Origin of the sequence: Paenibacillus sp. UMB4589-SE434, assembly GCF_030226685.1 — a bacterium.
In the GTDB taxonomy this organism is placed as follows: domain Bacteria; phylum Bacillota; class Bacilli; order Paenibacillales; family Paenibacillaceae; genus Paenibacillus_B.
The window spans coordinates 403,700-461,370 of record NZ_JASOYK010000002.1 but is presented as its reverse complement, the minus strand read 5'-3'; the positions used below and the strand labels follow the sequence as shown (position 1 = coordinate 461,370).

Sequence of the window (57,671 nt, the reverse complement as noted above, 5' to 3'; positions counted from 1 at the left end):
CTTTGTAAGCATTGTCGTACACATGCTGACCATCATAACCTTCGTCATACTTGAACTTCTGAGCCTTAACCTTATTGATTGTTACTTGGTCGGCACCAGGCGAATGAATAATAACTTCCACGAAGTTCTGGTTCAGAATACGCTTCTGAATGTTAGGTTTAAGTATAGTAAACGGTACATTAATAGGCACTACTTCCAAACGATACGTGGCACGCGGACCACCCTCGCCGCTATTAAAGACAGTCATGTTGTAAACGATCGGACTGCCATCAATCGGAAGCTGTACGTCTTTTAAATGGAAACTAAAAGTTTGGCTGTCCTGGTTGTACATCACCATAATGCCCGTAACTGCGCCAGATGGACCGCTGATCTCAACTGGTGCCTGGTTGTTGCCAATTACGGTTACGTTATTTTGCAGAGACCATACGATATCATCTTTTAATACTGGTGATTGGATGCGAAGCTTGTATCCTTTAGCTGTATCATCAGCATTCATTCCCGACAACTTGGTTGTTGCCTCCCCAACAGAATGACCCAAGTCCACAAAGTCAAATGTACCATAGACATGCATGTATGCTTCTTTGGTATAGTAGATGCCGCCCTTTTTATCAAAAGCAGGATCATTCACTTTAGGCTCAGGATAAATCACGCTATATGGGAAAATTCCATCTGTGTTCTTTGCCGGTATTTCTGGCAAGTTCGTAGGAATTAACGTTACCGTGATCGTTTTCTCGTAATATTCTTTTTTGGAACGATATACAAATTTAATTTTGTTATCGCCGCTGAACAATGCTTCAAATGCTTTCTTCTGTTCAGCAGGATCGCTAATCACAAAGTTAAATTTACCTTTACCTGCAACTTCTTCAATTTGAACTTGTGTATTGTTCACGTAGAAGAAGACTGTCTTGCCTGTACCTCCATAAACGATCTCATTCTCATTGGCGATATTAAACATTTGCCCTTCCAAGTTACCCAAAGTCGTATTCATAACTTGAGTAAGACGTACATCTGGGGACAATGTAGTATCAGTATATATTTTGATGCCATCATAAGCCTTCTCGTATTTCACAAATGGTCCATAAAGAAGGGTTAATGTCGCAGCGTATCTTTCGCCGTTCATGCTAAATTCAATATTTAACTTACCTGTTGTCGGCAGCTTCTCCAACTTATATACAAGCCTTGTCAGGTTAGTAGGAACACCGTTTACATTTTGAACAACCGTATCCGAAGCAATACGAGCGCCCAAACCAAAACCGCTTGTGACATCTTTGCCAAAAGCGTCCGTAATCTTGCTAATTGTAACTTCATTACCGCCAGGATCATTAACAACGTAGAACTCCAAGGCTGTCGGCAAGGAGAAGATCTCCGCACCATCCAGCTTCACACCAGTCAGTGAGAGTACTTCAGAGCTTGACATGGAACTGGAGTAGCTTGGCAAATATTTACCTTCAAGAATGTATGGCTTAGTACCATCCTTCAGCAGCACACCAAAGTTTGTTGATGTTTCCAACATTGGTGGTGTTGTAGCCATGTTTGTAGACTGTAATTCAATATTCACACGTTTATCCAACGGAATTGCTGGATTCGGAATTTCGAAAGACATAATCATAAACTTGGTATCAATTTTCTCGATTTTCGGAGCACTTATCGTTCCAGCCACCCCATCGATCTTATAACCTACGCTTGGCGGCATAGTTGGAGTCGTGTTAGGTGGAATTGGAACAATGACCTTACCGTAAACCGTCGTATTGGTACCTGCGCTTACAGTCGGATATCCACTCAAGTCAACCTTGTTCCCGGTATTATCCAACATATGAACGTCATAGAATGTGACTGAGTCATTATAGAATGCGACTTCGCGGGTCGTTTCTACGGACTGTGTTCCATTAAACGCTTTAATGGTAACTAAGTTCTTACCTTTATTCACTGTAATAGGAGAAGCAAAGAAGTTCCAATCATTGCTCGACGAAACTGTAAACGACCAACTTCGTCCATTGACTGTGACTTGTACTTTATCCGCATTTGGAGCTTTACCCGTAATACTGATGTTCGCCGTAGGTTTGCCCTTCGAAGCATCTGAGAACACCACGGTTGTTTCATTTTCTTTCAGTTCATATTTGTATCCGTCCAATGCTACGGACATATCATACATCGTTGGTCCGTTACGGTACTCAATATAAATGGAATCGTAAACTTCACTATTTCCCTGGAACCCTTTAAATGTTACGCGGTTGAGGCCTGGATATAGCTGCAGGTTAAATATTTTGAGGCTGGAACCGTTAATTACGATGTTAGCCGTTTGTTGTTCTCTTGAATTGACAACAACCTCCTGGCCTCCACTCATCGTGATTTGGTATACACTGTACGATATATCTTTTCCGTTAACGCCATTCAACGTCCCCTCTAGGGTGACACGCTCGTTATTTGTGACACGGGCGCTATTTGGAGCATACTGCTCGTTCGGGAAAATAAAATACTGGGCGCCTCCCGCTGCCTCTGCAACCGAGCTAAAAGGCAACGGCACCATCGTTACGATAAGCGCCAGCGTCAACATCATCGACAACAATCTCTTCAATGTTAATGTCCTCCTTTGTGCATCCATTGTTATTCCTTCGCTCCTCATTTTGAAAAGTTTCTTGTATTTTACTTATCGGTTAAACGGATGCATAATTTTAGACATTTTTCCTATTGATTCGATTTCCCACGACAAAAAACATATATAAATCTATCCTTTATCCGAGTACACAACAAAAAAAGCCTTTGTACGTTCCGGGCTTATCCCGAAGCATACAAAGGCTTATTCATAATAACGTAACAGATATTCTACTCTGATCGAGAATGTGCCTTAACACGCAGCCGATGCAGCATATCCAGCATAGGACGCCTTGTCTTACTCACTATACCAATCACCTCTGCTCCAAGCTGCAGTGACACCAGCATGACACAGATTACAACAAAGGTTACCCAGTTCGCATCATGCGATGCTGCAATGGACTGGATAATAGCCAGAATACCGAAAAATGAAGCTATACCATAAATGATTAATACCGTCTTCCGGTGACTAAAGCCAAGCTCACGTAGACAATGATGCAAATGCCCTTTGTCTGGCGCGAATATCGGTTTCTTTTGCAGCCAACGGCGTATGATCGCAAAGAATGTATCGGATAAAGGTACGCCAATAATAAGAAGCGGCGTAATAAAGGACACGATAGCAACTTGTTTAAAACCGAGCATGGACAATACAGCTAAGCTGAAGCCCAAGAACAAGGAACCCGAATCCCCCATAAAGATTCGTGCAGGATGGAAATTAAAGAACAAAAATCCGATGATGCTGCCAAGCAGTAATGCACATAACAGGATGACTACGGGATTGCCCATAATAACAGCCATCACAAGCAATGTAGCAATGGATATGCCGGACACGCCTGCAGCGAGTCCATCCAAACCATCGATCAAGTTAATGGCATTGGTTACACCAACAATCCAGAAGATCGTAAGCGGAATTGCAATCCAGTTATCAATATTTAAATATTGGTCACCAAACGGTACATTAACAAAGTTCACCGTTAAATCAAAGCCAAATACCACAACACATGCGGCAATAATCTGACCAACTAATTTTACTTTTGCCGACAGCTCGAAGCGGTCATCCAACGCGCCAATAATGACGATGATGGTTCCCCCAGCAAGCAAAGACTTAATCAGGTTAGCGTCTCGCACTGAACCAAATAACGTATCCGGAATCACAAACATAAGTGCGACCAATGACAACACAAATGCTCCGTAAATCCCGAGACCGCCCATACGCGGCATAATTCTCGTATGCACTTTACGCGCATTCGGTACATCGACAGCTCCGACCTTAAAGGCCAGTTTCTTTACTAGCGGCGTTAATCCGGTGGCTAGCAGCAATGCTAATAGTCCACCAAGTACATATACGATTATCATTGGATTATTTCAACCTCCATTTGTGTTACCGGATTGAATTATACTCCGTTCAAAATGGAAACACCAACTGTAGAATACCGTGAAAACTCGCGTAATCGAAAGATAAACCGCGATTTTAATTTATTTTGGTCACCTTTTCTTTGTCACGCATCACTTTCAAGGCAAATTTCGGCAAAGCAAGCATTCGTGTAAATCTCCATGGTTCTTTCACTAGTCGATAAAGCCACTCTATACGCATCGACTGCACCCATCCAGGCGCTCTCTTCGAACGGCCAGAGATCACATCAAAGCTTCCCCCAACTCCCATCATCACCGTACAATTCAAACGATCTCGGTACTTCGCGATCCAGGGCTCCTGTGTGTCCGCGCCCCGAGCGACAAAGAGGATATCCGGACGCAATGAACTAATCTGCTCAACAACTTGATCATCTTCCGCAGCCCCAAAGAAACCATCCCTGTACCCAACGATTTCAATCGCCGGATACTGTTGTTGTAACCTCGCTGCTGCTTCTTGAATCACTTCTGGTGATGCCCCGAGCATATATACTCGCCATCTATATTCCTGTCCAGCAGTCATCAGCTGATGCAGCAAGTCAAATCCCGTTACACGTTCTGGCAGCGGATCACCAACATAATTAGCCGCCCATACGACACCCGTACCATCGGGCACGACAAGATCAGACTGCTTCATAACTTTCATGAAATTAGCATTCTCCAAAGCAGCCATAACCATGATGGGATTTGCTGTGATGACATGTGTGCTTCGTCGTTCTTGAATCGCTCGAGTCAACCATTCCACCGTGTCCTGCATCGACAACTTAGAGAATGGGATACCGTATATAGGCACAAAAGGATACTGCTTAGTCTCTTCCATCCGATAATCACCTTATTTGTATTGACGCAACATTCTTACGACTTGTTGCGCCGGTCTTTCAGCTTCCTGTATTAATCGCTCGATCGCTCGATGATGGTTGTGACGCCATGCATCCAGATTGTGCAGTACAGATAACACTTCATCTGCAGCATCTACGGGATCAAGCTTCAGTGTTGAACCAATTGCTTGTTCGTCCAAACGATGTAAGAACTGATCTATCTTCGGATCGTAGGATATGCCAAGCACCGGAACTTTCTGAGATGCCGCATAGATAAGTGAATGCAATCTCATGCCAATAAGTAGCTGGCAACGGCTTACTTCAGCCAACATGTCCACTGGATACGCGTATGCGGGACTTATGCTTGCGGCACTTCCGAATTGGCTTATGTCGCCCAACTGTTCCATTACAAATCGAGAAGCATCTTCATCCGCTTGACCATGAAATGGAACAAAACGAAGATGTACAGCATGGCGCTTCATCACAAGCTTAAGCATCTCAGCAACTCGCATGAGATCGGTATGATCCGCATTCCAATAACGTACAGACACTCCTACGTAAGGCAAACCTGATTCATCTACTGATGAGCCCTGTTCCGCTTGCTCAGGCAATCTTAATCCCATGACCGGATCAGGTACGACATCAATCTTCTCACGGGATAGCCCCATCTTAACTAAAAGTTCTGCCGATTCCGTATCTCTTACGGATACGTATGCCGCACGTTTGAACGTATGGCGAATCAGCGGATAAAATGACTTGCGTTGAACCGGACCGATACCTTGAGCATACATGAAGGTAGGCTTGCGAAGCAACTGTGCCAGCTTAATAACGCCGATATAATAGGGAATCGTCTTAGAACTTGTCGCATCCTGCAGCAAGCTCCCTCCTCCGCTAATAAGTCCGTCAGACTGGCGGATTGCGTTCCATACCTCACCGATTCGCATCCGATGTACGGCACGAACCCCATACAACTTGGTCGTTGTTGCCGGGTCACCGGACAGCACAACAGGCTCTATACGAACCCCCTGTGCCTCCCCTGCTCGTTCAAGTGCCGTCAGAATCGACTTCAGAACGGCTTCGTCACCACTATTATTAAACCCGTAATAACCGGATAATACTATTGTTTTAACTTCGGACGCCATGCATCCCAACACCTTTCAATGACGTACCAGACTAAGATGCCGATCACACCAATAATAAGTCCCAGACCCAATCCAAGGCCCGTACGGATTGCCGATATGATCACCGGCGTATGAATATGCGCAAATGTGTCTACCATTGACAGTTGTCCCATCGCAGCTGCGATAAGCAAGAATTGACCGATACGATAGCGGAAAGCAATAAAGGCACCTACAAGCAGTAGCGGATGCGCAAACAAGAACTCTTTGTTACGCGGCCGTACGCCAAATGTATTCTCCAGCAAATATCGGAACATTTGCTCCAACGAGCTGACATTGCCAGCATTACCTGTCCGAGACAGATAATAGTACCCTCCTATTGCTGCAACACCAAAACCTACCACCCACAGCAATGTAAATGGCATCATCAACCAACGTTTTGCTTCCTTAAATACCGATTCACCACGGTATAGGAATACATACAACGCGGTTAGCGCAAGCGGTGCAAGATGAAGCAAGCTTACTCCACGGAACTGCGTTAATACCAAACTATACGTAATATTATTCAAAAATGCAATGACATACGGTACCGCAATCAAAGACAACAACACGGTACGAACAAACAGCATAACCGAGCGGCTCAAGCGTGATCCTAAGCTTGAATCGATCGCACTCATTTCAATTCTTCGAATGGCGAGTACCATAGCAATAGATGGTGCACTTACAGCTACCCCAAGCGCCAGCACTTGCTCAAGCAATGAGGAGTGCATTGCAAACAAACCAGCTGCACCTACTAGACCAACAATAAAGACCAATAACATCACATAAGGAACAAAGTAGGATATGAGTAATGCAATTAACGCTACACCCCCAACTACTGCTACTGCCTTCGCATAACGCTGCCAGCCAGCATCCTCAATCTGGAATGGCTTTGCCTGCCCAAACTCAAAACCATCATGCTTGATTTTGGCCAATCCTTGACCTGGCTCTTGCATCGAATGAATAAGATTCTCGACGGAATCTACAATCTCAGACTTCGTCACGTCCCTCTTCACAGTCGCATTTAAATAGAACATACGTATGTTACGATCCTTGGAGGCAAGTGCCAGACGGTCACCCAACACTTTCGGATCATTAAACGATTCCGCTTCTGCTATAGAATGAATACGAGCCACATTATACTTAGTTAGATAAGCCAGCTTATTAAAGCCCTTCTGCGGAGCCTTCAAGCCTTCAATCGCTGCGATTCCGATACCATGTTTATTTAACAAGTCCGCAAACGCGGTAAGACTATTCATCTCAACGTCATCATTGAATCCTTTTACTGATTCTCCGTCAAATAAAATGCGTGTAACACCAATTGCATCGTACATCTTTAGCAGCTCTTCAGTCTGCTTTTGATTGTATAAGGATGAATCAGATAAACGAGGCACAATATTAAAGCCTTTGTCTCTCAGCTGCTTCATAGCTATTGGATCTTGCGGCATGGACTTCATCAATGCACTCTCGATTGGTGTCTCGATAACAAGACCATTCTTACCATCAAACTTCCAAAGACGAACATTTATACCCAGTTGGATAAAGGTCTTTTCAATAAGCGGAGACAATTCCCGCTCGTCTTCCTGGCTCTGGAATAACAAGTACGTATAATTTTCATTTGGATTAGCCACTTTATTGTGAAGCAGCGCAGCATCATTTGAATTGTATAATACAATACGACGAGCTGACTTCATCTCTTGCAGCGAGCTTTCAAACATAGCCATCGATTGAACGCCCGCTTCTTTTAACCGATCCAATTGTTCATTAATATAAGCAGCCGGATTAGGCTTATACACCGAAATGTCTACAAGATCACGATAATCAAATACAAATTCCACATTTTTTGAAGTCTGTTCTGTCTGTACACGTTGCACGACGACTGGCAAAGATGCCACCAAACCGACGATAACTAGAAGCCATAACCATTTTTTGAAACGTCGATTCATCTGTTCTAAAGATTGAAGCACGAATGTCCCTCCTCAAACCGTCACAATGAAGGCCTATAGCGGTAATATCGCTATAAGCCCGACTCATTATGATCGTGAACCTTCCTATCCTGGAAGGTGATTACCATGTATAGTGTCCAAAAAGCTATATATCCATCACGTTATTCAGGCTTAGATAATGCAAACATAATCTCAGCTTCAGCGACCACGTTATCGCCAACTTTAGCGACTGCTTGTCCTTTTCCTATAGAGCCTTTCATGCGTGTAATGTTCACTTCAAGTGTTAGGGTGTCCCCAGGCACAACCTGACCACGAAAACGAGCGTTATCAATTCCCGCCAAGAAACCAATCTTTCCTTTGTTTTCTTCTTTCATTAACATACAAGCAGCCCCAACTTGAGCCAATGCTTCAATAATAAGCACACCAGGCATTACAGGATACGTCGGAAAATGTCCTTGGAAGAACGGTTCATTAACGGTGACATTTTTAATTCCCACTGCACGTTGACCTTCAACTACCTCATCAATACGATCTACCAACAGAAATGGATAACGGTGCGGAATTATTTCTTTAATTTGTTCGATATTTAATTGCATGTTCATTCTCCCTTCTGAATAAAAACCTCCAAATTTCGTTAACAATAACTACATCCTTCAACGACTGCAGGCGAGAAGGTTAAGATAAGGAGCTTTCCCGAGCCACAAAGCGGTGACGGAGAGCTCTTTTTTCCTATTTATGTATGTATTGGATCTAGACAGATCCCCCTCTGCCACATTACATTTCAACCTGACGATTAATACGTACGAATTGAAATACATACTGCAGTGAAGTGATAAAGGAAAAAATAATGACTGCCCACAAACAAGGCACTGCATACTCCCATTGGAAGTATACACTTACGATTGCCGCATAATATAGCACGGTTGTCAGCTTACCCATCATATTGGCGGGTACGGTCTTCTTGCCTCTAAAATGAAATACAAGTGAGCCCACAATCATGCCAGCATCACGTATAAACATCGCAATTGCAGCAACCAGTGGCAAATCGCCTGACCAGAGCAGCGATAATATAACTGCTATCATCATTAGCTTGTCTGCCAATGGGTCCAGCAACATACCTACGTAGGTAACTTGGTTGCGCTTGCGCGCGATATAACCGTCAAGAATATCCGTAAGTCCTGCCAATAGCCATACCGCAAAAGCTGCATAGCGTTGACCTGTAAAAAAAAGAGCTAAGTATACAGGGATAAGCACGAGACGAAACGCCGTTAACACATTCGGGACATTCACCCCAAAACCCCCAGTAACCCCCATTTTTCATCTTTCCTCCAACCTATTATACATGCCCCTATTCAAAATTAAAACTGCTGCCGGTTAGTAGAACGCGTGATGGATACATCTGAGCAGCAGGGAAGTTGAAGGTTAGTAGAATGCTTAAAGGAGCTGGATGGTTCTAGTTGATTATCCTTTGCAAGGGAACGGCTTTGGATTATCACTGCTTGGACCAATTCATACATATTAGAATGTATTAATGCGTGCCGCTAGAATGATAATCAGCATGTTTAGATTGATCAGCATGATAGAATACAACATCTCCATCACGAAGTTCGAACACAGTTCCATCTGGTGCCTGATGTTTACTTGAAAACCCTTCGCGTCTCCACTGATTAGTAAGCGGGGCGTGTATATATTGTAAATGAGGCTGAACTGTGTTACCGTCTCTAATCGTCTCAATGTTAAATTGAACGATGAGATAGCCATCCCTTAAAAAGAAGGATGATTGCTCATCGAAACGAAATTGCTGTTTAAGCGCAAACCCCTTTGGCACGATATACAATTTGGCAGGTACATTATATTCTCCGTACCATTGCTGAACAGCACCCGCGGCACGCGCGGCATCTACTATATAAGGAACTTCATGTGCACCGGGACCTATAAATGTCCGCAATTGATAAGGGAGCTGAATGTGACTGTATCCCCCAACAGGAGTCTCCTGAAGGGCGCTCTTCAGCCATTTCTGCACATATGCCTGCTTGGATATTGACAATGTTGAAGCGAATAATTCAAAATAAGCTTCTGCTGTTCTGCGTATTAGTGGTTCAGACACGTTGCGAAGCCTAGTATTTAGAGCGACTGTACGCTGTAATGTATCCTCCGAAGATCCAATTCGAACAAATAATTTCTTGTCCGTATGATAATACACATCAACTGGCTGGCGCTTTCGCCCATGACGATCCGTGAAATAGAAGGTCGGCTTAATGCGCACACTGTCCTGGGAACCAAACATATTGCCCATCGTTTTCAGGTCAAATTTGAAGGCGTACCCTGTCTTTATCGCCACACGCTGAAAGCCAGCAGCAGGATGACTCCCAGGAGCTATTGGCAGCCGATAGGGCAGGTTATTTCCCCGCACAGCACCATTCAAGTCATTTAGCCCCGTCCAGTAATAGGAACCAGAATGTTCCTTACTCCCTTTCCCGACACGAAAAACTTGTTCCCAGTTCAAATCCATAACGTCGCTTATCCGAAAGTCATACACACGCCCGATCACTTCAACTTCGATCGTATCCACAGCCACATGGTTGCTCAGTTCTGTATTGGCATAGGGTTGATTTGTCGATTGTTGAGGTGCATTTTCAGCAACTGCACGGTAGGAGACCGCGTAATTCCCCTCATCTACCCATACAGGCAAGTGAAACGTCGCGGTTGTATCAAGAACAGGTATACTGAGCCAAGTGTGTTTAGGTACGTAGGTTCCATCACTTGTATATACGTCAAATGGGAAATAAACTTGCTTGTCACGGATGTATTTTGCATAATCGCGATGTCCATAGCCAGGATAATTGACATGCTTGCCTGTAGTAGGAAGTGCTATAACAAATGAACGGTTCAAAACGAGCGCTGCCCGCGCAGCATTTGGGGTTGTTTTCTGATTGTGTGACTTATCGTCAGAAATTGAGGCATACATGACAGTAGGGGTATGCACAGTAACCGGATTAATATGTGCAATAGCAAATTCCTTATCAGATCCTGCACGTATACCTGTGTTTAGTGTATAGAAGATGGTTCCCTCACTAGGTGCGTGCTGCACATTAGGCTTATGGCTTTCGATGCGCAGCTCATTCTGATTTAGCACATTCGGGCCAATCGTCGCGGCTTGCGGAATAACCTGCGGCGTAGGTGTTCTCTCCTCATATAACGCTCCATTCATTAACGAATGTCCATTTAACAAAAGCTGATCATTATGAACCTTCATCTGAGGTATGCGTTGCTCAGCCTCCCGAACAAACAATGTATTTACTTCATTTGGAGCCAGAGGAGGCGTCTTGCCACCATAATTGATATGCTGACTAGGAAGTTCAATCACTTTATTAAAATCAGGCAAATATGCATGCTCCTCAAAAGTCTCATAAACCTTCGCTTCAATATTAACTGGAACATAGGAACGTGGAATTAAAGTGACCTTCTCACCCGGCAAAGCATAGTTACCAACCTCAGCGCGATCCATATCATATACTTCTAGATTATCTATGACCCAATAGCTATATCTGCGCTGGACTTCAATCAACTCAAGGGCACGGTAATCCATGCGCTGAGGACTAGGCAAGCTTGGACCTGGCTGACCGTCAGGACTTAAAGGGCCTGGTTTCCCTGGGTCCCAATGCAATACATACGTCTTTCGTACTTCTACCTGTGCCTGACATGTTCCTGTCATTTCAACAAATTTGTGCTTAAACAAATAGTGTGATGCAAGCACGTTAGTACGCAGCGTTTCTGAAGTAGGAATCCCACGCGACACATCAAAGACCTGATCCGCTTGAATCGAACCCGTTGCAGCGGGGTTCATCTGTTCAGCCCGTATCTCTTTACCAGAAGGTATAGGTGCTGAGCATTTAGTATCTGCAGGATTACAATTATGACCAGGCGGGCATCCAGTATTGTCCTCATCTATATAAAAAACCTTCATAAGATCAGGATAGCGGTAAGTGTAAGAGTGAATATCATATGTATAAGCTGCAAAGAAAAACATCATCGCTGCCCCAGTGGCAGGCAGATCATACTTGTAGCCTACATGGTCATACTTTTGTGTAAATGTAACGGTTGCTCCGTTGAGGTCCTTGACTTCGAAGCCAATGATTTGAGTGGACTTGTCAGTATATCCAGAGATGGTTGGGGAGATAACCTTTTGTCTCCAATCAATTAGTGGGTTTTCGTCTTTTTTCCATGTATTTAGACTCGAAAGCATTGATATGTTATCTTCTATTACAGTTGTTGGAAAATTCATTTTGTAATTCTTATTTACAAATGGTTTCTGGCGGGCATACGTTTTACTAAGTTGAATATAACAGCCAGGGTATTTATCCATCCTGTTACCTCTTACATCCTCCCACTCTGGTACAGGCTTGCATCTTTTGCTTGATACCTGGCTTTCTGGATCTCCATTAAGTGATTTGTATTCTCCAACTCCTGGGTACCAGTGATTGTTGTATCCCCCTAAAGCATACCGTTGCCATGCAAACCATGTACCATTACCATCATTTCTGGACGATACAACAGGTACTTGTTCTCCATTAAATGAGATAACTCCATTAAACTTCTGTGCGTTTACATTCAGAGTCTTTATATTTATATTGTCTTTATAAAACTCAATCCTAGTTATTTTCTTACCCGTACCAACAACTTCATTTAACATTTTAGTTTTTAATGTTTTGAATTTAGAAAATACATCTTGATGGCCAGCTATAATATTTTGTGAATCCACATCATATACTATTTTTTTAGCAGGAAGCGAGTACTCGGAAGCTGAAAAAGAGGTTTCAGAAATTGTAAGAAGGCATATGAAAATAATGCTACTTAACAATACAGTTGTTAATTTAATATCAATATTCCTCACTTTGTCCCACTAACCTCCTTTAAAATAGGTTTACTTAAAGGTCCTTCTACCGTAAGGAGTTCGTTTGACTTGTAACCAGATCGAGAATATGCTGGCGTATGAATAGCAATAGAAAGATGGCCATTTTGTAAACCTACTTTCTTAGGGATAATGAAAGCAGGAATATCTCCGAGTCGCTCCCTGTATACCCCAGATGGCATATTTAATACCCCATTAAAATAGCCTTCCATATCCGGAGAGCTAAATCCTCGTAGCAAAAAAGGCACATACTTCTCTTTAGCGTACATTTTCGTATCCTTGTTATATACCTCATGTCCTTTGTAGTACAAAATGTAGCTCTTCCTCCACTTATGCACCATCAGATCGTTACGTGATGTGTCATTGTTAAACCACTTCAATTTGCGTACATCTGGAAGCAGTGCCAGGTTAGGATCATGTGGATCTTCGAGATCTATCGCCACTAACGCATCCAATTGGCCACGATATTTCCCATCAACAGAGTCGATGACCATCTTATCCTTTCTCCATAACTCTTCAATCGTCTTACCTGCATATTGACTGGCGGGTGTCGTGAATATCTCTGGCATAATCGTAAAAATGTTCGTACCGTGCCATGCTAATTCAGCACTGGATACAGCATACTTATCGGCAGACAACTTGCCACCGCTCTTAACGGTTAGCATACGCTCGATAATAGTGACAGCCTGAGCTCGATTAGTTGTGTCCTTTACGCCAAGCGTCCCTTTCTGGTCCTTACCGGTGATAAGCCCTCTCTTTGCCGCTAGATACATCCACTTTCCATCGTCTGAAGTACGTTCACCAATCGCCCTTGCAGCTGTGCTCGCCATCTCGAAACGAGTCATTGGCTGGTTCCATTCTCTTGCTGACCATTTTGTTTCCCCTGTCAGCTTGGCGCCACCTGCCGCTTCCACATAGGGTACATACCATTCTTCCCCCGTAGGCGCTTTCACCTCCAGTTGGAGCGCAACTGCTGCCATTTTAATAAATTCCGCCCTTGTGATCTTTTCATTCGGTCTAAAACCTCCATCCGGATATCCGCTCACGTATCCTTTAGCAGCGGCAATTGTAATTGCCCCACTTGCCCAATGATGATCTGGCACATCCTTAAAGTGACCTTTTCCAGGCATCTTAGACACTTCGGTCACATCAGACGCTGCAAAGGCTGCCGCACCACTAATGCCACCGCAGACTGTCACAAGACACACTAACAACCACCCATACTTCCTCATTTCATCAGGCCTCTTTTCGTATAAAAGTAAACTTCATATAAACGCAACCCCATAACGTGACGTATTGTCACATGGAATTCCAAACAATATGACCAAAGATCGATTACCACTCAAACGTCAGACAGCCAACTACCCAATATTCTACTAATCATAGGTAATACAACATGTATTTCACGCTAAGCTCCTACATGATGCGTTATCGTCACACAACAACATACAAGAATAATAGACATCACAAAAAAGCAATGAATACAGCTATTGGACTATATTATTGATAGAACAAGAACTAGATCTGCAATAAATCTTCTACGGAGTGTATAAAAGAAAGCAAGGTAGTCTACCTAATAACAAAAGTGGAAATAAAAGCAGCGGATAAACATCAGAAGCAAAAAACAGCACATCTTGCTATAGCAGAGTGCCTTTTATTTGGAGAAAGTTGATCAATATCCCCCTAAATATATCATATCCAACAGATCACTCCTGTGATGAACGCAAAAAAAGCACCCGAAACAGAATAGATTCTGTATCGCGGGTGCTTCCCGACAATCGTATTATAATTATCCAAATACTAAACGGAACAAATGTGTCCACGTACTAAAGTTCAACGCTTCGGCAACTGTACCGTGGCCAAGTACGACCAATCCGATGACCATACCTGCATATGCGGTAAGAATACAGAGCATCGGTGTGATCAGCAACCGAAATACCCACTTCATGGCAGAAGACTTCTTACCAGCCTTCTCCCAATCAGAATTATTAGAAGACAAATGATTGTCATCTTCTTGCTGACCCGTACTCGTAGAACGAGTGCGATCAGATCGACTCAACCGTTGATTCGGAAATGCTTCCTGTTCATCATAACTCATACCACGATCACCTGCTTCGCTTAACCCCTCATGCTGTTCGCGAGTCCCCACATTGCGTCTCCCGAAGACAATGCACGAGCGGACATCTGATAGGCGCGCTGAGCTTGAATCAATTCGGACATCTCATCACCTAGCGAGACGTTCGAACTTTCCAGCACACCTTGACGAACCGTCAATGGCACCTTACCATCTGGCGGAATATTCGTCAAGTCCAATGTTTGTAAGACAGTATTACGGTCCACTGTTGGTGGGATTACATACATATTATTGTCAATCTTCTGCAACAGTTCAGGCTTAATGGCTTGTACAAGCTTCAAAGTCCCAACAAGAATCTGCTCATTGGTGCTTGGCTTTACTTCATATACTCGACCAGCAGCATCAATCTTCATCTGGTAGCCTTCCTGTACACGAATACGGATATCCGAGTCATCCGTCGAAGTAACAACTGCTCCTGTCCGTGTCGTCAGTAGGGCTTCGCCTGTATTCGTAGGCACCATGTGGAAATCGCCTTCACGCACAAATGCGGTCCCCTCAGGTGTTCTCACTTCAAACAAACCATTACCCTCGATCGCAAGATCAGTTGGCACGTTAGTCGTAAGCAAAGAACCTTGGCTAAAATCGAGTCCGATGCCTGTCATCATGGAACCATAACCATTTGTAAATCCAAGCGGAGTAGCTCTGCCCGGAAGCTTGAAGTCGCGATTTTGCTGTTGAGCATTCGTCAGGACATCAGCAAAGCTCGCTGTCTTACGCTTAAATCCTCGTGTATCCACGTTGGCGACGTTGTCAGCAATGACGTCCAATTTACGTTGCAGCCCGCTCATCGATACCGATGCAGCAATAATAGAATTGTTCATGTGTTACGGCTAGCCTCCTTATAATTGGCGTAAATAAGCATAACAGGTACTAGACCCGCCCTACCTCATTTACCGTCTTGTCCAACGTCTTATCGTAGAATTGGATTATTTTCTGATTAGCTTCATAAGCACGAAAAGCAATGTTCAAGTCAACCATCGACTGTGCAGGGTCTACGTTCGAACGTTCCAAGTAGCCTTGCTCCACTCTGGCATCCCCAATTGCTGCAGGCGCACCTGCTTGTGCTCCATCCTGCAGACGGAACTGTCCTTCACCAGCACGAACAAGATCGTTTGGATTATCGATACGTGTGATCGATAATGCTTGTCCCAGTGCTGCCCCTGTTCGAGCGTTAAACAACTGACCAGTACCATCAGCCTTAACATCAAACAAGTTAATGTTGTTTAACACAATTGGTGTATTATTACGGTTCATTACTAGTGAGCCGTCAGCCGTAATCAGCTCGTTGTTCGCGTTCAGTTGAAAATGTCCGTCGCGTGTATAACGTACTTCTTCACCTGCACGTACTGTAAAGAAAGCCTCTGGCTTATAAGTAACATTACCTTGAGCATCGATAGATTTGCCTGATGCATCAAATGCCACACCTGGCACCTGAATATTCGATACTAGCGCAAAATCGCCCATCTGATTGGTCTGCATCAAGTCCCCTTGGGTAAATACTAGACGGCTCTCTTCGCCAAATACGCCTGTATTGATCTTGCCAATCTGTTGTCCGGCAGCAGCATCATTGCCCATAAGAGCAATCATCATCTCTGGAAATGAGCGCTGCACGCTATTCACAGCCTTAAAGCCTGGTGTATTCATGTTGGTGACGTTATTTGTAACCGTGTCATGACGACGCTGCTGCGTCAACATGCCTGAAGCGGCTGTATATAACCCTCTTAACATATGCCGTTCCTCCCGGATTCCCGATATCAGATTCTATTCCTATATATCGGCTTATCCGAACGATTTCTTTACAACTTTATCTAAATTATCAAGCATGATTCCTGTACCCTTCACGACGCAATGCATTGGATCTTCTGCAATTAGAACAGGAACCTTCAATTCTTCTGCCATCAGCTCATCCAAGCCATCCATCATGGCGCCGCCGCCTGTCAAAATAACACCACGATCAATAATATCCGCGGACAGCTCTGGCGGTGTACGTTCCAGCACCGACTTGGCAGCAGCTACTATAGAAGATATCGGATCCCATAGCGCTTCACGCACCTCGTTGGATGTAATGGTTACTGTGTACGGCAGGCCAGATACCATATCGCGGCCGCGAATGTCCATCTCGCGCTGTCCTCCGCCTGGACGAACGGTACCAATATTAATCTTGATATCTTCGGAAGTCCGCTCCCCAATTAACAACTTATACTTATGTTTAATATATCTCATGATGGAGGCATCGAATGTATCGCCAGCTACTTTGATAGATGAAGCTGTTACGATATCACCCATAGAAAGCACTGCGACATCGGTCGTTCCGCCGCCGATATCCACGACCATATTGCCGCTTGGTTGGAATATATCCATGCCCGCGCCAATAGCGGCTGCTTTAGGCTCTTCCTCAAGGAAGACTTCCTTAGCGCCGCTCTTTTCTGCTGCTTCTCGAATCGCCTTTTGTTCGACTGAAGTGATGTTAGTCGGCGCGCAAATTAAGATGCGCGGGTGCGAATACCATTTGCGGCCGCCGACATGGTTAATAAAATATCTCAGCATGGCTTCGGTAATCTCGAAGTCTGCGATAACGCCGTCCTTCAACGGACGGATTGGCACGATGTTGCCTGGGGTACGCCCTACCATCTTACGCGCATCTTCACCAACCGCCAGTACACGTTTCGAATCGCTCTCGATTGCGACTACTGACGGCTCGTTTAAGACAACCCCCTTTCCTTTCACATGAATCAGAACGTTCGCCGTTCCCAAGTCGATTCCGATATCCTTGCTAAACATAGGTTCGAGAGCCTCCACAATAATTATTTCTACTAAAATACGATGAATTCCGACCAATTCCTGCAAAATGTACACTCATTCCTTAACATAGCACATTTCCAGCTCTCGGTTCAATGAAAGATTAAGAACGTATACGACAATCTCGGAACGATTATTTAGGGCTAACGTTTGCGCATGTGAGGAAGGCTATGATTTGCCTGCAGTGAGCACCTCGCGTTTCTTTGTGCTCGTCTTTTTGTACTTGATCTTGGTGGCCTCTCCTCCACGCAAATGACGCACGGATTTGTGGTATTCGAGAATGTGCTTAACCTGATCCGCGAGGTCCGGATTGATCTCCGGAAGCCGCTCGGTCAAATCTTTATGCACCGTGCTTTTCGACACGCCGAACTCTTTGGCTATGGTGCGAACCGTATGCTTGGTTTCGACAATACAGCGGCCGATTTTGATAGTCCGTTCCTTGATGTAATCGTGCACGTTCCCGCCTCCCTACTCGGATTAGTTTGGTACATTATATGAGGGGTCTGCCCACTTATGCTTTATAACCAAGCCTGACAAGCTTGACCGCACCGATTATTTTCACAACAAACACTTTGTGAATCGCAGAAAAGGAAGGAAAAATGCTTATAGAACAGCACTTTGAGCTATTTCTTAAGAATGAGACCTCTGTTTAACTTCGCTGAAACGCTGAGTCAGGGGGTTGAGATCTGGATGCTGAGTTGCTTTCATGGACTTCTGCTAACTTCACTTATGCCCCAACAACAAAAAAAGACGGAAGCTTATGCTCCCGCCTTTTTGAGATATAAATTAATTTTTCGCCAGCAAGCTGGATGGATTAACTGGGGTCGTTCCATCAAATACTTCAAAATGAACATGAACGCCCAGGTCCTTCTCCATTTCACTACGCCCAGCGGAAGCAATTGCTGCGCCTTTTTTCACTGCATCGCCTTTTTTAACCTTTAATTCCGCTACGCTTTGATATACGGTCTTCATGCCATTACCATGATCGATCTCCACAACATTTCCCATCATAGGATGTTGTTCGGCTCGTGTAACCGTTCCACTCATCGCAGCAAGCACTTCAAACGGCTTCTGGTCTTTACGTGCCAGATCAATGCCGGAGTTCGGCGTAAAAGTCTGCTTGTATTCTACTACCGCACGTTGTTGATCTTCTTTGGAAGCTGCGGCATCAAAAAATCCCATAACGACGTCGACACCTTGTACATCCTCTACTGGCCAACCAAGCGTTTCATTGTTAGATACAACAGCTTTCACATCTTCTTGTGTTCCTGCTGCAGCGTCTGTGCCTTGCGTCGTTTCTACTTGTGTCTTGGTGCCGCTAGTCTGCAGCGGTTGCAAGTTGGAGCCTTGATAGACCCAGACTAACGTTAAAATAATGGCTGCTGCGGCTACATACAAAGCAGGGAATGCCCACTTCTTAGACAACAGCTTTCTCCATCCCGAAGTTGGAACCGCTTGAGCTCCTGCTAGTTTTGAAGCTTCCGGCGTGTTCGGCGTATTCGAAGATGATGTCGTAGATTTGTTAACCTTAGAGTTTTGGTTTTGTTCACTCATTGTGATCACCTCAGTAACCATTGTTACCGCGACTCTCACTTTTATACGCAAGCAATTACTAATTTTTGAGATTATCTCTATTGGCTATCGTTTGGCATAAGCCGTATCTATCTTCTCTAATACCCGCGAGACTGGAGTCAACTTAACTCCCTGATAATAGTAGGTTAGTATACGTTCTGCACTCGCCCCCTCCAATGCCATGCCTTGGGCGCCATACTGACTCATACCTACGCCGTGGCCATAACCATAAGTCGTAAGTACGATCTTGCCGTTTTCCATTTTCCAGCTGATAGCAGATGAACTTAACCCTAGCTTTTCTCTAAATTCTCTACCTGAAAAGGTGTGTGTCCCTACCTGCACTTCCCCTATTCGTTTCCCTTTGGTAACGGAGAGCAGTTCAATGGCTGAAGAGAGAGAGTCGGAAGATTCAACTCCCTTGTCACGATTTGAAATCGCCGCCTTAAGGGCAGGCACTGCATTTACGGAGACACCCAACTTCTGCAAGAAGTCATCAGCTTCCATTCGAACTGTTGTCATAAACCGCGGCGATAGCTTCTTGTCCCATGGACTGGATACGCTCCGCAAATAGGGAAGCTTCTGATTCCAGTAATCTTCCACATTTTCAGTATACCCGTTGCTCGTTGAAAAAAAGGTAGCCTCGATAGGCTTGTCCTTATAGGTCAGGACGAGCCCCGCCGTGTCGTTAACGGCGCGGTTCAGCTTGGCAATCGCGTCATGCTGGCGTTCCGTGAGCTTCGCAAGCGGCACATAGGCTTGGTGGGCAACAGTGTCGGTGACGTCTGCCCCGCCCGCCGCGCCGCCGACATCGCCCCGTGCCAAACGGCGCACGATATACGTGCGGGCGGCAATTGCCTGTGCCTTGAGCGCTTCCAGCTCAAAACGCTCCGGCATTTCTGCGGCGACGACGCCGCGCACGTATCGCTCCAGCGCGATACGCTCCACTTTGCGTGTGGCCGAGATGTACACGCGTACATACGGCGGCGCATCGGCAGGCTCTGCCGCGAGTGATACCGCCGCCTTCCCGCCCTGCGGACTTGGCACCGCTTGCTGCTGGTGTCCCTTCGATACCAGCAGTAAAGGCGCAAGTATAGCAAAGGTCATGAGCAATCCACTCCACATGGCCAAGTGAAACCAACCTCGAGAAAAGCGCGTCTCCTTCATTTGCCGCCTTTCACGTCCTCTATTTGTATATCCACGCTGGGAGTGTTCTTGCTCTTTTCTTCTCCCACCCTCAATTATTTGCTCAACTTCCATCTGCTCTCCCTCCTGTTTCTATCAGTATGCCCAATCAGAACGGCCACACCCGCTATACTTTCATGTTATGAAACGTTGGGAGAAGGTAGAACGCTAGAATAAGAGAACGTATTATCTTTACATACTTCTCAGATACTCCTTATACATATTGAGAATTAAACAAGCGGATCAGTAACAGCATTCATCACCCTGCTAGCAACAAATCTACTCGCACGCTCGTTATATAAAGAAATGTCCTCGATTTGTAATAAAAGAGGATCGCCCCTGTAACAAAATGATAATAAATATAGTAATAGAAAAGTAAGAGGAGCTGTTTTGTATCGTACGATTTGAAATGGCGGCATCAGTATCTCCTTGTTTTGATCTGCTAGCTGAATGAAACAAACACAAAAAGACCGTCTCCCTAAGGAAACGGCCATCTGTTTCTATCTTCAGTTCGTGTACACCACTTTAAGCAATTAAGCCCAAGTCGGCTGCACGTTAAACATCTTCACTTCTGGAATATCCTCGACAGACTCAGCTGCTTCGGCTTTCTCTGCGTGGACACGCCAAATATCAGCACCGAGCGCAGACAATTTCTCAGCAAGATGTACATAACCACGATCAATATGATGGGTTCCGCCAACTTCAGTCGTGCCTTCTGCCACTAGCCCTGCGCAAATGAGCGAAGCGCCAGCACGCAAATCTGTTGCACACACTTTGGCACCAATCAGCTTTGCGCTGCCTGGAATAATAGCCGAACGGCCATCTACCTTAATGTTTGCATTCATCAGGTTAAACTCATCGACGTGCATAAAGCGGTTCTCAAACACCGTCTCCGTAATCACCGACGTACCTGATGCAACCAGCAGCAACGCCATCATTTGAGATTGCATATCTGTTGGGAAGCCTGGATAAGGGAGTGTCTTAACGTCAACCGCCTTTAACGGCTTATCCGCGATAACACGTATGCCATTCTCATCCGGTACAATTGTGACACCCATCTCTTCCATCTTCGCAATAACCGGACCTAGGTGGTCTGCAATCGCACCTTCCACATATACATCCCCACCTGTCATTGCAGCAGCAACCATATAGGTTCCCGCTTCGACACGGTCAGGGATAACCGTATGCTCAGCACCGTGCATTCGTTCTACACCTTCGATGCGAATAACGCCTGTTCCAGCACCGCGAACGATAGCACCCATCTTGTTCAGATAGTTTGCCAAATCAACGATCTCCGGCTCACGTGCTGCGTTCTCAATCAGGGTCGTGCCTTCTGCGAGTGTGGCAGCCATCATAATATTCTCGGTAGCCCCTACACTTGCAACGTCCAAATAAATTTTTGCGCCCTTTAATCGGCCTTTAACTGTCGCTTCAATATAACCTTGACCTAGTCCAATTTCGGCACCCATCGCTTCAAAGCCTTTCAAATGCTGATCGATTGGTCTTGAGCCGATTGCACATCCGCCTGGCAAGGAAATGCGCGCCTTACCTGCACGAGCGAGCAGAGGTCCCATCACTAAGAAAGAAGCTCTCATCTTACGTACAAGCTCATAATTAGCTTCAAAAGACTGAAGCTGTTCCGCTTGAATACGTACGGTCTCGTTGGCATATGTAAGGTTTGCACCTAATTTTTCTAATACTTGGTGTATCGTCTTTACATCCTCGAGTGGAGGCGCATCATGAATAACGCTGACGCCTTCTTCCCCCAATAACGAAGCTGCGAGTATCGGAAGCACTGCATTTTTGGCACCGCTAACTCGAACCGTACCCGACAACCGCTTGCCTCCGCGGACGATAAATTTGCTCATCACGTTTCCCTCCGCGCTTTTATTCCGCCCCATCACATTATTGCTCTGTAAGAAAAGCTTCTTTAATCGATGCACCATGTTGATGTGCTCCTGTGTAAAAGCGACTGCTTTTCCCTGGAGATACGGACATACATACTTTTGTCATACATACTTTTGCAAAAAATAATAGCTACTCTTCATAAACCATATGGGCCATCTTAACCCGACCTTAATAATACCATCCCTTTACAAAGATGGACAAGCGTTAATTTCGACAACAACATTCCACATTTTCCATGGGGCTATCATCCATTGTTGACATCTTCCTTCGATGTTATTCGACAATTGTGACGATGAGCCATGAATTCAGTGTAAGCCTTCCTTTTATAACCCATTCCACCCAGTGTTCAAACAACGTACATAACATCCAGATTCGGTCACCTTTAAAATAAATATTTCAAAGATTGTGTCCAACCCCAGTAATCTATAAAGAAAAGGGATACTGCACGGCCTAAAATGATAGCCAACAATAAATGCAGCATCTTGCCCGATGCACTCTTTGGATATCGTATCACCAAGTCCAGCTTAACATGCTGCAGTGACCACCACGCTACCGCGATGCAGCACAAGGTCACAATCATTTGTACGATGCCACTTACCCCTACCGCTGCCGATATGTCGTTAAATGAATCATTCAACGCACACGCCTCCTTCTCCTCCACTCTTCTATTGCTCCAGATCTATCCTGCAACCGAGTACAGCATGGCTACAAATTCTGCTCTTGTCGTGGGTCTATTTGGCGCAAAAGAGCCATCTTCATACCCTTTGATCAATTGCTGTTTCTTCAATTCCGCCAGCATTGGCGCTGCCCAGTGACTGAGCAGCACATCCACAAAAGGTGGTTCAGCTGGCATTCGAGCGACAAGATGAAGTGCATTGCCAATCATAACCCCTGTCTCAGCACGGGTGACATCCCTAGCCGGCGCAAACCTGCCTGTTTCATAACCAGCTGCGATATGTGCTTCCGCTACTCTGGTTACCGCCGAATAGGCCCAATGAGACTGCGGCACATCTGCAAAGGCAGGTGGCTTTGCAGCACTGCCAGTTAACTTAAATGCATTTGCCATAACAGTAGCAGCCTCTGCCCTTGTGATAAATCGATTAGGGGCAAATTGGGCATCAGCGTACCCTTTAATCCAGCCCTTCTTGACTGCACCTACAATCGCTTCCTGTGCCCAGTGCCCCTTAATGTCTCGCATGCCTGCAACCAACGCCGTCTTGGTTGCACGCAGCGTATAATAGTTGGTATCGAACTTCTCATTAGCGGTTAACCGAATGTAATAAGGACCCTTTTCCAACTTCATGCCCGCTTCAAGCTTGGATTCGCCCTTGCGATTACGTCCTGATATAAGCAGCTTCTGCTCTTTATTAAAGACGCTCATTTCTACAGTTCGGTTGCTCGGAATACGCTGAAGCTCGAAATTAATATACGCCTGCTCTTCCAATTGAAGCTGAAACCAGTCCTTGTCGCTATGTGAATGAAATACACCTGTATAATTCGTATTTGGTGTTATGGTGACTGCCTCATACATTTTATCATTAGGCTCATTCGGGTCCGTATACTGCGTCAAGAAGTCGAGATGCATCGTATATTGACCTGCGACAGGTTCTGCTTTTGCTGTTACTGCATTTTGGATGCGAATATAATATTTGCCCGGCTTCAAATCGGATAGCACCGACATCTCCGTCTGCCCTTCCGTATTATCATCAATGATATGCTCATAATTGTCTGGCCCTGCTACTTCCACCATCGGATCTATTCTCACCGTATCCGTCGTGACTTTGATCGTTAATGTTCCTCTGGATGGGATTTGTACTTCAAACCAGTCTTTGTCCCCTGTATGGCTGAAGGTACCCGTAACCTGCTGTTTGCGGGCAGGCAAGGCGTAAGCTTCATACTGCTTATCGTTTGGTTCAAATGGATCTGCTGCAATACGGAAACGAGAAGATAGCTTATAAGTGATCGGGTTGGATTTAGTCGCCTGTGCAGCACTTATTCGAATGTAATGCACACCTTTTTTAACGGATAGAGACATAGGCTCCTTCCCAGTAGGACTATACCGTTTACCCTCTTGGCTGGCTCCTTCATAATGAACCGCCTGAATTTGGCTATTTCCCGCAACACGTTGATACACCAAGTCGAGCGTACCATCATAAGGTACCTCCACTCGATACCAGTTACCATGCTGTCCATCTGATAGATAACCTGTATTCATCGTATCGATCGGGAATACACGCGCTTTATTCCTTGCCTGATGGACGATGTATCCTTCTGGCTTAGGAACCGTCAACAACGCTTTATCCGCGCGTACCATCCCATAGCCACTTTTGTTATCCCAACCTTTGGTAAGAATATCTTGTGCAGTCATGCGCAGATGTTCCCGAATTTGATGAGGCTTCAATGTAGGATATTTGCTCCACAATAGGGCAGCTACGCCGGCAACTTGTGGCGCCGCCATCGAAGTTCCTTCCGCATTTTTGTATCCGCCGCCAAGCGCAGTCGTATACACATGCCATGGAGCAACAATATCTATCTCAGGACCAATATTCGAACGTGGCTCAACGGTTAGTTGAGGTGTATTGCCTCCAATTGCCAACACGCTAGAGTAAGCGGCCGGGTACTTTACTTCGACCTTCTCTTGATATCTTGTTCCGTCATTACCCGTTGCGGCCACAAGCAGTACACCCTTGTCCTCCGCATATTGGACGATATCCTGCATGTATTTCGAATAACGATAAAGACCGACTGACATCACAACAATTTTTGCCCCGTGATCTACCGCATATAGAATGCCCGCTCCTAGCTTATCTTCGTCTCCATATCCACGCGAATCAAGGGCCTTGATCGGCAAAATTTTCGCTGACCATGTAATGCCGGTCGTCCCTTTTCCATTATTGCCAATAGCAGCAATAACACCTGCTACATTGGTACCGTGTCCATTATCATCCTTAGGTAGACCTGGCTCCAATAAATTGACGCCTGGAATTAAATTCGCTTTAATATCGGGATGATCAATATCAACGCCTGTATCTACTAAAGCAATCGTAATGCTAGGACTCTTATTGACCTGGGACCAAGCAACATCGGCACCAATTTGCTTTAAATAATGCTGCTGTTGAAAGCTGGTGTCATTGGGCACTACCGCGCCAGACAGCGACTTTACGCGATGGTTCGGCTCTATATATTCAACACTTTTATTATGCTTAAATCGTTTCAGCCAATCTTTTACCTCGACATGTATAGAAGGTTTCATGACCATGATACCAAATCGTTCTTGTGTGCTGATGATGATGCTGTCCTGCACAATAGCTTCATCATGTACGCCAGGTTGCTTCCATTTTACAATCCAAGATGTCGGTTCCGTCGCCGTGGTCTCACTCGTCACATTTCCGCTTCCCCCAAGCAAAGGATGCGCTGAGGACATGGAAACTTCAGTATACTGCGAGCTTACAGCGCCACAGCTTATCAATGTCGTCCAAGTTAATGTGACGACAAAGAGCATAACGACGATACGACGCCATCGTTTGTTCATTGCTTTCACTTCCAGTATCAAATGGTTGTCAGGTGATCCTGCTTATTCTTTCATTTACACTTATATCCACAATCTCGCTGTCTTTAGCTCAATCTGTGTTACACATACAATAGAAAACCGGCTGGGACGCTGTCTAGCAGCGAACCCAAGCCGGTATCATTATAACATACTCCCCCATCAAGATGCCCCTGATCTAGCGAATACCTGTTATTGGGTGCACTTGAATCCTAACCGCCCGCACATCAGCCTTATCAGCTGATTTCCCATTCAAGCACAACCATCTTGGTCTGCAGCCCATAGATAATCATGGTGCCTTAAGCAGCTGCAGCTAGAGCAGTTCGAGATCATGATGTTATGGTGTTAAAGTAAACAGATCGCCTGGAATAGAGAACAGCATGTTCAGCCATCCCATTACCTCATTCGGAAATAATCCAAAGACTAGGACGCAAAGCACGCAGATGACAATAACTGATCCTTGAGGAGCACCGACAGTTATTTTCCCTTCTTGACCATGCCTCATATACATTTGGCGAATAAACCCGAAGTAAAAGTAAAACGAGATCACGCTAGTTAGCATCATCACGATCGTAATCCATATCGAATGAGCAGCGACCGCCCCGACAATAATATAGAGCTTTCCGAAGAATCCAGCTGTAACTGGAATCCCTGCCAGTGACAGGACAAAAACGGTCATAGCGACGGCTAACCACGGTGAACGATGATACAATCCGGCAAAGCCTTTTAACTCCTCATGCCCGACTACACGGCTGACAACCATTAGTACAGCAAATGCACCTATCGTTGTGAATAGATAAGCTGCAAGGTAATACCAAAATGAATTAAATACCGAGGCGTTTATCGTATTTCCAAGGATGTTTAAACCGATTGGAACAAGCAGGTAACCCGCATTTGCAATTCCCGATAACGCCAATAGTCGCTTCACATTCTTTTGTCTTAAAGCCATCGTCGTCCCTACCACCATAGATAGGGCAGCAATAGCCAGCAGCATTATAGTGATATCATTGTAGATAGAAAATACACGCTGGCCTTCTGCGTCTGTCTCAGCTCCAAGTCCGAAAAATACATTAAATAAAATTCGGAACACAACAGCCAGACTTGCACCTTTTGCAACAACAGCTAGAAAGGCTGTAATTGGTGTTGGTGCGCCCTGATATACATCAGGTGACCAAGCATGGAATGGAGCAGCTGCAATCTTAAATCCTAGACCAACGATAAGCAGCAGGAAGCTAACGTATATTAACGGTTGAAACGCAGCAACATGAGTTGCTAGAGACTGTGCGATATCAATTAGGTTAGTGCTGCCGCTCATCCCATACAAGAACGACATGCCATACAAAATAAAGGCAGAGGCAACACTTCCAAGCACTGCGTATTTAAATGCACCTTCTGTAGACCGACGGTCGTTCTTTTTCATCCCCACTAAAATATAGGAAGTAATACTTAAAAGCTCGAGCCCTACATACAACGTAATCAGATCGCCAGACGATGCCATCATCATGCCGCCGAGCACAGCAGGAAGAAGCAAATAATAATATTCGCCGCGATGCGGCAGCTCCTCATCCTTCATACTTCCCATACTGATCAAAATAACAAATGCTGTGCCGACCAAAAAAAGGACCTTTAGAAACAAAGCAAAATCATCTACCCGGTAACTCTGATTCAGTAATTGCAATGCGCCTACCGATTTGCCACCAGCTGCTTGCGTATATCGATCTACCAATGTCGACACGACAAAGTAGAGGGAGAACAGCACACTTGCCAGCGACAAGATCCCTATCCATTCTCGATTGATACGCCGAGGGAGCAACAGGTCGATCAATGAAATCAGAACTGCTGCAATAACAAGCGTCAGTTCCGGTGCCAGGGCAGAAAGCTCGCTCCATTGTAAGGGTTGAACTGTCATAGTATTCATACGATTAGCCCCCTACCTTGAACATATCGATAATTTGGCTGACACCATACTCAACGGGTGCTGTCACCAAGGACGGGAAAAGACCGATGAGTACGATGCAAGCTGTTAATACGATAGCCGGAACTGCCTCGACCAGACGCGCGTCTTTCAGCTCATGATGATGTGCGGCTATTGGCCCGAATGTGATGGATAATACCCCGCGCAATACATACACCGCGCTCAGGATCACACCAAACGCACCAAGCGTTGCAGCCCAAGGCAGCTTACCGTACAGGCCAAGCAAGGAGAACAACTCGGCCGGAAAGCCCGATAGACCGGGGAGTCCCAAAGAAGCTAAGCCTGCAATTAATAGCAGAGCGCTAATAAAGGGAAGCCGCTTGGCGAGTCCTCCAAGTTCATCAAGACGCGTAGTTCCAGTACGTTCAATCACACTGCCTACGAGCAGGAAAAACAAGGCCGAAATAAATCCATGGGATACCATTTGCATGATTGCACCTTGCAGTCCAATTTCATTCATAGCTGCAATCCCGAATAACACAAATCCCATATGGCTAATACTCGAATAAGCTAACACAAGTCGAAATTCAGTTTGGACAAAGGCCAAAATTGCACCATATAAGATATTAATAATGCCAAGGATGGCCAACACCGTTGCCCAATCTGCCAACTGATGCGGCAGCAGTACAATACCGAATTGAATGAGACCGTAAGCCCCCATTTTAAGCAAGACACCTGAATGAAGCATAACAACAGGAGTAGGTGCTTCCGCATGTACTTTGAGCATCCAAGTATGAAAAGGGAATATAGGCAGCTTAATGCCAAACGCAATCAACAGCAGCACAAACGTGCCAATCCGCCAGCCTTCAGACAAGAAAAACGGATTGTGACCAAGGTTAGCGGCAGCCTCTGATGATTGTAAATGGTTTACGATCGTATGAAGATCACTGCTATATACATACTTTACTATGCCGCTTGAGTCCGTAATCTGATCAAAACCAGCTGTTGCAACCAGAATGGCAAAGGCAACAAGCATCAACGCAGAACCGAGTCCGTTATAAAGCAGAAAATGGTTGGCAGCCCGCTCTCGATTAGCCAAGCCCCATATCCCGATCAAGAAAAAGGTCGGAACAAGCGTCCATTCAAAGAAAGCGAAAAATAAAAGTAAGTCCCGCGCCATAAAGACGCCAAGCATGCCTACTTCCAGCAGCAATAACAAAATATAATAGGTTTTCTGACGTTTACGAACAGATACCGAAGCCAAAGCTGACAACGCAGCCACGATTGTGGTCATGACTACAAGCGGCAGCGACAACCCATCTAAAGCCAGGTGGTATTGAATGTCAAATGTCCATGACTGAATACCCTTTGCCACATCCAAATTTAATGGAATGGAAATCCAGTCGAACTTCTCCAATAGTGTGTTCCCCTGTTTTAATGCATCATAACCCGCATAAATTGCAACAGCTATGATTAGCGAGATAAAGGTCGTCACTATACCCATTATCCGAATCGCGAGCACCCGCTCTTTCGGAATGAGTAACAATACAAACACGCCAAGCAGCGGCGAGAAAGTCAACAAAGACAACCATGGGATAGAACTTATCTGAGCTGCCATTACCAGAACCCCCTTCCTAGCGCGAGCATCAGCAAGACCAGCGCTACGAAACCAAATAAGGACACGATTCCATAGGTTTGAAGCTGTCCGTTTTGAACTCGTGTTGAGGTTCTACCAAATCCATCTACAAGCGCTGAGATACAGCGGACAATTCCGTCCACTACAAAGCGGTCGATCATGTCCAGCCCTCTCCCTATAACACGTAAAGGGCGAACAATTAGCCAGTCATACAATTCATCAATGTAATATTTACGCTCCAGCAAGCGGAACAAAGGAGCTGCTGCCTGCTCAAGCCTATCGCTGCGTTGTGCTTGCCCAGGTCGGTATAACAGATAACCGAGCAAAATACCGCAGACACCTGCCGCAACCGATATGATCATAACAAGCACATTCGCATGATCCTGAGTTGGCTCTCCAGTCAGCCAAGTACCAAACTGACCGTTAAATGGCGTGTAGACAAAGCCAGCAATAAGAGCCAGCACAGCTAAAACGACCAATGGAATCGTCATAGACCACGGGGATTCATGTGCTTGTCGATGTATCTTTTCATCTGTAGGCTTGCCAGTAAAGGCTACAAAGAACAACCGTGCCATATAAAACGCGGTAAAGAATGCCGCAAGCACACCGATCACAAACAGCAGCTTATGGTCTTGCTCCCATGCCGCTGCCAGAATAGCATCCTTGGACCAGAAGCCCGAAAACGGTGGAATGCCGGAAAGCGCCAAGGCCCCGATTGCAAATGTCCACGTCGTTATTTTCATCTTACGGCCAAGTCCACCCATCTGGAATATATCCTGCGTATGTACTGCATGAATCACGCTGCCCGCTCCAAGGAACAATAGAGCCTTAAAGAACGCATGCGTAAACAGGTGAAACACACCTGCTGTAACAGCGCCTAGTCCCAGCGCCATCATCATATAACCTAACTGGCTAACTGTTGAATAGGCCAGAATTCGCTTTATATCCCGCTGCGCAAGCCCAATCGTAGCAGCAAATATAGCTGTAAACCCACCCACACTTGCTACGATAGCCATCGCTGTAGGAGACACATGGAAAATCGCAAATGTACGTGCCACCAAATAGACGCCTGCGGCAACCATCGTTGCGGCATGGATCAACGCTGAAATTGGTGTTGGTCCTTCCATCGCGTCAGGCAGCCACGTATGGAGGGGGAACTGTCCGGATTTCCCCATAGCCCCAATAAAGATTAACGAAGCGATCCACGTGGCTATACCGGCAGTAATGCCATGTTGTGCAAGGGAGTCTGTACTTTGAAAGACCGTTTGAATGACACTGAAGTCTAACGAATGGTTTGGCATCTGCCAGAAGAGCAGCAGAATCGCGACAAGCAGCCCAACGTCCCCGATGCGCGTTACAATAAAAGCTTTCTTGGCTGCTGCCCGTGCTGCGGGGCGTTCATACCAGAAGCCGATTAGGAGAAAAGAACACGCCCCTACCAACTCCCAGAACATATACAATTGAAGCAAGTTCGGTGAGACTACGAGACCAAGCATTGAGCTTGTAAATAATGCAATATAAGCAAAAAATACGTGCTGTCTGTCGTCACCTGCCATATACCCTTTAGCATATAGGTTGACTAATGTACTAACTACCGTAACAACTAACAGCATCAATACATTCAAATTGGTCAGTTCATAGCCGACTCTAAGTGTGACCTCCCCCAAATTAACCCAATCGATACTTCGGGAGTACACTTCTGCATCAGGTGACCAACGCTCCGTCAGAACCAGGACGGACAGTACTAACGCGGCTAACGAACTCAAGACGCCAATCAGGGAGGCAGCTCCCTTCACTTGTCGCCCAAGTGCCGTCAACACGAGGAACGCGAGCAGCGGAATAGTTGGAATAGCCCACGCGTATTGCGAAAAGACGGTCTCCATTTCTCGTATCCTCCTAATCCGTTATCTGCGTAAGTCGTCATATTCGTCCACGTTGGCAGTGCCACGGTTCCGGTACAACGCGATCAAGATCGCAACTCCAACAGCGGCTTCCGCTGCAGCAATCGCGATGTTAAAGAGCGAGAACACTTGCCCTTTAAGATTCGGAACGACTCCGTATTTAGAAAATGCGACTAAGTTTAAGTTCACTGCGTTTAGCATCAGTTCAATCGAAAGCAGGACAATGACTGCACTTCGTTTAGTCAACACGCCGTACAGACCGATACAAAACAAGATAGCAGCTAGTGTTAAAAAGGAAGCCAGCATGGTGCTCATTTAGAATCGCCTCCTTTCGGAGGCTCTTGTACCTGTTGCAGCCCAGAAGATGATGATTCAGGAGCAGGGTAGGAGGCCTCTTCTGCAAGTGCAGATGATTGAGGGCTCGAAGTCGGATCGTCATTCTTCGCGAGCACGATTGCACCAATAAAGGCTACCGTCAACAATACAGATAACAATTCAAACGGGATGACATGCTCTGTGAACAGCAGCTTGCCGAGCTCCAACGTATTGTCTTCAGAAAGGGGTCTATCGACAGGTGTCGGAAATTGCGTTCCCCTAATAGAGAAGAACAACACGCCGAACAGCGCCAAACAGCCGATGGCTGCCAGCGCTTCTTTCCAAGGCTTCATGATCGCTTCGTCTTGCTTATCATGCCGAGTCATCATAATGCCAAAGATCATCAGAATCGAGATGGCGCCTGCATAGACGAGTACTTGCACAAAGGCTACAAATTCCGCTTCCAGCAGCACATAAATCCCTGCCAGCCCCACAAATGAAAAGGCAAGAGATACGACCATATGCACGACTTTCGTAAAGTTCAGCATCAACACAGCACCCGTTATTACACATACCGCCAAGGCAAAGAAAGCTACTGTCTGGCCATTAAGCTCCAATGAAAAGTTAAACATCCTTCTTTGCCCCTCCTTTTGGCAGCATCGAGATATTGTCCTGCCGGATCAGACTGTTATTGCCATTCAGCCAATCCCGATCCTTGTACAGATCGTCGCGGCTGTAAGTTGCAAGCTCAAAATTATTGGTCATCACAATCGCTTCGGTTGGACATACTTCTGTGCATAGATCACAAAGGATACAAATCTCAAAGTTAATATCATACGTGTCGATGACCTTCCCCTTTTTGTCTGGATCCGGATTGGGCTTGCCTGTCAATGTGATACATTCGGTTGGACAGACACGGGCACATGCATTACATACAATACATTTATCCGGGTCAAAATGCTGGATCCCTCGGAAGCGATCCGGCATTTGCAAAGGAACGTCTGGATAGGCGTAAGTGACCTTTTTTGATGTCATCGCCTTAAATGTGACACCAAGACCTTTAAGCAATCCCTTCACGGATTTCACCCCTTGCTTATTTGTTAAATATCTCGATATATGCCGCAGTCAAGAAAATGTTAAGTATTGCAAGCGGCAGCAGCACCTTCCAGCCGAAGCTCATCAGTTGATCGACGCGGATACGCGGAAGCGTCGCACGCAGCCAGAACAAGAAGAACACGCAGAAGGAGAATTTGAGTACAAACCATAACAAGCCTGGGATGAAATCAAGAACCGCAAGCGGAGGATGCCATCCGCCTAAAAACAAAACTGTCGTTAGCGCCGAGATCGCGAAGACGTATACATACTCGGCCAGCATAAAAAACGCAAAGCGGAAGCCACTGTACTCGACGTGGTATCCTGCAACTAACTCTGACTCTGCTTCCGGTAAGTCAAATGGTGTCCGGTTCAGTTCCGACACCGCCGCAATCATAAAGATGACAAAGCCGATTATCTGAGGAAGGAAGTTCCACTCCCAAAAGTTGTTCCCTTGTCCCTCTACAATTGTACGCAAGCTTAAACTTCCATTTAGCATAATAACGCCAACCACGGACATAACCAGTGGAATCTCATAACTGATCATCTGTGCCGCCGACCGCATTCCACCAAGCAAGGAATATTTGTTGTTGGATGCCCAGCCTCCCAATACAACACCAATAGTAGAAATACTGGACAAGGCTGCATAATAGAGCAGGCCAACGTTTAAGTCAGCAAAACCTAAAGATTGTGTATAAGGGATGGTTGCAAGCACAGCAAAAGACGGCACATAAACGATGACTGGAGCAAGTATAAAAAGCGCCCGATCCGCTTTCTTTGGAATTGTATCTTCTTTGAGTAGAAGCTTGAGGATGTCGGCTACCGTCTGCAGCAATCCAAATGGACCTACTCGTGTAGGACCATGTCGCAGCTGCATCCAGCCGATTACTTTTCGTTCAAAATAAATCGCATACGTAACAAAGCCGAGTACAACAAACAGGAATACAACTCCCCATCCGAAGAATACCAATCCGTTCTGCCACGTAAAAGATTGCTGAATCAGCTCTTGCATTAGCAATCCACCTCCCCGACGACAATATCGACGCCACCCAATATAGTGATCAGGTTAGTCATCGTTTCGCCAACGAGCAATTTAGGTAATATTTGAAGATTTACAAATGAGGGCCTGCGGAATTTTAAGCGGTAGGGCTCCGCTTTCCCTTTAGATATAATGTAACAGCCAATCTCGCCACGCGGTGATTCTATACGTGCATACACCTCACCTGCAGGCGGCCTGATGACGCGTGGTACTTTGCCCATCGTGTCCCCGCTAGAAGGAAATTGCTCAATAGCTTGCTCCAAGATCCTCAAGCTCTCGTGAACTTCCTGCAAGCGGATCAAGTATCTGTCGTAGCAGTCTCCCTTCTGTCCGAGCGGAACATCAAACTCGAAGCGGTCGTAGAGGCTGTACGGTTCTGTTTTTCGCAGATCCCAGTCCACACCTGTACAACGTAGGTTAGCTCCACTCAAGCCATAGGCGATGGCCGTGTCTGCATCGTATTGGCCAACACCTTTAATACGGGCCAGAAAGATCTCGTTGCCGCTGACGAGGCGGTCATATTCATCCATTCGTTTGCGCATATAGGGGATAAAGTCACGTACTTTCTCAATCCAGCCAGTTGGCGCATCCCACTTTACGCCGCCCACACGCATATAGTTGTATGTCAGGCGTGCGCCGCTGATCTCGTTAAAGAGATCAATGATTATTTCGCGATCTCTGAAGGCATACAGGAATGGGCTCATCGCACCAATATCAAGCAAATAAGTTCCCCACCATACAAGGTGGCTGGCCACGCGTTGAAGTTCCATCACAATTAAACGAAGGAATTCGGCACGTTCAGGTACTTCGATATTCATCATCTTCTCGACAGCATGAACCAGCACATAATTGTTGGTCATCGCCGATACGTAATCCATACGGTCTGTATAGGGAATGATTTGTGTATAATTTAAGCTTTCTGCCAGCTTCTCAGTACCGCGGTGCAAGTAACCCATTACTGGAGTTGCTTCGGTAATGACTTCGCCGTCAAGCTTGACGACGATGCGAAATACGCCATGTGTGCTGGGATGCTGGGGGCCTACGTTCAAGAGCAGTTCTTCTGTCCGTATCATAGGCATTACACCTCCGAATCAAGCTGCTCGTAGTCTTTGCGAAGCGGATAACCCACCCAGTCATCCGACATCATGATACGCCTTAAGTTTGGATGTCCTGGAAACGATATGCCAAACAAATCATATGTTTCGCGCTCGTTCCAATCCGCAGTAGGCCATATAGGGGTTACGGAGGCGATAGACGGCTGTTCACGGTCTGTCTTCACGTGGACTGCTACCTCCATTCGGGTCTTTAGGCTAATAAGGTGGTACACAACAGCCAGATAGCTTTCCTGGTCGACGCCTGATAAGTTCCGTAAATAATCACAAGACCATTCCGGATTATGCCTAAGCCATTGTGCCGTCTTATACCAGTGCTCCTCTTTAATCGTGACGGTAGGCATATGGCCGTCCGTCTCATTGATGGTAGACGCCTCCACTGCATCTGGGGCAATATCAGCTTGAAGCTGCTCCACGAGTCTATCAAGCAGTGGCTGCTTTGGAGAAGGCACCTTTGGCTGTTCTGGCTCTTCTGCCTTCGGCGCTCGTGGCGCACGCGCAGGCCGCGTCGCTGCAGCAGGCTCTGCTGCGCCTTCGCCCTCTGTGCCGCCTGCGGCGGCCGTGGTCCGAGCTGCTTTCGCTTCTGTTGCTGCCTTAACACGTGCAAGCTTCTCTTCCTCCGTCAGCGGCTTGCGAGTCGGCTTGTCTGCCGCCGCTTCCACTGGCGCATCGTCCCTGCGCTCTGCTGGCTGCGCTCCTGCCTCCGCAGCTTTTTCCTGCGCGACTTCCGCTGGCGCATCGCCCCTGCCCTCTGCTGGCACGTTACGCTTGCCTTCAGTCGGCTCCACCCCGACTTCCTGCGTCTCGCTTTGCTTCACTTCCATAAGTTCACTCGCTGCGCTCTCGCCCGCGTTATTCATGTCCCTAGCCGTACTGTCAGTAGCAGCTTCCGGTTTTGCCTCCACTGCATGAACAGTCTCCTTCGGCTCTTGCTCGGGCTGAAGTAATGGTTTCTCTCTATTCGTTGGTTGGTTATCCTCACTCATCGGTTAGACACCCGCTTCCCAGTCTTAGCCTCATAGCGGATCTTCTCTTGCAGTTTATTAATGCCATAGATCAGTGCTGCAGGATTCGGCGGACAGCCAGGTATATACACATCTACTGGCACTACCTGATCCACTCCCTTAACTACAGCGTAAGACTTTACATACGGGCCGCCGGCTGTTGCACAGGACCCCATTGCGATAACCCATTTAGGCTCAGGCATCTGGTCATACAAACGCCGCAGCAGCGGGGCCATCTTCTTGGTTACCGTTCCTGCGACAATCATGCAGTCGGATTGTCGAGGTGAGGTGCGAAATATGACCCCAAATCGGTCCAAGTCGTAATGCGATGCCCCAGTTCCCATCATCTCAATCGCGCAGCACGCTAGGCCAAACGTAAGCGGCCACAGCGAATTGCTGCGTGCCCATGCCTTTAACTGCTCCAGCGTGCCGAAGAATACGTTACGTTCTAGCTCCCGTTGTTCTTCGGGTGTAATTGATTCTAAAGCGAATTCCATTTGAGCACCTTCTTTTTCCAGGCGTAGATGAGACCAACAAGCAACAAACCGACAAATATAAGCATCTCTACTAAAGCAAACAAGCCCAGTTGCTTATACGCAACTGCCCACGGATACAAGAAAACGGTTTCGACATCAAAAATGACAAACATGAGCGCAAACAAGTAATATCGGATATTAAACCGTACTTGTCCCACACCCACTGGTTCGTTACCGCTTTCATAAGTGGTCTTCTTCATTTCTGTCGGCTTGTGTGGCCTAAGCAGTCGCCCTACTGCGAGCGCAATTACAGGCAACAAAATGCCAAGTGCGACAAAAATGGCCACGATGACGTAATTGTTGATGTAATCCATGACATCCCCCTCCGTCGTGCAGCGATCATATTTGACTGTACAGCAGTTAACTCGTAATAAACCCGACACAATTATAACAAAACCTGCCAATATCGTCTACGCAAAAGCTATGTTATTTATACGTTTTCGACAATTTTTAAATACAATGTTTTCCTTTAATAGGTATGATCACAAGCCCACCTTGAGACAACTCATTTATGAACATTGTGTGACATGTATATTAGAAAAACTTATATAAGACAAAAAAAAGAGCCGCGGAACCGACCGCGGCAAAAAACATGGAGGATGAGGAAACTAACTACCTTACAACCAACCTACTGCAATACGTCATTCACCAAGAAGAACGTCTGCGAGAACGTAGCCAATGTGATAACAACTCTCCACTCAGGTATGAGAATGATTATCAATATTAACTGAGATCAGTATAACGTGAAATTAATAACGGTGTCAAGTATTTCAAAATAGTTATTTAAAAAGCTCCACTTATTCTCTTTTTTCATTGTTAACTTTACCTTTGAAACCTTGCCTTTCTTTCGTTTAAAATAAAATTACATCGGATCTATGACGATAAGGGGATGACATACCATGAAACAACCGATGATTTGGATCGTCGGCGCAGGCTGCGGTATCGGACTAGGCATCGCCAAGACTTTTGGCAAACGCGGCTATTTGCCGATTCTGATTACACGCGAGGAATCACTACTCCAAGATATGAAACAAGCACTAATTGAACAAAACGTGACTGCCCAAGGAACTGTTGCTTATGCTGGAGACGAAACCTCTCTACGCAATGCGTTACACCAGTTGGAGCAGCAGTATGGGGTACCTGACGTGCTCATATACAACGCATCAGCCCACACGCCAGGCTATCCTTCTGAAGTCGCTCCTAGCGACATGTTGGCTGATCTGCAAGTAAATGTTATAGGCGCGCTTACAGCTGCTCAATGCGTGCTCTCAGGCATGCGTACACGCGGCACAGGCTCCATTCTATTCACTGGTGGTGGACAAGCCATTCACCCGACAGCTACACTTGCTTCACTCGGCGTAGGTAAGTCCAGTATTCGTAATCTTGCTTTAAGCTTACATGATGAGCTGAAGAACTACGGCCTTTATGCGGGTACACTTACGATTAGCGGATTTGTACAACCAGGTACCGCCTTCAGCCCTGATATGATTGGCGAGGCTTTCTACTGTATGCATCAGAAGAAGACTGAAGCCGAAGTAATAATTACACCCTAGACAAGCAGCAAAGGATCGGATGGAGCAGCAGCTCCTCCGGTTTTTTTGATGTTGCAGCTGCTGTTGAACATAACATCCATCTTTGAGCGGTCACAAGCAAATAAACGATAGTACATAAAATAGTTTTATTTAAAATTTTTATTTACCACTTGCAATTATTTTCACAATGATTATAATAAGGATCAAGCACACATTGTGATATACATCACATAGATTGCTTTCCTTTATGACACAGATAGTGAATGTATTCACTTTCACTATATTAAATTCTTTTACCTACACCAAATGTACTTACCCTTAGGAGGTTATTAAGATGAAAATTGCCGTTATTGGATGTACACATGCTGGAACAGCTGCTATCGTACAAGCTGCTAAACGTTATCCCGATGCTGTTATCACGGTCTATGAGCGAAATGATAATATATCGTTTCTATCCTGTGGTATTGCTTTAAATGTGGGTGGGGTCGTCCCTGATGCGGATAAACTATTCTACTCTTCTCCCGAGGCACTTCGTCAACTTGGAGTGACCACCCATATGAAGCATGATGTCACTGCGCTGGATTTGGACGCTCGTACATTGACCGCTCGCAATCTAGATAATGGAGCCGTCATAGAAGATTCGTTCGACAAGTTAATAATTACAACTGGCTCGTGGCCGATCGTTCCTCGATTTGAAGGTGCTGAGTTGAACAATATATTACTCTGTAAAAATTATAATCATTCGCAAACCATTATCGAAAAAGCAAAAGACGCGACCAATATTGTTGTAATTGGTGCTGGTTACATTGGGATTGAGCTTGTTGAAGCGTTTGAAGAAAACGGAAAACACGTTACGCTAATCGATATGACAGATCGGATCATGGCCAAGTATTTGGACGTGGAATTTACAACGCCTGTAGAGAAGTCATTTCAGGAGCGCGGAGTCGTACTAGCCCTTGGTGAGACCGTGCAACGATTCAATGGAAATAACGGATCTGTCAGCAGCGTAGTTACAGACAAAGGAGAATACTCTGCTGATCTGGTTATTCTGTGCATCGGATTCAAACCAAACACAGAATTTATGCGCGGCAAATTAGATATGCTCGATAATGGAGCTATTATTGTTGACGAGTATATGCGTACCAGCCATCCGCATGTCTTTGCAGCAGGTGACTGTACAGCTGTTCAATATAATCCGACTGAACAGCCCGCTTATATCCCTTTGGCAACCAATGCTGTACGAATGGGCACTATAGCTGCCTGTAATCTGATGACTCCTAGAATTCGTTCCCTTGGAACGCAGGGTACATCCGGTATTAAAATATATGAGCACCATATTGCAACCACAGGGCTCACGGAAGATGCTGCCATACAACAAGGACTAATTGTGGAAACGAGTCTATTGGAAGATCATTATCGTCCAGAGTTTATGCCTACAACAGAACCATTAAAGTTAAAGCTGGTGTTTGAACAAGGCTCACGACGTATTCTAGGCGCACAGCTCAGCTCGACAATTGATCTAACAGCTGCAATTAACACGATGTCGGTGTGTATTCAGAATCGTATGACTGTAGATGAGCTTGCCGTCGTGGATTTCTTCTTCCAGCCGCACTTCAACAAACCATGGAATTATTTAAACGCAGTGGCTTTACAGACTTGGAACGCATAACTTACGTCACAATCGACATCATATTATAAAATACGGTTATCATATACAAAAGCAGGCTATCCCAAGGACATGTAACATATCCGAGATAGCCTGCTTCTATTTAAGGAACCTCTTAACCTCGTTCCGATACTTTAATCCGTGTTATAGCACGATGGAGCGACACTTCAGCACGACGGAAATCAACATGATCCTGCTTGCTGCGTTCTGCCATGGCAATACGCTGCTCAGCACGGGCCTTCGCTGCTTTCGCACGCTCAACGTCAATGTTCTCTGGTAATTCTGCACTTTCCGCAAGGACAACCACTTTGTCTTTGCGTACTTCCACAAACCCACCATGAACAGCAATCCAATGCTCTTGACCACCGAACTTGATCTTCATTGGTGCGATATCAAGCGGAGTGACCATCGGAATATGACCTGCCAAGATGCCGAGATCCCCTTCAACGCCTTTAACGCTGACCATGTCAACCTCTTGCGCAAATACTTTGCGCTCAGGCGTGACAATTTCTAATAAAAAGGTACTCAACTGCGGTTCCCTCCTTCCGTTCTGCTTATCCTATCGATAAAGCAGACCGTATCACGTCAAGCCGCTTTACAGCGTCTTCGCTTTTTCCACAGCTTCTTCAATAACACCAACGAACAAGAAGGCTGCTTCTGGAAGATCATCATGTTTGCCTTCCAAAATTTCTTTGAAGCTGCGAACCGTTTCTTTAACAGGAACATATTTACCAGAGAGACCTGTGAATGGCTCAGCAACGTGGAACGGCTGCGACAAGAAGCGTTGAATCTTACGCGCACGCGCAACAGTCAACTTATCTTCTTCAGACAACTCGTCCATACCCAAGATATTAATGATATCTTGAAGCTCTTTGTAACGCTGCAGCAAACGCTTAACGCCTTGTGCTACGTTATAGTGTTCTTCACCAACGATGTCTGGCGCAAGGATACGGGAAGAAGAAGCGAGTGGATCTACCGCTGGGAAGATACCCATCTCGGAGATCTTACGCTCCAAGTTCGTCGTTGCATCCAAGTGAGCAAACGTTGTAGCTGGAGCCGGATCCGTATAGTCATCCGCAGGAACATAAATCGCTTGGATCGACGTAACAGAACCTTTCTTCGTTGACGTAATACGCTCTTGTAATTGACCCATTTCTGTTGCCAATGTTGGCTGGTAACCTACCGCGGACGGCATACGTCCGAGCAAAGCGGATACCTCAGAACCCGCTTGAGTAAAGCGGAAGATGTTGTCGATAAAGAGAAGTACGTCTTTGCCTTCTTCATCACGGAAGTATTCCGCCATGGTAAGGCCTGTCAGGGCTACGCGAAGACGTGCGCCAGGAGGCTCGTTCATCTGACCGAACACCATTGCTGTCTTGTTAATAACGCCTGAATCTTTCATCTCATGATACAAGTCGTTACCTTCACGAGTACGCTCACCAACACCCGCAAATACGGAGATACCGCCGTGCTCTTGTGCGATGTTGTTGATCAATTCCTGAATCGTAACGGTCTTACCAACGCCTGCACCACCGAACAAGCCGATTTTACCGCCTTTTGCGTAAGGTGCAAGCAAGTCGATAACCTTAATTCCCGTTTCCAGAATCTCCGCTTGTGTCGATAATTCATCGAATTTGGGAGCTTCACGGTGAATTGGGCTCGTGTGCTCATTGGCTACCGCACCCGCATTGTCAATAGGGTTGCCCAATACGTTAAATACGCGTCCCAATGTCGCGCTGCCTACAGGCACCGAAATTGGAGTGCCTTGGTCCACTGCTTCCATGCCACGCACCATACCATCCGTGGAAGACATCGCTACACAACGAACGATATTATCGCCCAAATGTACCGATACTTCCAACGTCAAGTTGATGTCAGGCGCGCCAGGAGTGGTCGATTTTTGTTCAACCTTAACCGCGTTTAAAATTTCCGGAAGTTGACCACGTTCGAACTCAATGTCGACAACCGGACCCGTAACGCTAATAACGCGTCCTTTATTCATCTCGTTCCCTCCTCTGATGACCTTGATAAGCTGCTTAGCCTTATCAATTCATCCTACTGAAAACATCCACTTTATCCGAATTAGCCTTGAGCGTTAGCCCCAGCTACGATCTCCGAAATCTCTTGCGTAATGGCGGCTTGACGTGCACGGTTGTATGTCAAAGTCAGCCCCGATATCATATCGGATGCATTCTTTGTCGCACTTCCCATTGCCGTCATTTTAGCCCCAAACTCACTCGCCTTTGCGTCCAATACAGCACTGAATATAAGCGTCTCTGCGTATTTAGGCAATAAATGCTCCAATACCACTTCAGGAGACGGCTCGAATTCATAAGCAGCAGTTGGCGCGTTCGTATGAGCGCCAGTCCCATCGTCTTCCAACGGAAGCAATCGTTTCTCCGTTGGCACTTGCGTGAGGGCATTGACAAATTGGTTGTAGAACAAGTTCAATTCGTCGTATTGTTCTTCTTCGAAATATTTAACCGCCTTATAAGCAATCGTCTTAACGTCCGCAAATGTTGGCGCGTCTGGTACTTCTGTCACTTCCGCTACGATCGGCAATCCCCGACGACGGAAATAATCACGACCTTTGCGTCCGATTACAAACAATACAAACTCATCATTGGAACGATGACGTTCGCGAATCGTCTGCGTGACCATACGAAGAACGTTTGCATTATAACCGCCTGCAAGACCGCGGTCTGAGGTGATTACAAGGTAACCCGTTTTCTTCACTGGACGCTTGACGAGCATTGGATGAGTAATGCCTTTTGTACCTGAAGCGATGCTGGCAACAACCTCTTTGAGCTTATCCGCATACGGACGAGCTGCTTGAGCTTGCTCCTCAGCACGGCGCAGCTTCGCAGCCGCCACCATCTCCATCGCCTTTGTAATTTGCTTCGTACTTTGAATGCTCTTGATCTGGCGTTTAATATCGCGCATCCCTTTAGCCATTAACGTTTCACCTGCCTTGTACGCTTTGCGTGAGGCAAAGCAAACTTCTTCGCTCTTGAACGTTGTGTGCCGGGACGCTTATCGCGTACCCGGCCCACTATCTATACATCATTAAGCCGTTACAGCAAAGCCCTTCTTGAACTTCGTCACTGCTTCCACCAATGCTTCTTCTGTTTCCTTGGACAGATCCTTCGTATCACGAATGGATTGGAAGATCGTCTCGTAGTTGGAACCTACGTAATCCAAGAACTCATGCTCAAAACGAGTTACGTCTTGAACCGGAATTTCATCGATGTGGCCTTTTGTAGCTACATAAAGGCTGACTACTTGTTTCTCAACTGGCAGCGGTTGGTGAACACCCTGTTTAAGGATCTCCATCAGACGCGCACCGCGGTTCAAACGCGCAAGCGTGGACTTATCCAAGTCCGAGCCGAACTGTGCGAACGCTTGAAGTTCACGATATTGAGCCAAGTCCAGACGCAGTGTACCTGCAACTTTTTTCATGGCTTTAATTTGCGCTGAGCCACCTACACGGGATACGGAGATACCAACGTTAATCGCTGGACGTTGTCCGGAGTAGAACAAGTCAGACTCCAAGAAGATCTGGCCATCTGTAATGGAAATTACGTTTGTCGGAATGTATGCCGATACGTCAGATGCTTGTGTCTCGATAAATGGCAAGGCAGTCAATGAACCGCCGCCATTCTCGTCGCTCAGCTTCGCTGCACGCTCCAGCAAACGGGAGTGCAGGTAGAATACGTCACCTGGATAGGCTTCGCGGCCCGGAGGACGACGGAGCAGCAAGGACAATTCACGATATGCTGCCGCTTGTTTTGTCAAATCATCGTAAATGACGAGAACGTGCTCGCCCTTATACATGAAGTACTCACCCATTGCACATCCTGCATAAGGAGCCAAGAACAACAATGGAGACGGCTCAGATGCCGCAGCAGTAACTACAATGGTATAATCCAAAGCGCCATGGCGACGCAGTGTTTCTACAACCTGTGCAACTGTCGATTGTTTCTGACCAATCGCAACGTAGATACACTTCACACCGTTGCCCTTTTGGTTCAGGATCGTGTCAATTGCAATTGCCGTTTTACCCGTTTGACGGTCACCGATAATCAATTCACGTTGTCCACGGCCGATTGGTACCATCGCGTCAATCGCTTTGATCCCTGTTTGCATTGGCTCGTGAACCGATTTACGGTCGATAACGCCTGGTGCGTTAGCTTCAATCGGACGGAATTCTGTAGTCTCAATTGGACCTTTACCGTCAAGCGGATGGCCCAATGGACTTACGACGCGACCAAGCAATGCTTCGCCGACAGGAACTTCCATGATGCGTCCTGTTCTTTTAACTTGGTCACCTTCGCGAATATCTTTGTATGGTCCAAGAATAACGATACCTACGTTATTCTCTTCCAAGTTCAGCGCCATACCCATAACGCCGTTAGAGAATTCAAGCAATTCGCCCTGCATACATTGCTCTAAACCGTGAACGCGAGCAATACCGTCACCTACTTGAATGACTGTACCGACTTCCGCCACTTCGATTTCGGATTTGTATTTCTCGATTTGACTTTTAATCAGCGTGCTGATTTCATCAGGTCTAATGCTCAATTCGCTTCACCCCATTCTATACCGTACTGTATATGTTACCGTGCATCGGACTTTAAAGACTTCTCCATACGTTCAAGCTTGCCTGACAAGCTCCCATCAAACAAACGATCGCCAATACGAACCTGTATACCGCCGATAATCGACGGGTCAACCACATTGTGTACACGAATCGTTCTGTTCACTTTGCGACCAAAAGATGCCGCTACATCCTGCTGCTCCGCTTCGCTAAGCGCAACTGCTGAAGTAACAATTGCGTCTGCAGTGCCGAGAGCCTCACCGGCAATGTGGACATAACTTGCTAACACATCACCCAATATATTGATGCGTCCGCGTTCTACGAGCAATTGGATTGTGTTAACTACGTTCTCGGACACATGTCCTTGAAATGCGCTGTTCAACACTTCCTTCTTGCCCTTTACATCTATGTTCGGTGTCGTAAGCAGCAACTCCAGCTCATGACTGGACTCAATGGCCTGCACGACATATTTAAGCTGTTGCTCCGTCTCAGAAACGGATTGATGCTCCAAAGCCAATTGAAACAGAGCCTTCGCATAACGTTTAGCAACTACTGTATCTTGGCTCATTATTGTTTGCCCCCTACCTCTTTCAGGTATTGGTCAACCAATTCGGATTGGTCTTTCTCATCCACTTGTTTCTCCAAGATCTTGGAAGCGATTGCTACAGACATGCTGCTAACTTCATTGCGAAGCGCTTCAACCGCTTTGTTCTTCTCGCTTACGATATCGCGTGCCGCTTCTTCTTTCAAACGAATAGTTTCGTTTTTAGCTTGGGCGATAATATCGTCAGCTTGACGAACACTGGTTTGTTTTGCTTGGTCAATAATGTCGTAAGCGTCTTTGCGTGCAGTAGCCAAAGCTTGTTTCTGCTCGTCTACGAATGCCTGCGCTTGAGTGCGGCTGTTCGCAGCTTCATCCAGTTGCTGCTTCACCAGCTCACGTCGTTTTTCCATGACGCTGAACAAAGGTCCAAAAGCATACTTGGATAGCAAAAGAAATAGGATAAGGAATGCGACCATCGAGATCACAATATTTTCCCAAAGAATGCTCAAATCAAGTCACTCCTTTCTGAAGCGTGTAAACTTGGGTCCGACTTATAAAATCATCACGTTACGTGTCATACTCAATGTAAAAGGAAGGCGCGGATGGCCGTAGCCTTCCCCGCCAATGTCCATACCTGTAATTATTAAGCTTTTCCGAAGAACAAGAATGCCATTACGACACCGATAATCGGAAGAACCTCTACCAGACCTACCCCGATAAACATCGTTGTTTGAAGTGTGGATTTCGCTTCAGGCTGACGAGCGATACCTTCTACTGTCTTACTAACGATCAAACCGTTACCAATACCTGCACCGAGTGCACCCAAACCTACTGCAATACCAGCTGCTAATAACGCCATAGCTCCCATTGATATATCCTCCTTAAAATTAAATACTGAAATTTTGTATGATTATGCAATCAGCTATACGGTTATCTAATACACGTAAGCATAATTGATAGTTAATGTTCGTCGTGTGTCTCGATCATCTGGCCGATATATACCATCGTCAGAATCGTAAAGACAAACGCTTGGATTGCTCCAATGAATATACTGAAGCCTTGCCATGCTACCAACCCTGGAATACCCCAGGCTCCTGCGCCAAGAAGTACGGTTATCAATACTTCACCTGCATAGATGTTGGCGTATAGACGCATACCATGCGTTAAAGGCTTAGCTAGAGTCTCGATCAAGTTGATCGGTAGGAAGACAACATAAGGCTGCACATAGTGCTTGAAGTATCCTTTAGTATTCTTCACCAACCCAAGGTAGTGGCAAAGGATAAAGATAACAATTGCCAGTCCCATCGTTACAGATGCATCAGCTGTTGGCGATTTCCACCAGAGAAGTTCTGCGTGCGCTTCTTTGCCTTCTGCTGCTAATTGGTTGAAGTGCGCAGTGCTTGTCGCTTCAATAACCTGTCCAAACACTTTCGCGTCTGCGTGATGATGTTCGGTAACCACCGAGAAGGGCAGCCCTAGCAAGTTGCTGACGAAAATGAATAAGATCAAGGTCATACCAAGTGACACAAACGCTTTGCCTTTCTTCCAATCCATTGTACTGGAGATCAGCCCCTGAACGAACTCAACGACCCATTCCATAAAGTTCTGCAGTTTCCCCGGGTTCTCAACTGATAGATTACGTGTCGCCACAATAGCGAGAACGAATACAATCAGTGAACTTACGAGAAGCATTAAAACTACAGAAAGGTCGAGATGAAATCCGCCCAAATTAATAATTGGTGATTCATGCATGTTTCTCACCCCTTTCTCAGATGAAACGTCACTTTTGTCTACGCGAGACAGCCGCCCCTATAAATAACAAAGCAAACTGCGCTAAAAACAAACCCGCTACCGCTGAATAAAGATTAATGCCTGGCACTCGTAAAGCAACAATGACTACCAATACCGCCATTGCAGCACGAGAAGCAAAGCCCAAACTCATTCTCTTCACTGTACCACCTTCCATCAATTCTGAAAACTTACGCATCTTCATTGATAGTAAGGAAGCATTTATATAGCTAGCACTTGATCCCAGAATAAGACCAAGCGATATGCTGCGGAAAGACGGGACGAACGCCCAAACCATGAAGCAAGCGGCTAAAAACAACAACGTCACTCTTAACAATACTTTCAGGTGGGTTGTAATTTCATCCATCCGCTTCCCCCATAACCTTATTAATAAGTATGATGATACTCAGAATACCTGCTAGTACCCCGAGCAGCACACCTGATGCCACCCATAAATCAGATCCTCCTAGCTGATCTTTCAACCAAGAGCCAAGATAATAGCCTCCAACCGTGCATAACGAAATATCGACACCAATCGCACTGACTAAGCCGACTGCTGACCAAGGAGTCCCTTTACCTCGCGGTTTTGACGGTCTAACCATGTCCATCACCCTTTTAATCCCAATTCATTGTAAGAAACCCTCACAAAATTGTCAATTCAATAATTTGTTAGATTTTGGTGATGGAAGTCAATCTTTCACGAATCCGCTATTGTCTGACTTCACACAAACCGTACAGTGTCACTGTATGCTGTGGAATATCAAGGCTAGAAGGTCTTTTAAGACTCATTTGTGAACGTTGTGTGAAATGAATCTGGACGTTCCGTTTTCAAGCCAAAACTATGAAGAATCGCACTGACAATACGTTCCGATGCTTTGCCGTCGCCATAAGGATTAGCTGCTTTGCTCATACGAGCATACGTTGTTTCATCCTGCAGCAGCGCCTTTGAACGCTCATACACTTGAGCTTCATCAGTACCTACCAATTCTAACGTTCCAGCCTCGATGCCTTCCGGTCGTTCGGTAGTTTCACGAAGCACGAGCACAGGTATGCCAAAAGACGGTGCTTCCTCTTGAAGTCCGCCTGAATCGGTCAATATGAGATGAGTATGCGGGTAGAAGTTATGCAAATCCACTACATCAAGCGGTTCAATCAGCTTAATGCGGGGATGGTTCCCTAGCATCTCGTGGGCCGGTTCGCGTACAGCTGGGCTTGGATGCACCGGATACACAATCGCTACATCTTCGAACTCGTCCGCTATGCGGCGAACAGCACGGAAGATATTCCGGTGAGGCTCGCCTTGAGATTCACGACGATGCGCCGTCATGAGGATCAGGCGTTTCCCTTGAGCCCAGTCTAACACTTCATGTTGATAATCGGAACGTACTGTATATTGAAACACATCCGTTACAGTGTTGCCTGTGATATATATCGATGAATCTTTTTTGTTTTCTTGTCTTAAGTTGTTCGCCGACCATTCGGTAGGTGAAAAATGTAAATCAGCGATAACACCTGTAAGCTGGCGATTCATTTCTTCTGGGAAAGGCGATTGCTTGTTCCATGTACGCAAGCCAGCTTCTACATGCCCCACTTGAATCTGCTGCATAAACGCGGCATAGCTCGCCAGAAACGTTGTAAGCGTGTCTCCGTGCACCAGTACGATATCCGGCTTCGCCTCTTCAAGTACAGGTTGCAAGCCTTGCAACACTCGTATCGTAATATCATTTAACGATTGACGTTGCTGCATAATGTCCAAATCATAATCAGGTTTGATGTCAAATACTTCCAATACCTGATCCAACATTTGGCGATGTTGAGCAGTCACACATACCACCGATTCGATCTGATCCGGGTGCTTTTGCAGCTCCAAAATGAGCGGAGCCATCTTAATTGCCTCTGGTCGGACGCCAAAAATCGTCATCACTTTTACTTTACGCATGTGTAAATCCTCCATCAAATGGTAGTCTATGCCAGCCTGGCTGCCGTAAGTACGGCAGCCAGGCTAGGCATACTCTAGTTATTATTTCGTACCGAACAATCGATCTCCAGCATCTCCGAGACCTGGTACTATGTAACCGTGGTCATCTAGGCGCTCGTCCAGTGCAGCCAAGTAAATATCAACATCTGGATGTGCTTCTTGTACCGCCTTTACCCCTTCAGGCGCTGCGATCAGACACATTAGTTTGATTTGAGTACATTGGCGTTTCTTAAGTACATCAATGGCTGCAATTGCTGAACCCCCTGTGGCCAGCATAGGATCAATGACGATAAGTTGACGCTCTTGAACGTCCGTAGGCAGCTTTGTATAATACTCTACTGGCATTAACGTTTCCGGGTCACGGAACAAACCGACATGCCCGATTTTGGCACCTGGAATCAGCTTAACTACACCTTCTACCATACCTAGACCAGCACGGAGAATCGGAATAAGCCCGAGCATCCGTCCAGATATGACTTTACATTCTGTTGTAGCTACAGGCGTCTCTACAGTGATGGTATCCAGCTTGAGCTCACGTGTAATTTCGTACGCCATGAGTGTTGCCACTTCGTCCACAAGTTCACGAAAATCTTTCGTATTCGTGCGCTTGTCACGAATTAAGGTTACTTTGTGCTGAATTAAAGGATGATCGCAAATGACTAATTTGCCCATACAATTATGTCCCTCCGCTATTTACTCTCATTGATGACTGATGATTTGATTCGTACAAACAGGCTCTATTATAACATTCATCGGCAGGAACTGCACATGATCGCTTCTCTTTAAGCAAGCTACACCTCATGTTGTTCACACTTCGTCAACACTTATGTCCCCTTCATCCGTACCATATATTTGTAAGCAAACCTGAGACTGCTTATACATTTGCGTACAAAAGAACTATTGGGAACGCTAAAAATGCTAGCCCGCTGGAACTATTAGTCCGAAGAACCACATCCTGCGCCGCATGAGGAAGAACTGCCTCCACCGTCAGAAGAACTGCAATCAGAGCTGCTATAATCACTGCTGCACCCAGAACTTGAACAATTCGAATTATGCCGCTTATCGCTTTCTGACACATCCTCCGTAATAATTGAACGATCCATACGCTCGTTATGCTCTATCGCAGCTGCCACCTCTTCATAGTGGTCAAAAGTCATATAAGATCCTACCACCATTAAAAGTGAAGAGCTGTACCATAAATGATCATAACTCGCATTCGCGGGACACTCCGCCTCACTTCTATCTCCATATAAAGAGTCTGAACCTGAGCGTATCCTGATCTGATCCATATCAGGTACCTTTGTCGTGCTCTTGGCTTGTGTCACTTGATCCTTTGCTCGCTGTATTAAGAATCGAATCGCACTTAAAACTTCTGGGTATCGTTCAGCAGTATCTCGGCGGAATACGTGATCCAACAGTTCATCTTCCGAATCCTCGGCCAACTGCTCCAAAAGTTCCGGCTCAAGCGGATGACGGAAAAATGCACCCCATAGCATCCGTGTATAAGGCGTAGGCCCAAACAATTGACTATAAACCCAATCAAACCATGCCCGCAGACCAGGAGTCGGCGTAGTTTCTGGCGCCGGCTGGTGGTGTATCTTAACACCGATATACCGTGCTGACCATTGGTCATAATCAGAGGTGAACATAAGCATCTCATGCCACATTTCATCTATTTTACGACTAAACATCGGGGCTTCCTTGAGCACAGCGCAGAGAATAAAATAACGATCTAATTCTAGCTTTCGCCAACCGTATTCCTCGTCTGTTATATTCGTATTGTCAGCTAGTACTCTTAGTTTTAACCTCTCCTCATATGTAGAGTACCAGCTCCGCTCATACCGAAGCACTAATGGGTAGACTGGGTCATCCACGCTGCTGCCCAGATGTTCCGGTGCGCGACCCGTAAATACATTATTTCGAGTGCGTGATCTTGCTGAGCGTGCACTACCTGGACGTCTGGATCTATCATTCCTGTATTTACTGGCACCTTTTCCTCCTAAGAGGATAATACCTAATACAGCCCCCACGACTAGAACTAAAGCCACATATCCCATTTCTAATCCCCCCGCGAGTTTAGATCCAATTCTATTGGCTTGCATATTAACGGAGCTCTTTCTGGTGCACAACCTTTAGCGGCTACATTATCTTTTAATCCATACGCTGTCAATTGAAAAATAGTTCCTTTGTTCCGTCACAAACTAAACTACTAGAGGGAAGTACATAAACCCATAGTAAAACGGGCTGACCCACTGCCATGTGTATGGCGATTGGGTCAGCCCTTGATGGTATACAATCAATTAATACTTCAGCTCGGGATACAAAGGATATTGATCCGTCAAGGCTCGCACCATTCCACGAGCTTCGCTTAATATAGCCTCATCGGTCGGATTTTTAAGCGTCAGAGCAATAATTTCGCCAATCTTCGTCATCGCGGGCTCATCCATACCGCGTGAAGTAGCCGCAGGTGTACCAATTCGAATGCCACTCGTTACAAATGGACTTGTAGGATCAAATGGAATTGCATTTTTATTCACAGTGATACCTACCGAATCCAGCACTTTTTCGGCATCTTTACCTGTAATGTTAATGTTGCGCGTATCAATAAGCATCAAGTGATTGTCCGTTCCGCCTGACACAAGGTTCAGTCCTTGGGCCACGAGGGATTCAGCCAACACTTGTGCATTCTTAACCACTTGCTCCGCATAAGTCTTAAATGAAGGCTGAAGTGCTTCACCAAGTGCTACTGCTTTGGATGCAATCACATGCATCAGCGGGCCACCTTGCGTACCAGGGAATACCGCTTTGTCAATTGCCTGTGCCCATGCCTTACGACACAAGATCATACCTCCACGTGGTCCACGAAGCGTCTTATGTGTCGTCGTCGTTACAAAGTGTGCATGAGGTACTGGACTTGGATGTAAACCAGCAGCTACAAGACCTGCAATGTGAGCCATGTCTACCATAAACAAGGCACCTACATCATTAGCGATAGCAGCAAGCTTCTCAAAATCGATTACACGCGGATATGCACTGGCTCCTGCTACTATCATCTTAGGGCGGTGTTTGAACGCGGCTTTGCGAACATCATCATAGTCGATACGGAATGTTTCTTCGTTAACACCATAGGCTACGAAGTTGTACAGCAAGCCGGACGCATTAACGGGACTGCCGTGCGTGAGATGACCGCCATGCGCCAGGTTCATACCAAGAACCGTATCACCCGGTTGAAGTGCAGCCAGATATACAGCCATGTTGGCTTGAGCACCGGAATGCGGCTGGACGTTTACATGTTCAGCACCAAACAGCTCTTTTGCGCGATCACGTGCGATATCTTCTACGATATCTACATGCTCACATCCACCGTAATAACGGCGGCCCGGATAACCCTCTGCGTATTTGTTAGTCAATACCGTACCCATCGCTTCAATTACTGCTTCACTAACAATATTCTCGGATGCGATAAGCTCAATGTTGTGGCGTTGACGTTGAAGCTCCAAATTCATAGCTTCCAATACGGCTGGATCTTGCTGTCTCAATTGTTCAACCATAAGTTCAAACCCTCCCAAGTATAATTTACCTTATAAATGCAACGCGTAGGCGTAAAGGTTACGACGGAACTTGTTATTCACAAGACAGCTGTTGTGCATTCGTGTCCGATGGGTGGTAAACAGCACGTTCCCCGCCAATTAGCTTAGGCCGTGTCATCGCCATTGTCACTCTTGCGGCACCAATGGATCGGACGGAAGTGCGCAGCGGAACAGCTACCCGTTTTAAATGCATACCAATCAAAGTCTCTCCAATATCAATACCAGCATCTGCGGATATCGTCTCTACCAGACAAGGTGAAGCGAAGTGCGTATAAGCTGCAGCAGCCATCGAACCCCCTGCCCTTGGTACCGGGACAGCACTGACTTCATCAAGTCGCAAAGTCTCACAGGTGGTACGTTCAACTACAAGCGCTCGGTTCAAGTGCTCACAGCATTGATAAGCCAATTGGACGCCGTACTTAGTTCGAAGCAGTTCAAGACCTGCATACAACGCAGAGGCAAGCTCGATCGTTCCGGAGGTACCAATACGTTGTCCAATTACCTCGCTTGTGCTGCATCCGATAATAACTAACTGGCCTGGTGACAATTTGGCTGCATCTGCCAACACATGTGCCGCAGCTTCCGCTTCTGCATGGATTTGCCGTATATAATCTGGTTGCGTCATCACTTTTCCTCCATTCTAAGGAGTAGAGTGATAGGTTTGCTCAATCTGTTCGACCTTGCGAAGACGGCCGACATGACGCTCACCTTGACTGAAATCTGTCGTAAGCCAGGTGCGAACGATTTCTTGTGCAAGCCCAGGACCTATAACGCGTTCCCCAAGGGCAATTACGTTGGTGTCATTATGTTCCCGTGTTGCTTTCGCAGAGAACAGGTCATGAACTAGTGCACAGCGCACTCCGCGTACTTTATTGGCTGCGATCGACATGCCGATCCCAGTGCCGCATATAAGCACCCCACGGTCTGCTTCCTGCTTGGCAACCATCTCAGCTACTGGCAACGCATAATCCGGATAATCCACGGAAGTAGAGCAGTCGCATCCCAAGTCCACCACTTCATGTCCAAGCTGTTCGATCACCGCAATGATATCCTGCTTCAGATTCACGCCGGCATGATCGGCGCCAATTGCAATCTTCATTTGTTGTTCCCTCCTGTATCGTTAGTCGTGCATACCTGCATCCTATTATACCCGAACCAAAGGATTGGATCAGTCAAGCCCTGTCGGCCATCTTGCATTCCTTTCCTTATCACTCACAGGCAAACAATGCCGCACGGAAAAAGGCTTGTCAGACACCTCTATTATAACTAATTTTCGGAGGAAAGGTGTTATATCTTTACTTGTAAAAAAACAAAAAAGAGCACAAGTATGTTCGAAAACATACCTTGCTCCTCTGCCCAGGCGACCGGCCGTATCGTTCGATGCTCCATCGTGGTTTCATCCACTCTTGTCGCCAGTTACATCGAACCCGTGTTTGGATAGCAAAATCATAACGCATTACGAAAACAAACGCAATTTATTTTTTTATAAGCTTGTCCAGCAAAAGCTGCAGCGATTCTTTTATATCTTCTGCTGTCTGTACATACTGCTCCAGTGAACCACCGTATGGATCAGCAATGTCTGTTCCCGGTGCCTGCTGTTGAAGCTGGTTTAGCAGCCGCATCTCCTCTGGAGTAGGCTGTTCCCCCATCGCCAGCTTTAATTGCAGCTCGGCAATCAAGGCGTGCATTTGCTCTTGCGCCATTAGGGCACCTTCATCTGTACTCACATATTCTTTAAGTGTGTACACCTTGTCCGCTGCTTGCGGATACCGCTGCAAGACATGCTGTTTATGACCGAGTGTCAGAGTTAGGATCAAATCTGCCCACGCCACTGTCGATGACGCCAACCCTTGTGAATGAAAGGCTTCATTAGACATCTTCCATTTCTCCAAGACGCTGCGCGCGTGTTCCGACATCGGTGCATCTCCCCAGGCCGACACCCCCGCTGAACGCACTTCCACATCTAAGCCTCTCTCATGTGCCAAGTGACGAAGCATCGACTCCGCCATCGGACTTCGGCACGTGTTGCCAGTGCATACAAACAAAATGCGCGTCATGTCATGTCCCCTCCGCTGCTATTAATGAAGTAGCAGACACATCGATAGTCGATCATCTGCATGTACGTTCTACTTTATGATACACGATTTTAGCTGGGCAATAAAAACAACACGCCAAGAGTCAATAGAATGGCGCCCCCAGCCGCTTCCCCGTACTCGCCTAAATGTTGGCCAACCTGAGTACCAAGCTTCAAACCTAGTATAGACATAAGTCCTCCCAGCAAGCCAAAAGCTGTTATGGTCATAAACATATTCGATTGATACATCCCTAGCGACACACCCACAGAGAAAGAATCCACACTCACACTCAGTGCAAATAACATGGTTCCTACTAAGCTAGATGTATCGATCCACCCCGAAGATTCACCCTTAAAAGAACTATATACCATATGAGCACCCAGCATAACCAATAGAGCTCCTGCCGCTAGTACAGTAATTTGTCCAAGTATAGCGCTCATCCATATCCCCGTCAGAATGCCCAACAGCGGCATGGCAATATGAAACAAGGCAATCATGAAGCTGATACGAAGCATATCCCTGCCTCTAACCCCTTTTATCCCGATGCCCAGGCACAAAGAAAAAGCATCAAAGCCAAGTGCAAGCGCCATTACCATTATCGTCAACCATTGGCCAATCGGTATAGACGTTATCCACATGGTTTTGTCTCTCCTTGTCCCAGCGTTTTTATCAACGTATGCGGACAAGGAAGCAAACATACCTTCATCTACGGTTGTGGAAAATGGGGATCGCCGGTGTCTCTATGCCTTCTACGATCACTATTCATTCTTGCTCATCTACAAAGGCCTGACTTTACAGAACTTGGACAATTCGATGTCCCGCCGCCTTCACAAGGCGATTCATTACCGCCAGCCCTATTCCTTCGGTTGGGCAAGCTTCCGCGAGAATGTAGGTGACGCCTGCGTCATCAAAGCGTCGCAAGGCACTATATAGCAGTTGAGCAGCTTGATTCAGCTCGCTCAAGCTGCCCAGCTCTGCGACGACATCGGCGCGGTATCGATCGATATGCTCGCGGAATGCGAGGACGCCGGTCGTTTCTCCGCGGCGCTTGGCGTCGGCAATGTCGGCCTGTATGTAGGCCGATATGGCGTCAGCAGAGGCGCCCCGCACGATACACATAACACCCGTTGGTGCGTAGTGTGTATACTTCATTCCAGGTGAGCGAGGAGCCTCAGTGGAAGCGGCAACGTTAGTGTCGTCACCGTTGCTCGTGAATAGTTCTAATTCATGCTCGTATGTTGATAATCTGTTTGGCTCGCTGATTTGCTCTATGCTTGATTCAACTATAGCTGTTGATACAGAATTTGATTCTATCTTTGAATCCGCCACTGGGGTGACGACAGTCGAATCCACACCAGGAGCTGCACTCGTGTTTGGCACCCGCTCCATCAAACCGTGATGCAGCATGCCTCCCTCCGGGTCGACTGCTGGATCAATCGTTACCTGCGAACAGAACTCTTGCAGCATCGCAAGGGTAACGCCGCCAGGACGAAGCACGTGCACACGGTCACCATGTACCTCTACCACCGTTGACTCTACGCCTACACCTGTCGGCCCTCCGTCTACAATACCAGCTATGCGCCCGTCCAAGTCCTCCATCACATGCGCCGCAGTCGTCGGACTTGGGCGCCCTGACCGATTCGCGCTTGGCGCAGCAATTGGACATCCCGCCGCGCGTATAAGCCGCCGCGCCACCGCATGATCCGGCATACGTACGGCAACGGTTGCGAGCCCAGCTGTTACTTTAGGCGATACTGCACCTTGACGAACAGGCAGCACTAACGTTAAAGGCCCAGGCCAAAAACGTTCCATCAGGTGGCTTACCAATTCGTTATATGGCTGTACTAGCAGTTCTACCTCTGATTGATCTGCTACATGGACGATCAATGGATTATCTGATGGGCGTCCTTTGGCATAAAATATTTGCTCAACTGCCGCAGTCGACGTTGCATCTGCGCCAAGACCATACACAGTCTCTGTAGGAAAGGCCACCGTCTGGCCTTGCGCAAGCAGTTGAGCCGCTTCTTGAATTGCCTGTTCCTGCTCGCTTTTTGTGTGTGCTGTTAATGGCCAGCAGCGTGTGTTTACCTGTGTCGCAGCTTGACCATATTGTGGCTGTTCCTTCTTGTTCATCTATACTCCGCCCTTAGCAATGAAAGAAGATGCCGACAGGGGTCCGACATCTCCTTTTATATCATTTATTTGGTAATCCTGTATCTATCAACAAAGCCTATAACGTCCAAATTCCCTTTAAAACATGCAAAGTGCATGTTATGCAATAAAATTATTATACACGATAAGTGCGGTCTACAATAAGTATCAATTCCAATCACATTGTTTAAGCTGCATTAACAAATCCGCTGTAGGTTTAGATTCCTTGCGCAGCCACGACACAAGTCGCCTTCAAACCTTCATTCACTCTGTACATTAAGGGAGCTTCATGCCAGTATGCCCAACCCTCACTTCATCACTCACCGCATTGCGTGCAGCTCAATTAATATTAACCGAACAGTGTGCGAAACAAATTTCCAATCCAGTCGCCCAGCGCAACCAGCATATCCCATAAGAAAAAGCGTACTTCCTTCTCCTTGCCTACTGACAGCTCACTTTGCAACCCATCCTTATCAGTTTGCTTATTCTGGATGCTTGACTTCACATTTTCCTCATCAGCCTTTGATTTCTTGATCGATGTCGAATCTTCATCTTGTTCTGAAACTTTGGCAATGGCAGTTCCTTGTTCCCCATCTACAAAACACAGTGGCGGAAACAACACACACCACCAGTTCTGGCCTTTACCCTCGCCAAGTGTAATTCGCAGCGCTTCATATATGCCAGCTGGATATACGCGACCACCATATAGCTTGGCAGGAAAAGGGACCTCCTTCAACTCCGCCGTGACTTTATACGTCTTGCCGCTCTCATTTACAACTTGTTGAGTGATATCGTTTATGTGATCCATATGGGATTCAATCCACACTCTCGCCTGCTCTCGAGTCTCGGGAACGTCACCATCGTTTAACCACATATTCATCTGCTCTACTACTCGATCACGAACTTCTCGTTTTAGCTTTTGATCCTGACTCGAATCTGAATGAGCTAATATTCGAAGTCGAATTGCATCACCAGGAATACTAGAAGAATCTTGGTTTGACTGCTGTTTTCCTTCGCCTACCTGTGTTCCATATACAGTTGTTAAGTCCCAACTCATCATTGCTCCTGCCAAGATAACACTCAGCAGAATAAGCTGCAACAGTCTACGATTACGCATGACGGTTATGCTCCTTGTGAGGTTGGGCGCGCCTCTTAGCCATCATTATGTCCCCAACCTTACAGAGCTAAACCTATTAATCTATTAAAAAAAATAGGGATTGGAT

At 46.2% G+C, this 57,671-nt stretch carries 51 protein-coding genes, 1 pseudogene and 1 riboswitch (1 of these 53 cut by a window edge); of the genes and pseudogenes, 2 read left to right on the top strand and 50 right to left on the bottom strand.

The genetic code is table 11. The features are described from left to right. The 30 genes and pseudogenes from QP775_RS12200 to QP775_RS12055 all read right to left on the bottom strand — a co-directional run. A protein-coding gene (locus QP775_RS12200; RefSeq protein WP_285106306.1) for an S-layer homology domain-containing protein crosses the window boundary here: on the bottom strand, window positions 1-2,575 show its 5' portion. It extends 1,385 nt beyond the left edge of the window; only the first 2,575 of its 3,960 coding nucleotides appear in the window; the start codon lies at window positions 2,573-2,575; its stop codon lies beyond the left edge, outside the window. A gap of 248 nt (window positions 2,576-2,823) precedes the next feature. Continuing rightward, window positions 2,824-3,948, bottom strand: a complete 1,125-nt coding sequence (locus QP775_RS12195; RefSeq protein WP_239328812.1) for an MraY family glycosyltransferase — start codon at window positions 3,946-3,948, stop codon at window positions 2,824-2,826. A 115-nt stretch (window positions 3,949-4,063) separates the two neighbouring features. Beyond that, on the bottom strand, window positions 4,064-4,822 hold the full coding sequence (locus QP775_RS12190) for a WecB/TagA/CpsF family glycosyltransferase (protein ID WP_285106303.1): 759 nt from the start codon (window positions 4,820-4,822) through the stop codon (window positions 4,064-4,066). A gap of 12 nt (window positions 4,823-4,834) precedes the next feature. Next, complete coding sequence (gene csaB / locus QP775_RS12185; protein ID WP_285106301.1) at window positions 4,835-5,962, bottom strand: polysaccharide pyruvyl transferase CsaB; 1,128 nt, start codon at window positions 5,960-5,962, stop codon at window positions 4,835-4,837. Then, the gene (locus QP775_RS12180) at window positions 5,938-7,944 is read right to left on the bottom strand and encodes a DUF5693 family protein (RefSeq protein WP_285106299.1); all 2,007 of its coding nucleotides are present in this window, start codon (window positions 7,942-7,944) and stop codon (window positions 5,938-5,940) included. Before QP775_RS12180 ends, csaB begins: the two co-directional genes overlap by 25 nt. Before the next feature lie 140 nt (window positions 7,945-8,084). Continuing rightward, window positions 8,085-8,519 (bottom strand): 3-hydroxyacyl-ACP dehydratase FabZ, encoded by a 435-nt coding sequence (gene fabZ / locus QP775_RS12175; RefSeq protein WP_239328817.1) that lies wholly within the window; start codon window positions 8,517-8,519, stop codon window positions 8,085-8,087. A 178-nt stretch (window positions 8,520-8,697) separates the two neighbouring features. Next, window positions 8,698-9,213: a CDP-alcohol phosphatidyltransferase family protein gene (locus QP775_RS12170; RefSeq protein WP_285106454.1), complete on the bottom strand. Its 516-nt coding sequence runs from the start codon at window positions 9,211-9,213 to the stop codon at window positions 8,698-8,700. A 238-nt stretch (window positions 9,214-9,451) separates the two neighbouring features. Continuing rightward, a complete protein-coding gene (locus tag QP775_RS12165; RefSeq protein ID WP_285106296.1) occupies window positions 9,452-12,289 on the bottom strand; it encodes a DUF5704 domain-containing protein in 2,838 nt (945 codons plus the stop codon). A 524-nt stretch (window positions 12,290-12,813) separates the two neighbouring features. Continuing rightward, window positions 12,814-14,067: an S-layer homology domain-containing protein gene (locus tag QP775_RS12160; RefSeq protein WP_285106294.1), complete on the bottom strand. Its 1,254-nt coding sequence runs from the start codon at window positions 14,065-14,067 to the stop codon at window positions 12,814-12,816. Between the two features lie 557 nt (window positions 14,068-14,624). Continuing rightward, on the bottom strand, window positions 14,625-14,984 hold the full coding sequence (locus tag QP775_RS12155) for a DNA-directed RNA polymerase subunit beta (protein WP_285106292.1): 360 nt from the start codon (window positions 14,982-14,984) through the stop codon (window positions 14,625-14,627). Further along, window positions 14,954-15,790, bottom strand: a complete 837-nt coding sequence (locus QP775_RS12150) for a flagellar hook-basal body protein (protein ID WP_285106290.1) — start codon at window positions 15,788-15,790, stop codon at window positions 14,954-14,956. The genes QP775_RS12155 and QP775_RS12150 overlap by 31 nt, the downstream gene beginning before the upstream one ends. A 49-nt stretch (window positions 15,791-15,839) precedes the next feature. Continuing rightward, window positions 15,840-16,697: a flagellar hook-basal body protein gene (locus tag QP775_RS12145; protein ID WP_285106288.1), complete on the bottom strand. Its 858-nt coding sequence runs from the start codon at window positions 16,695-16,697 to the stop codon at window positions 15,840-15,842. Window positions 16,698-16,748: 51 nt separating this feature from the next. Then, a complete protein-coding gene (gene mreB, locus QP775_RS12140; RefSeq protein WP_239329203.1) occupies window positions 16,749-17,750 on the bottom strand; it encodes a rod shape-determining protein in 1,002 nt (333 codons plus the stop codon). Window positions 17,751-17,936: 186 nt separating this feature from the next. Beyond that, window positions 17,937-18,224, bottom strand: coding sequence for a sporulation transcriptional regulator SpoIIID (spoIIID, locus tag QP775_RS12135; RefSeq protein WP_028543932.1), 288 nt, complete (start codon window positions 18,222-18,224; stop codon window positions 17,937-17,939). A 330-nt stretch (window positions 18,225-18,554) separates the two neighbouring features. After that, window positions 18,555-19,322, bottom strand: coding sequence for a M23 family metallopeptidase (locus QP775_RS12130; RefSeq protein WP_239328822.1), 768 nt, complete (start codon window positions 19,320-19,322; stop codon window positions 18,555-18,557). An 84-nt stretch (window positions 19,323-19,406) separates the two neighbouring features. Further along, window positions 19,407-20,597, bottom strand: a complete 1,191-nt coding sequence (gene spoIID, locus QP775_RS12125) for a stage II sporulation protein D (protein WP_285106284.1) — start codon at window positions 20,595-20,597, stop codon at window positions 19,407-19,409. 458 nt (window positions 20,598-21,055) lie between these two features. Continuing rightward, a complete protein-coding gene (gene murA / locus QP775_RS12120) occupies window positions 21,056-22,390 on the bottom strand; it encodes a UDP-N-acetylglucosamine 1-carboxyvinyltransferase (protein ID WP_285106282.1) in 1,335 nt (444 codons plus the stop codon). A gap of 422 nt (window positions 22,391-22,812) precedes the next feature. Continuing rightward, entirely contained in the window at window positions 22,813-23,010 is a 198-nt protein-coding gene (locus tag QP775_RS12115) for a DUF1146 domain-containing protein (protein WP_481857267.1), read from the bottom strand. 99 nt (window positions 23,011-23,109) lie between these two features. Next, entirely contained in the window at window positions 23,110-25,962 is a 2,853-nt protein-coding gene (locus QP775_RS12110; RefSeq protein ID WP_285106279.1) for a S8 family serine peptidase, read from the bottom strand. A gap of 352 nt (window positions 25,963-26,314) precedes the next feature. After that, window positions 26,315-27,895 carry an NADH-quinone oxidoreductase subunit N gene (locus QP775_RS12105; protein ID WP_285106277.1) on the bottom strand — a complete coding sequence of 527 codons (1,581 nt, stop codon included), beginning with the start codon at window positions 27,893-27,895 and terminating at the stop codon, window positions 26,315-26,317. Window positions 27,896-27,899: 4 nt separating this feature from the next. Then, entirely contained in the window at window positions 27,900-29,510 is a 1,611-nt protein-coding gene (locus tag QP775_RS12100) for a complex I subunit 4 family protein (RefSeq protein WP_285106276.1), read from the bottom strand. Next, entirely contained in the window at window positions 29,510-31,411 is a 1,902-nt protein-coding gene (gene nuoL, locus QP775_RS12095) for an NADH-quinone oxidoreductase subunit L (protein WP_285106273.1), read from the bottom strand. Before nuoL ends, QP775_RS12100 begins: the two co-directional genes overlap by 1 nt. 21 nt (window positions 31,412-31,432) lie before the next feature. Beyond that, complete coding sequence (nuoK, locus tag QP775_RS12090; protein WP_239328831.1) at window positions 31,433-31,744, bottom strand: NADH-quinone oxidoreductase subunit NuoK; 312 nt, start codon at window positions 31,742-31,744, stop codon at window positions 31,433-31,435. Between the two features lie 119 nt (window positions 31,745-31,863). Continuing rightward, window positions 31,864-32,376, bottom strand: a pseudogene (locus tag QP775_RS12085) (NADH-quinone oxidoreductase subunit J); the annotation flags it as partial. Then, window positions 32,369-32,821, bottom strand: a complete 453-nt coding sequence (nuoI, locus tag QP775_RS12080; RefSeq protein ID WP_239328832.1) for an NADH-quinone oxidoreductase subunit NuoI — start codon at window positions 32,819-32,821, stop codon at window positions 32,369-32,371. The pseudogene QP775_RS12085 and the gene nuoI, both read right to left, overlap by 8 nt. 16 nt (window positions 32,822-32,837) lie before the next feature. Further along, window positions 32,838-33,848, bottom strand: coding sequence for an NADH-quinone oxidoreductase subunit NuoH (gene nuoH, locus QP775_RS12075; protein WP_239328833.1), 1,011 nt, complete (start codon window positions 33,846-33,848; stop codon window positions 32,838-32,840). Next, window positions 33,848-34,948 (bottom strand): NADH-quinone oxidoreductase subunit D, encoded by a 1,101-nt coding sequence (locus QP775_RS12070; RefSeq protein WP_239328834.1) that lies wholly within the window; start codon window positions 34,946-34,948, stop codon window positions 33,848-33,850. Before QP775_RS12070 ends, nuoH begins: the two co-directional genes overlap by 1 nt. 5 nt (window positions 34,949-34,953) lie before the next feature. Then, entirely contained in the window at window positions 34,954-35,973 is a 1,020-nt protein-coding gene (locus QP775_RS12065) for an NADH-quinone oxidoreductase subunit C (protein WP_285106270.1), read from the bottom strand. Then, complete coding sequence (locus QP775_RS12060) at window positions 35,970-36,488, bottom strand: NuoB/complex I 20 kDa subunit family protein (protein WP_028543918.1); 519 nt, start codon at window positions 36,486-36,488, stop codon at window positions 35,970-35,972. Before QP775_RS12060 ends, QP775_RS12065 begins: the two co-directional genes overlap by 4 nt. After that, on the bottom strand, window positions 36,473-36,841 hold the full coding sequence (locus QP775_RS12055; protein WP_239328836.1) for an NADH-quinone oxidoreductase subunit A: 369 nt from the start codon (window positions 36,839-36,841) through the stop codon (window positions 36,473-36,475). Before QP775_RS12055 ends, QP775_RS12060 begins: the two co-directional genes overlap by 16 nt. A gap of 585 nt (window positions 36,842-37,426) precedes the next feature. Here QP775_RS12055 and QP775_RS12050 point away from each other — a divergent pair. Together QP775_RS12050 and QP775_RS12045 are read left to right on the top strand one after the other, a co-directional pair. Then, entirely contained in the window at window positions 37,427-38,080 is a 654-nt protein-coding gene (locus QP775_RS12050) for an SDR family NAD(P)-dependent oxidoreductase (protein ID WP_239328837.1), read from the top strand. A 313-nt stretch (window positions 38,081-38,393) separates the two neighbouring features. Beyond that, on the top strand, window positions 38,394-39,728 hold the full coding sequence (locus QP775_RS12045) for an FAD-dependent oxidoreductase (protein WP_285106266.1): 1,335 nt from the start codon (window positions 38,394-38,396) through the stop codon (window positions 39,726-39,728). A 112-nt stretch (window positions 39,729-39,840) separates the two neighbouring features. Here the strand turns inward: QP775_RS12045 and QP775_RS12040 are convergent, their stop codons facing one another. The 20 genes from QP775_RS12040 to spoIIR all read right to left on the bottom strand — a co-directional run bounded on the left by QP775_RS12040 (window position 39,841) and on the right by spoIIR (window position 57,565). Beyond that, window positions 39,841-40,254, bottom strand: coding sequence for a F0F1 ATP synthase subunit epsilon (locus tag QP775_RS12040; RefSeq protein ID WP_028543914.1), 414 nt, complete (start codon window positions 40,252-40,254; stop codon window positions 39,841-39,843). Between the two features lie 66 nt (window positions 40,255-40,320). Then, window positions 40,321-41,727, bottom strand: coding sequence for a F0F1 ATP synthase subunit beta (gene atpD / locus QP775_RS12035; protein ID WP_028543913.1), 1,407 nt, complete (start codon window positions 41,725-41,727; stop codon window positions 40,321-40,323). An 80-nt stretch (window positions 41,728-41,807) separates the two neighbouring features. Further along, window positions 41,808-42,680 (bottom strand): ATP synthase F1 subunit gamma, encoded by an 873-nt coding sequence (gene atpG / locus QP775_RS12030; RefSeq protein WP_239328839.1) that lies wholly within the window; start codon window positions 42,678-42,680, stop codon window positions 41,808-41,810. Between the two features lie 111 nt (window positions 42,681-42,791). Continuing rightward, on the bottom strand, window positions 42,792-44,306 hold the full coding sequence (atpA, locus tag QP775_RS12025) for a F0F1 ATP synthase subunit alpha (protein WP_285106263.1): 1,515 nt from the start codon (window positions 44,304-44,306) through the stop codon (window positions 42,792-42,794). 35 nt (window positions 44,307-44,341) lie between these two features. Next, a complete protein-coding gene (locus QP775_RS12020; RefSeq protein WP_239328841.1) occupies window positions 44,342-44,890 on the bottom strand; it encodes a F0F1 ATP synthase subunit delta in 549 nt (182 codons plus the stop codon). Next, window positions 44,890-45,375 (bottom strand): F0F1 ATP synthase subunit B, encoded by a 486-nt coding sequence (atpF, locus tag QP775_RS12015; RefSeq protein ID WP_239328842.1) that lies wholly within the window; start codon window positions 45,373-45,375, stop codon window positions 44,890-44,892. The genes QP775_RS12020 and atpF overlap by 1 nt, the downstream gene beginning before the upstream one ends. A gap of 134 nt (window positions 45,376-45,509) precedes the next feature. Continuing rightward, window positions 45,510-45,734, bottom strand: a complete 225-nt coding sequence (atpE, locus tag QP775_RS12010; RefSeq protein ID WP_028543908.1) for a F0F1 ATP synthase subunit C — start codon at window positions 45,732-45,734, stop codon at window positions 45,510-45,512. Between the two features lie 92 nt (window positions 45,735-45,826). Beyond that, window positions 45,827-46,618 (bottom strand): F0F1 ATP synthase subunit A, encoded by a 792-nt coding sequence (gene atpB / locus QP775_RS12005; protein WP_239328843.1) that lies wholly within the window; start codon window positions 46,616-46,618, stop codon window positions 45,827-45,829. Between the two features lie 28 nt (window positions 46,619-46,646). Further along, window positions 46,647-47,021: an ATP synthase subunit I gene (locus QP775_RS12000; protein WP_285106259.1), complete on the bottom strand. Its 375-nt coding sequence runs from the start codon at window positions 47,019-47,021 to the stop codon at window positions 46,647-46,649. Continuing rightward, window positions 47,014-47,256, bottom strand: a complete 243-nt coding sequence (locus tag QP775_RS11995; RefSeq protein ID WP_239328845.1) for an AtpZ/AtpI family protein — start codon at window positions 47,254-47,256, stop codon at window positions 47,014-47,016. The genes QP775_RS12000 and QP775_RS11995 overlap by 8 nt, the downstream gene beginning before the upstream one ends. Window positions 47,257-47,432: 176 nt before the next feature. Continuing rightward, window positions 47,433-48,593: a non-hydrolyzing UDP-N-acetylglucosamine 2-epimerase gene (gene wecB, locus QP775_RS11990; protein ID WP_285106256.1), complete on the bottom strand. Its 1,161-nt coding sequence runs from the start codon at window positions 48,591-48,593 to the stop codon at window positions 47,433-47,435. An 81-nt stretch (window positions 48,594-48,674) separates the two neighbouring features. Continuing rightward, window positions 48,675-49,304 carry a uracil phosphoribosyltransferase gene (upp, locus tag QP775_RS11985; protein WP_239328847.1) on the bottom strand — a complete coding sequence of 210 codons (630 nt, stop codon included), beginning with the start codon at window positions 49,302-49,304 and terminating at the stop codon, window positions 48,675-48,677. Between the two features lie 263 nt (window positions 49,305-49,567). Beyond that, window positions 49,568-50,689 carry a glycine-rich domain-containing protein gene (locus QP775_RS11980; RefSeq protein ID WP_239328848.1) on the bottom strand — a complete coding sequence of 374 codons (1,122 nt, stop codon included), beginning with the start codon at window positions 50,687-50,689 and terminating at the stop codon, window positions 49,568-49,570. 243 nt (window positions 50,690-50,932) lie between these two features. Next, complete coding sequence (locus QP775_RS11975) at window positions 50,933-52,183, bottom strand: serine hydroxymethyltransferase (RefSeq protein WP_239328849.1); 1,251 nt, start codon at window positions 52,181-52,183, stop codon at window positions 50,933-50,935. 73 nt (window positions 52,184-52,256) lie between these two features. Continuing rightward, window positions 52,257-52,847: a TIGR01440 family protein gene (locus QP775_RS11970; protein ID WP_285106253.1), complete on the bottom strand. Its 591-nt coding sequence runs from the start codon at window positions 52,845-52,847 to the stop codon at window positions 52,257-52,259. Between the two features lie 15 nt (window positions 52,848-52,862). Beyond that, window positions 52,863-53,321, bottom strand: a complete 459-nt coding sequence (gene rpiB / locus QP775_RS11965) for a ribose 5-phosphate isomerase B (protein ID WP_239328853.1) — start codon at window positions 53,319-53,321, stop codon at window positions 52,863-52,865. Between the two features lie 248 nt (window positions 53,322-53,569). Next, window positions 53,570-53,652, bottom strand: a riboswitch (ZMP/ZTP riboswitch). Window positions 53,653-53,697: 45 nt separating this feature from the next. Beyond that, the gene (locus tag QP775_RS11960) at window positions 53,698-54,279 is read right to left on the bottom strand and encodes a low molecular weight protein arginine phosphatase (protein ID WP_285106250.1); all 582 of its coding nucleotides are present in this window, start codon (window positions 54,277-54,279) and stop codon (window positions 53,698-53,700) included. Window positions 54,280-54,368: 89 nt separating this feature from the next. Continuing rightward, window positions 54,369-54,935 carry a manganese efflux pump MntP gene (locus QP775_RS11955; protein ID WP_285106248.1) on the bottom strand — a complete coding sequence of 189 codons (567 nt, stop codon included), beginning with the start codon at window positions 54,933-54,935 and terminating at the stop codon, window positions 54,369-54,371. Window positions 54,936-55,089: 154 nt separating this feature from the next. Next, window positions 55,090-56,430: an L-threonylcarbamoyladenylate synthase gene (locus QP775_RS11950; protein WP_285106246.1), complete on the bottom strand. Its 1,341-nt coding sequence runs from the start codon at window positions 56,428-56,430 to the stop codon at window positions 55,090-55,092. A gap of 367 nt (window positions 56,431-56,797) precedes the next feature. Next, the gene (gene spoIIR / locus QP775_RS11945; protein ID WP_285106244.1) at window positions 56,798-57,565 is read right to left on the bottom strand and encodes a stage II sporulation protein R; all 768 of its coding nucleotides are present in this window, start codon (window positions 57,563-57,565) and stop codon (window positions 56,798-56,800) included. Window positions 57,566-57,671: the final 106 nt, after the last annotated feature.

Excerpts from the sequence above, each read along its gene's own strand:
- QP775_RS12195 (WP_239328812.1), bottom strand. The coding sequence starts at position 3,948 with ATGATAATCGTATATGTACTTGGTGGACTATTAGCATTGCTGCTAGCC.
- QP775_RS12190 (WP_285106303.1), bottom strand. The coding sequence starts at position 4,822 with ATGGAAGAGACTAAGCAGTATCCTTTTGTGCCTATATACGGTATCCCA.
- csaB (WP_285106301.1), bottom strand. The coding sequence starts at position 5,962 with ATGGCGTCCGAAGTTAAAACAATAGTATTATCCGGTTATTACGGGTTT.
- fabZ (WP_239328817.1), bottom strand. The coding sequence starts at position 8,519 with ATGCAATTAAATATCGAACAAATTAAAGAAATAATTCCGCACCGTTAT.
- QP775_RS12165 (WP_285106296.1), bottom strand. The coding sequence starts at position 12,289 with ATGGATAAATACCCTGGCTGTTATATTCAACTTAGTAAAACGTATGCC.
- QP775_RS12160 (WP_285106294.1), bottom strand. The coding sequence starts at position 14,067 with ATGAGGAAGTATGGGTGGTTGTTAGTGTGTCTTGTGACAGTCTGCGGT.
- QP775_RS12150 (WP_285106290.1), bottom strand. The coding sequence starts at position 15,790 with ATGAACAATTCTATTATTGCTGCATCGGTATCGATGAGCGGGCTGCAA.
- QP775_RS12145 (WP_285106288.1), bottom strand. The coding sequence starts at position 16,697 with ATGTTAAGAGGGTTATATACAGCCGCTTCAGGCATGTTGACGCAGCAG.
- mreB (WP_239329203.1), bottom strand. The coding sequence starts at position 17,750 with ATGTTTAGCAAGGATATCGGAATCGACTTGGGAACGGCGAACGTTCTG.
- QP775_RS12130 (WP_239328822.1), bottom strand. The coding sequence starts at position 19,322 with ATGAGTGAACAAAACCAAAACTCTAAGGTTAACAAATCTACGACATCA.
- spoIID (WP_285106284.1), bottom strand. The coding sequence starts at position 20,597 with ATGGAAGTTGAGCAAATAATTGAGGGTGGGAGAAGAAAAGAGCAAGAA.
- murA (WP_285106282.1), bottom strand. The coding sequence starts at position 22,390 with ATGAGCAAATTTATCGTCCGCGGAGGCAAGCGGTTGTCGGGTACGGTT.
- QP775_RS12115 (WP_481857267.1), bottom strand. The coding sequence starts at position 23,010 with ATGATTGTGACCTTGTGCTGCATCGCGGTAGCGTGGTGGTCACTGCAG.
- QP775_RS12110 (WP_285106279.1), bottom strand. The coding sequence starts at position 25,962 with ATGAACAAACGATGGCGTCGTATCGTCGTTATGCTCTTTGTCGTCACA.
- QP775_RS12105 (WP_285106277.1), bottom strand. The coding sequence starts at position 27,895 with ATGAATACTATGACAGTTCAACCCTTACAATGGAGCGAGCTTTCTGCC.
- QP775_RS12100 (WP_285106276.1), bottom strand. The coding sequence starts at position 29,510 with ATGGCAGCTCAGATAAGTTCTATCCCATGGTTGTCTTTGTTGACTTTC.
- nuoL (WP_285106273.1), bottom strand. The coding sequence starts at position 31,411 with ATGGAGACCGTCTTTTCGCAATACGCGTGGGCTATTCCAACTATTCCG.
- nuoK (WP_239328831.1), bottom strand. The coding sequence starts at position 31,744 with ATGAGCACCATGCTGGCTTCCTTTTTAACACTAGCTGCTATCTTGTTT.
- nuoH (WP_239328833.1), bottom strand. The coding sequence starts at position 33,848 with ATGCAAGAGCTGATTCAGCAATCTTTTACGTGGCAGAACGGATTGGTA.
- QP775_RS12070 (WP_239328834.1), bottom strand. The coding sequence starts at position 34,948 with ATGATACGGACAGAAGAACTGCTCTTGAACGTAGGCCCCCAGCATCCC.
- QP775_RS12065 (WP_285106270.1), bottom strand. The coding sequence starts at position 35,973 with ATGAGTGAGGATAACCAACCAACGAATAGAGAGAAACCATTACTTCAG.
- QP775_RS12060 (WP_028543918.1), bottom strand. The coding sequence starts at position 36,488 with ATGGAATTCGCTTTAGAATCAATTACACCCGAAGAACAACGGGAGCTA.
- QP775_RS12055 (WP_239328836.1), bottom strand. The coding sequence starts at position 36,841 with ATGGATTACATCAACAATTACGTCATCGTGGCCATTTTTGTCGCACTT.
- QP775_RS12050 (WP_239328837.1), top strand. The coding sequence starts at position 37,427 with ATGAAACAACCGATGATTTGGATCGTCGGCGCAGGCTGCGGTATCGGA.
- QP775_RS12045 (WP_285106266.1), top strand. The coding sequence starts at position 38,394 with ATGAAAATTGCCGTTATTGGATGTACACATGCTGGAACAGCTGCTATC.
- atpD (WP_028543913.1), bottom strand. The coding sequence starts at position 41,727 with ATGAATAAAGGACGCGTTATTAGCGTTACGGGTCCGGTTGTCGACATT.
- atpG (WP_239328839.1), bottom strand. The coding sequence starts at position 42,680 with ATGGCTAAAGGGATGCGCGATATTAAACGCCAGATCAAGAGCATTCAA.
- QP775_RS12020 (WP_239328841.1), bottom strand. The coding sequence starts at position 44,890 with ATGAGCCAAGATACAGTAGTTGCTAAACGTTATGCGAAGGCTCTGTTT.
- atpE (WP_028543908.1), bottom strand. The coding sequence starts at position 45,734 with ATGGGAGCTATGGCGTTATTAGCAGCTGGTATTGCAGTAGGTTTGGGT.
- atpB (WP_239328843.1), bottom strand. The coding sequence starts at position 46,618 with ATGCATGAATCACCAATTATTAATTTGGGCGGATTTCATCTCGACCTT.
- QP775_RS12000 (WP_285106259.1), bottom strand. The coding sequence starts at position 47,021 with ATGGATGAAATTACAACCCACCTGAAAGTATTGTTAAGAGTGACGTTG.
- QP775_RS11995 (WP_239328845.1), bottom strand. The coding sequence starts at position 47,256 with ATGGTTAGACCGTCAAAACCGCGAGGTAAAGGGACTCCTTGGTCAGCA.
- wecB (WP_285106256.1), bottom strand. The coding sequence starts at position 48,593 with ATGCGTAAAGTAAAAGTGATGACGATTTTTGGCGTCCGACCAGAGGCA.
- upp (WP_239328847.1), bottom strand. The coding sequence starts at position 49,304 with ATGGGCAAATTAGTCATTTGCGATCATCCTTTAATTCAGCACAAAGTA.
- QP775_RS11980 (WP_239328848.1), bottom strand. The coding sequence starts at position 50,689 with ATGGGATATGTGGCTTTAGTTCTAGTCGTGGGGGCTGTATTAGGTATT.
- QP775_RS11975 (WP_239328849.1), bottom strand. The coding sequence starts at position 52,183 with ATGGTTGAACAATTGAGACAGCAAGATCCAGCCGTATTGGAAGCTATG.
- QP775_RS11970 (WP_285106253.1), bottom strand. The coding sequence starts at position 52,847 with ATGACGCAACCAGATTATATACGGCAAATCCATGCAGAAGCGGAAGCT.
- rpiB (WP_239328853.1), bottom strand. The coding sequence starts at position 53,321 with ATGAAGATTGCAATTGGCGCCGATCATGCCGGCGTGAATCTGAAGCAG.
- QP775_RS11960 (WP_285106250.1), bottom strand. The coding sequence starts at position 54,279 with ATGACGCGCATTTTGTTTGTATGCACTGGCAACACGTGCCGAAGTCCG.
- QP775_RS11955 (WP_285106248.1), bottom strand. The coding sequence starts at position 54,935 with ATGTGGATAACGTCTATACCGATTGGCCAATGGTTGACGATAATGGTA.
- QP775_RS11950 (WP_285106246.1), bottom strand. The coding sequence starts at position 56,430 with ATGAACAAGAAGGAACAGCCACAATATGGTCAAGCTGCGACACAGGTA.
- spoIIR (WP_285106244.1), bottom strand. The coding sequence starts at position 57,565 with ATGCGTAATCGTAGACTGTTGCAGCTTATTCTGCTGAGTGTTATCTTG.